At 65.2% G+C, this 56,217-nt stretch carries 49 protein-coding genes, 1 tRNA gene and 3 other RNA genes (1 of these 53 running past the window's edge); 28 read left to right on the top strand and 25 right to left on the bottom strand.

Features of this window, described 5'->3' with window-relative positions:
- Nucleotides 1-57 precede the first annotated feature (57 nt).
- From petA to LN450_RS17220, 6 genes are all read left to right on the top strand, one after another.
- Nucleotides 58-702: a ubiquinol-cytochrome c reductase iron-sulfur subunit gene (gene petA / locus LN450_RS17245; protein ID WP_011347774.1), complete on the top strand. Its 645-nt coding sequence runs from the start codon at nt 58-60 to the stop codon at nt 700-702.
- Nucleotides 702-1,961 carry a cytochrome b gene (locus tag LN450_RS17240; RefSeq protein ID WP_008571315.1) on the top strand — a complete coding sequence of 420 codons (1,260 nt, stop codon included), beginning with the start codon at nt 702-704 and terminating at the stop codon, nt 1,959-1,961. Before petA ends, LN450_RS17240 begins: the two co-directional genes overlap by 1 nt.
- Nucleotides 1,954-2,712: a cytochrome c1 gene (locus LN450_RS17235; RefSeq protein ID WP_011347773.1), complete on the top strand. Its 759-nt coding sequence runs from the start codon at nt 1,954-1,956 to the stop codon at nt 2,710-2,712. Before LN450_RS17240 ends, LN450_RS17235 begins: the two co-directional genes overlap by 8 nt.
- Nucleotides 2,713-3,121: 409 nt before the next feature.
- Nucleotides 3,122-3,757: a glutathione S-transferase N-terminal domain-containing protein gene (locus LN450_RS17230; RefSeq protein WP_005915265.1), complete on the top strand. Its 636-nt coding sequence runs from the start codon at nt 3,122-3,124 to the stop codon at nt 3,755-3,757.
- 78 nt (nt 3,758-3,835) lie between these two features.
- The gene (locus LN450_RS17225; protein WP_008571311.1) at nt 3,836-4,276 is read left to right on the top strand and encodes a ClpXP protease specificity-enhancing factor; all 441 of its coding nucleotides are present in this window, start codon (nt 3,836-3,838) and stop codon (nt 4,274-4,276) included.
- Between the two features lie 190 nt (nt 4,277-4,466).
- A complete protein-coding gene (locus tag LN450_RS17220) occupies nt 4,467-4,799 on the top strand; it encodes a hypothetical protein (RefSeq protein ID WP_008571310.1) in 333 nt (110 codons plus the stop codon).
- A gap of 193 nt (nt 4,800-4,992) precedes the next feature.
- Here LN450_RS17220 and LN450_RS17215 read toward each other — a convergent pair whose 3' ends face one another.
- Together LN450_RS17215 and LN450_RS17210 are read right to left on the bottom strand one after the other, a co-directional pair.
- Nucleotides 4,993-5,373, bottom strand: a complete 381-nt coding sequence (locus LN450_RS17215; RefSeq protein ID WP_008571309.1) for a DUF3301 domain-containing protein — start codon at nt 5,371-5,373, stop codon at nt 4,993-4,995.
- Between the two features lie 76 nt (nt 5,374-5,449).
- Nucleotides 5,450-5,526, bottom strand: a non-coding RNA gene (locus LN450_RS17210) — sX9 sRNA.
- Between the two features lie 189 nt (nt 5,527-5,715).
- On the opposite strand from LN450_RS17210, the gene LN450_RS17205 reads away from it, so the two are divergent.
- On the top strand, nt 5,716-10,110 hold the full coding sequence (locus tag LN450_RS17205; protein WP_011347771.1) for a DEAD/DEAH box helicase: 4,395 nt from the start codon (nt 5,716-5,718) through the stop codon (nt 10,108-10,110).
- Here the strand turns inward: LN450_RS17205 and LN450_RS17200 are convergent.
- Nucleotides 10,050-10,670 (bottom strand): DNA-3-methyladenine glycosylase, encoded by a 621-nt coding sequence (locus LN450_RS17200; protein WP_011347770.1) that lies wholly within the window; start codon nt 10,668-10,670, stop codon nt 10,050-10,052. The genes LN450_RS17205 and LN450_RS17200 overlap by 61 nt on opposite strands.
- A gap of 297 nt (nt 10,671-10,967) precedes the next feature.
- On the opposite strand from LN450_RS17200, the gene LN450_RS17195 reads away from it, so the two are divergent.
- The gene (locus tag LN450_RS17195; RefSeq protein ID WP_011347769.1) at nt 10,968-12,626 is read left to right on the top strand and encodes a methyl-accepting chemotaxis protein; all 1,659 of its coding nucleotides are present in this window, start codon (nt 10,968-10,970) and stop codon (nt 12,624-12,626) included.
- A gap of 11 nt (nt 12,627-12,637) precedes the next feature.
- The gene (locus LN450_RS17190) at nt 12,638-13,147 is read left to right on the top strand and encodes a chemotaxis protein CheW (RefSeq protein ID WP_011347768.1); all 510 of its coding nucleotides are present in this window, start codon (nt 12,638-12,640) and stop codon (nt 13,145-13,147) included.
- A gap of 42 nt (nt 13,148-13,189) precedes the next feature.
- Here LN450_RS17190 and LN450_RS17185 read toward each other — a convergent pair whose 3' ends face one another.
- The 5 genes from LN450_RS17185 to LN450_RS17165 all read right to left on the bottom strand — a co-directional run bounded on the left by LN450_RS17185 (nt 13,190) and on the right by LN450_RS17165 (nt 16,787).
- A complete protein-coding gene (locus tag LN450_RS17185; protein ID WP_170808577.1) occupies nt 13,190-14,296 on the bottom strand; it encodes a sensor domain-containing diguanylate cyclase in 1,107 nt (368 codons plus the stop codon).
- A 282-nt stretch (nt 14,297-14,578) separates the two neighbouring features.
- On the bottom strand, nt 14,579-14,755 hold the full coding sequence (locus LN450_RS17180; RefSeq protein WP_008576117.1) for a hypothetical protein: 177 nt from the start codon (nt 14,753-14,755) through the stop codon (nt 14,579-14,581).
- A gap of 246 nt (nt 14,756-15,001) precedes the next feature.
- A complete protein-coding gene (locus LN450_RS17175) occupies nt 15,002-15,235 on the bottom strand; it encodes a helix-turn-helix transcriptional regulator (protein ID WP_011347765.1) in 234 nt (77 codons plus the stop codon).
- A gap of 493 nt (nt 15,236-15,728) precedes the next feature.
- Nucleotides 15,729-16,334 (bottom strand): ParB N-terminal domain-containing protein, encoded by a 606-nt coding sequence (locus LN450_RS17170; protein WP_228886437.1) that lies wholly within the window; start codon nt 16,332-16,334, stop codon nt 15,729-15,731.
- 213 nt (nt 16,335-16,547) lie between these two features.
- Nucleotides 16,548-16,787 carry a helix-turn-helix domain-containing protein gene (locus LN450_RS17165; protein WP_039417705.1) on the bottom strand — a complete coding sequence of 80 codons (240 nt, stop codon included), beginning with the start codon at nt 16,785-16,787 and terminating at the stop codon, nt 16,548-16,550.
- Nucleotides 16,788-16,964: 177 nt separating this feature from the next.
- On the opposite strand from LN450_RS17165, the gene yecR reads away from it, so the two are divergent.
- Nucleotides 16,965-17,288 carry a YecR family lipoprotein gene (gene yecR / locus LN450_RS17160; protein ID WP_157860893.1) on the top strand — a complete coding sequence of 108 codons (324 nt, stop codon included), beginning with the start codon at nt 16,965-16,967 and terminating at the stop codon, nt 17,286-17,288.
- Between the two features lie 128 nt (nt 17,289-17,416).
- Nucleotides 17,417-18,178: a hypothetical protein gene (locus LN450_RS17155; RefSeq protein WP_011347762.1), complete on the top strand. Its 762-nt coding sequence runs from the start codon at nt 17,417-17,419 to the stop codon at nt 18,176-18,178.
- A gap of 11 nt (nt 18,179-18,189) precedes the next feature.
- On the opposite strand, the gene LN450_RS17150 is transcribed toward LN450_RS17155, so the two are convergent.
- From LN450_RS17150 to LN450_RS17140, 3 genes are all read right to left on the bottom strand, one after another.
- Nucleotides 18,190-19,404: a tyrosine-type recombinase/integrase gene (locus LN450_RS17150; RefSeq protein WP_011347761.1), complete on the bottom strand. Its 1,215-nt coding sequence runs from the start codon at nt 19,402-19,404 to the stop codon at nt 18,190-18,192.
- 175 nt (nt 19,405-19,579) lie between these two features.
- Nucleotides 19,580-19,655: transfer RNA gene (locus LN450_RS17145), tRNA-Ala, on the bottom strand.
- A 92-nt stretch (nt 19,656-19,747) separates the two neighbouring features.
- Complete coding sequence (locus tag LN450_RS17140) at nt 19,748-20,149, bottom strand: H-NS histone family protein (RefSeq protein WP_003485983.1); 402 nt, start codon at nt 20,147-20,149, stop codon at nt 19,748-19,750.
- A gap of 219 nt (nt 20,150-20,368) precedes the next feature.
- Here LN450_RS17140 and LN450_RS17135 point away from each other — a divergent pair, with 219 nt between their 5' ends.
- Both LN450_RS17135 and ligD read left to right on the top strand, forming a co-directional pair.
- Complete coding sequence (locus LN450_RS17135) at nt 20,369-20,545, top strand: DUF3606 domain-containing protein (RefSeq protein WP_011347760.1); 177 nt, start codon at nt 20,369-20,371, stop codon at nt 20,543-20,545.
- A 14-nt stretch (nt 20,546-20,559) separates the two neighbouring features.
- Entirely contained in the window at nt 20,560-23,178 is a 2,619-nt protein-coding gene (gene ligD, locus LN450_RS17130; protein ID WP_011347759.1) for a DNA ligase D, read from the top strand.
- A gap of 204 nt (nt 23,179-23,382) precedes the next feature.
- Here ligD and rnd read toward each other — a convergent pair whose 3' ends face one another.
- Nucleotides 23,383-24,474: a ribonuclease D gene (rnd, locus tag LN450_RS17125; protein ID WP_011347758.1), complete on the bottom strand. Its 1,092-nt coding sequence runs from the start codon at nt 24,472-24,474 to the stop codon at nt 23,383-23,385.
- 207 nt (nt 24,475-24,681) lie between these two features.
- Between rnd and LN450_RS17120 the strand changes: the two genes are divergently transcribed.
- The 3 genes from LN450_RS17120 to LN450_RS17110 all read left to right on the top strand — a co-directional run bounded on the left by LN450_RS17120 (nt 24,682) and on the right by LN450_RS17110 (nt 28,337).
- Nucleotides 24,682-24,757, top strand: a non-coding RNA gene (locus LN450_RS17120) — sX9 sRNA.
- Nucleotides 24,752-26,578, top strand: coding sequence for a formylglycine-generating enzyme family protein (locus LN450_RS17115; protein ID WP_267475477.1), 1,827 nt, complete (start codon nt 24,752-24,754; stop codon nt 26,576-26,578). The genes LN450_RS17120 and LN450_RS17115 overlap by 6 nt, the downstream gene beginning before the upstream one ends.
- Nucleotides 26,579-27,074: 496 nt before the next feature.
- Nucleotides 27,075-28,337 (top strand): virulence factor, encoded by a 1,263-nt coding sequence (locus tag LN450_RS17110; protein ID WP_011347755.1) that lies wholly within the window; start codon nt 27,075-27,077, stop codon nt 28,335-28,337.
- 292 nt (nt 28,338-28,629) lie between these two features.
- Here LN450_RS17110 and xseA read toward each other — a convergent pair whose 3' ends face one another.
- Together xseA and queG are read right to left on the bottom strand one after the other, a co-directional pair.
- A complete protein-coding gene (xseA, locus tag LN450_RS17105; RefSeq protein ID WP_011347754.1) occupies nt 28,630-29,967 on the bottom strand; it encodes an exodeoxyribonuclease VII large subunit in 1,338 nt (445 codons plus the stop codon).
- Between the two features lie 123 nt (nt 29,968-30,090).
- Complete coding sequence (gene queG, locus LN450_RS17100) at nt 30,091-31,158, bottom strand: tRNA epoxyqueuosine(34) reductase QueG (RefSeq protein ID WP_011347753.1); 1,068 nt, start codon at nt 31,156-31,158, stop codon at nt 30,091-30,093.
- Nucleotides 31,159-31,182: 24 nt separating this feature from the next.
- On the opposite strand from queG, the gene LN450_RS17095 reads away from it, so the two are divergent.
- From LN450_RS17095 to LN450_RS17070, 6 genes are all read left to right on the top strand, one after another.
- The gene (locus tag LN450_RS17095; protein ID WP_011347752.1) at nt 31,183-32,670 is read left to right on the top strand and encodes a bifunctional ADP-dependent NAD(P)H-hydrate dehydratase/NAD(P)H-hydrate epimerase; all 1,488 of its coding nucleotides are present in this window, start codon (nt 31,183-31,185) and stop codon (nt 32,668-32,670) included.
- Entirely contained in the window at nt 32,667-33,188 is a 522-nt protein-coding gene (tsaE, locus tag LN450_RS17090; RefSeq protein WP_011347751.1) for a tRNA (adenosine(37)-N6)-threonylcarbamoyltransferase complex ATPase subunit type 1 TsaE, read from the top strand. Before LN450_RS17095 ends, tsaE begins: the two co-directional genes overlap by 4 nt.
- 48 nt (nt 33,189-33,236) lie before the next feature.
- A complete protein-coding gene (locus LN450_RS17085) occupies nt 33,237-34,937 on the top strand; it encodes an N-acetylmuramoyl-L-alanine amidase (RefSeq protein WP_011347750.1) in 1,701 nt (566 codons plus the stop codon).
- Between the two features lie 138 nt (nt 34,938-35,075).
- Nucleotides 35,076-36,953: a DNA mismatch repair endonuclease MutL gene (gene mutL, locus LN450_RS17080; protein ID WP_011347749.1), complete on the top strand. Its 1,878-nt coding sequence runs from the start codon at nt 35,076-35,078 to the stop codon at nt 36,951-36,953.
- Nucleotides 36,953-37,888 (top strand): DUF1684 domain-containing protein, encoded by a 936-nt coding sequence (locus tag LN450_RS17075; protein ID WP_011347748.1) that lies wholly within the window; start codon nt 36,953-36,955, stop codon nt 37,886-37,888. The genes mutL and LN450_RS17075 overlap by 1 nt, the downstream gene beginning before the upstream one ends.
- A 33-nt stretch (nt 37,889-37,921) precedes the next feature.
- The gene (locus tag LN450_RS17070) at nt 37,922-38,896 is read left to right on the top strand and encodes a TraB/GumN family protein (protein WP_011347747.1); all 975 of its coding nucleotides are present in this window, start codon (nt 37,922-37,924) and stop codon (nt 38,894-38,896) included.
- Nucleotides 38,897-38,949: 53 nt separating this feature from the next.
- Here LN450_RS17070 and LN450_RS17065 read toward each other — a convergent pair.
- From LN450_RS17065 to gluQRS, 4 genes are all read right to left on the bottom strand, one after another.
- Nucleotides 38,950-39,024: non-coding RNA, sX9 sRNA (locus tag LN450_RS17065), on the bottom strand.
- Nucleotides 39,025-39,080: 56 nt separating this feature from the next.
- A complete protein-coding gene (gene phaR, locus LN450_RS17060) occupies nt 39,081-39,656 on the bottom strand; it encodes a polyhydroxyalkanoate synthesis repressor PhaR (protein WP_011347746.1) in 576 nt (191 codons plus the stop codon).
- Nucleotides 39,657-39,815: 159 nt separating this feature from the next.
- Complete coding sequence (phbB, locus tag LN450_RS17055; RefSeq protein WP_011347745.1) at nt 39,816-40,556, bottom strand: beta-ketoacyl-ACP reductase; 741 nt, start codon at nt 40,554-40,556, stop codon at nt 39,816-39,818.
- Nucleotides 40,557-40,638: 82 nt separating this feature from the next.
- Nucleotides 40,639-41,538 (bottom strand): tRNA glutamyl-Q(34) synthetase GluQRS, encoded by a 900-nt coding sequence (gene gluQRS / locus LN450_RS17050; RefSeq protein WP_011347744.1) that lies wholly within the window; start codon nt 41,536-41,538, stop codon nt 40,639-40,641.
- Nucleotides 41,539-41,635: 97 nt separating this feature from the next.
- Between gluQRS and htpX the strand changes: the two genes are divergently transcribed.
- Nucleotides 41,636-42,514, top strand: a complete 879-nt coding sequence (gene htpX, locus LN450_RS17045) for a protease HtpX (RefSeq protein ID WP_011347743.1) — start codon at nt 41,636-41,638, stop codon at nt 42,512-42,514.
- Between the two features lie 99 nt (nt 42,515-42,613).
- On the opposite strand, the gene LN450_RS17040 is transcribed toward htpX, so the two are convergent.
- The 3 genes from LN450_RS17040 to LN450_RS17030 form a co-directional block, all read right to left on the bottom strand.
- Nucleotides 42,614-44,683 carry a GGDEF/EAL domain-containing response regulator gene (locus tag LN450_RS17040; RefSeq protein WP_011347742.1) on the bottom strand — a complete coding sequence of 690 codons (2,070 nt, stop codon included), beginning with the start codon at nt 44,681-44,683 and terminating at the stop codon, nt 42,614-42,616.
- Nucleotides 44,684-44,898: 215 nt separating this feature from the next.
- Nucleotides 44,899-46,080: a BaiN/RdsA family NAD(P)/FAD-dependent oxidoreductase gene (locus LN450_RS17035; RefSeq protein WP_039418621.1), complete on the bottom strand. Its 1,182-nt coding sequence runs from the start codon at nt 46,078-46,080 to the stop codon at nt 44,899-44,901.
- Nucleotides 46,077-46,625, bottom strand: coding sequence for a YaeQ family protein (locus LN450_RS17030; RefSeq protein ID WP_005923173.1), 549 nt, complete (start codon nt 46,623-46,625; stop codon nt 46,077-46,079). The genes LN450_RS17035 and LN450_RS17030 overlap by 4 nt, the downstream gene beginning before the upstream one ends.
- Nucleotides 46,626-47,177: 552 nt before the next feature.
- Here LN450_RS17030 and LN450_RS17025 point away from each other — a divergent pair.
- Together LN450_RS17025 and LN450_RS17020 are read left to right on the top strand one after the other, a co-directional pair.
- Complete coding sequence (locus LN450_RS17025) at nt 47,178-47,387, top strand: cold-shock protein (RefSeq protein WP_008576153.1); 210 nt, start codon at nt 47,178-47,180, stop codon at nt 47,385-47,387.
- 170 nt (nt 47,388-47,557) lie between these two features.
- Entirely contained in the window at nt 47,558-48,256 is a 699-nt protein-coding gene (locus LN450_RS17020; protein ID WP_011347740.1) for a glutathione S-transferase, read from the top strand.
- 213 nt (nt 48,257-48,469) lie between these two features.
- On the opposite strand, the gene LN450_RS17015 is transcribed toward LN450_RS17020, so the two are convergent.
- Complete coding sequence (locus LN450_RS17015) at nt 48,470-49,345, bottom strand: alpha/beta hydrolase (protein WP_039418626.1); 876 nt, start codon at nt 49,343-49,345, stop codon at nt 48,470-48,472.
- Between the two features lie 281 nt (nt 49,346-49,626).
- Between LN450_RS17015 and LN450_RS17010 the strand changes: the two genes are divergently transcribed.
- Nucleotides 49,627-51,183 carry a protein adenylyltransferase SelO gene (locus tag LN450_RS17010; RefSeq protein ID WP_041855063.1) on the top strand — a complete coding sequence of 519 codons (1,557 nt, stop codon included), beginning with the start codon at nt 49,627-49,629 and terminating at the stop codon, nt 51,181-51,183.
- A gap of 94 nt (nt 51,184-51,277) precedes the next feature.
- The gene (locus tag LN450_RS17005; RefSeq protein WP_011347737.1) at nt 51,278-51,838 is read left to right on the top strand and encodes an adenine phosphoribosyltransferase; all 561 of its coding nucleotides are present in this window, start codon (nt 51,278-51,280) and stop codon (nt 51,836-51,838) included.
- Between the two features lie 100 nt (nt 51,839-51,938).
- Here the strand turns inward: LN450_RS17005 and dbpA are convergent, their stop codons facing one another.
- The gene (dbpA, locus tag LN450_RS17000) at nt 51,939-53,315 is read right to left on the bottom strand and encodes an ATP-dependent RNA helicase DbpA (RefSeq protein ID WP_011347736.1); all 1,377 of its coding nucleotides are present in this window, start codon (nt 53,313-53,315) and stop codon (nt 51,939-51,941) included.
- Nucleotides 53,316-53,425: 110 nt separating this feature from the next.
- Here dbpA and LN450_RS16995 point away from each other — a divergent pair, with 110 nt between their 5' ends.
- Nucleotides 53,426-55,315 carry an ATP-binding cassette domain-containing protein gene (locus tag LN450_RS16995; protein ID WP_011347735.1) on the top strand — a complete coding sequence of 630 codons (1,890 nt, stop codon included), beginning with the start codon at nt 53,426-53,428 and terminating at the stop codon, nt 55,313-55,315.
- 290 nt (nt 55,316-55,605) lie between these two features.
- Here LN450_RS16995 and LN450_RS16990 read toward each other — a convergent pair whose 3' ends face one another.
- Entirely contained in the window at nt 55,606-56,031 is a 426-nt protein-coding gene (locus tag LN450_RS16990; protein ID WP_008576164.1) for a barstar family protein, read from the bottom strand.
- Nucleotides 56,028-56,217, bottom strand: the 3' portion of a protein-coding gene (locus LN450_RS16985) for a guanyl-specific ribonuclease (RefSeq protein ID WP_008576167.1). Its footprint extends 251 nt past the window's final position; the window shows 190 of its 441 coding nt (coding positions 252-441); the start codon falls outside the window, past its right edge; its stop codon occupies nt 56,028-56,030. Before LN450_RS16985 ends, LN450_RS16990 begins: the two co-directional genes overlap by 4 nt.

Here is a 56,217-nt window from a genome sequence, read left to right as displayed (position 1 = left end):
GGACCCCCCGCCAGCCGTTGGCAGCCTCACGCTACCTAATCAAGATCGGAGAGCCGGATGGCCAACGATGGGGTTAACGCACCTGCTGATATCGGGCGTCGTCGGTTTTTAACCGCGACAACGGCCGTGGTCGGTGCGGTCGGAGCAGGATTCGTTGCAGTTCCGTTCGTGAAGTCGTGGAATCCCAGTGCGCGTGCCAAGTTGGCTGGCGCACCGGTCACCGCCGACATCAGCGCCTTGCAGGAAGGCCAGCGCATGGTCCTTGAATGGCGCGGTCAGCCAATCTGGATCGTCAAGCGCTCCAAGGCCATGCTCGACGCACTCCCGTCGCTGGACGACCGGCTCAAGGACCCCAAGTCCGAGAACAAGGATCAGCAGCCGGAGTACGTGCTGAAAAACCCGGAATATCGCTCGATCAAGTCCGACATTTCGGTGCTGGTGGGGCTTTGTACGCATCTGGGTTGTTCGCCGGAGATGGTCGCCGAAATCCGCCCCGAGCCTTACGACCCGCAGTGGAAGGGCGGTTACTTCTGCCCTTGCCACAAGTCGCGCTTCGACATGTCCGGCCGCGTCTTCGACGGCGTGCCGGCACCGATCAATCTGCTGGTGCCCCCACACCACTACGTGGACGACAACACCTTGGTGATCGGCGTCGATCCTGACGATGCCGGTGCGTCGGCCAAAACCACGGGGGCTGCCTGATGAGCAATGTTCTGGTCCGTACCGCCAACGGCGTGTTCGATTGGGTCAACGAGCGCGCGCCCGGGCTGATGCCCATGTACCGCAAGCACATCAGCGAGTACTACGCGCCGAAGAACTTCAACCTCTGGTACTACTTTGGCTCGCTGGCCATCGTGGTGCTGGTCAACCAGATCGTCACCGGCATCTTCCTGACGATGCACTACAAGACCAGCGCCGCCGATGCATTCGCTTCGATCGAATACATCATGCGCGACGTGGAGTGGGGCTGGCTGATCCGCTACATGCACAGCACCGGTGCCTCGCTGTTCTTCATCGTGGTGTATCTGCACATGTTCCGCGGCTTGATGTACGGCAGTTACCAGAAGCCGCGCGAGCTGGTGTGGATTCTCGGCATGCTGATCTACCTGGTGCTGATGGCCGAAGCCTTCATGGGCTACGTGTTGCCGTGGGGGCAGATGTCGTTCTGGGGCGCGAAGGTGATCATCTCGCTGTTTGGCGCCATTCCGGTGATCGGCAATGGGCTGACCGAATGGATCATGGGCGACTACCTGCCCGGCGATGCCACGCTCAATCGCTTCTTCGCCTTGCACGTGATCGCACTGCCATTGGTGTTGCTGCTGTTGATCGTGCTGCACATCGGTGCGCTGCACGAAGTGGGTTCCAATAACCCGGACGGGGTGGACATCAAGAAAGGTCCAAAGGGCAATCGCTGGGATGCGCACAAGCCGGCCGACGGCATTCCGTTTCATCCGTATTACACGGTCAAGGACCTGGTCGGCGTTGGATTCCTGCTGTTGATCGCTGCCTTCATCATCTTCTTCGCGCCGGCGTTCGGCGGCCTGTTCCTGGAGCACGACAACTTCACCGAAGCCAACCGGCTGGTGACGCCGGAGCACATCAAGCCGGTGTGGTACTACACGCCGTACTACGCCATGTTGCGCGTGGTGCCCAACAAGCTGGGCGGGGTGCTGGTGATGTTCTCGGCCATCGCGATCCTGTTCCTGGTGCCCTGGCTGGATCGCGCCAGGGTGCGCTCGGTGCGCTACCGCGGCTGGATTTCCAAGCTGGCGTTGGGCGTGCTGGTGGTGTGCTTCGTCTGGCTGGGCGTGATCGGTTCCGGCCCCGGCACGGACGCGCACGAGACCTATGTCGGGCGCGTGCTGACCTTCCTGTACTTCGCCTTCTTCATCACCATGCCGGTGTGGACGCGGCTGGACAAGACCAAGCCGGTTCCGGAGCGGGTGACGACCCATGACTAATTCCAACGTGACGTCACGGAAGTCGCGCGTGGTCGCCTTGCTCTGCGGCCTGGTAATCGCTGGTGGTGCAATGGCGGCCGAAGGCGGGGCGGTGCCGCAAGCAGGTAATGACCTGAGCGATCGCGCATCGCTGCAACGTGGTGCGCAGTTGTTCATGAACTACTGCTCCGGCTGCCATTCGTTGAAGTACCTGCGCTATTCGCGCATGGCCAGCGATTTGGGCCTGAGCGAAGAGGAGGTCATGACCAATCTCAACTTCACCGGCGCCAAAGTCGGCGAACATATCGAAGGCACCATGCCGCACGACGCGGCGACCAAGTGGTTCGGCAAGGCGCCGCCGGATCTGACCTTGATTGCACGCGTGCGCGGTACGGACTGGGTCTACACCTATCTCAAGTCGTTCTATCTGGACCAGACACGCCCGCTGGGCTGGAACAACAAGCTGTTTCCGAACGCCTCCATGCCCAACCCGCTATGGGAGTTGCAAGGCCTGCAGCAGGCGCAATTCGGCCCGGCCGACAAGGCCACCGGCGACAAGCCGGTAGAGGCATTGAAGCTTGGGCAGCCAGGGCGTCAAACACCGGTGGAATTCGACCAGACCGTGCGCGATATCGCCAACTTCCTCGAGTATGCCGGCGAGCCGGCCGCATTGAAGCGCCAAAGCATGGGCGTATGGGTGGTCCTGTTCCTGGCGCTGCTCACCTTCATCGCTTATTTGTTGAAGAAGGAATACTGGAAGGACGTGCACTGAACGCTGCGTAGGCCGTCATCGGCTGCGGGAGCGAACAATGCAGTGCAGGGCAGGCAGGTATCGCAGGTGCTTGGGATACCTCTATTTGTCGCCGAGCCTTGCGGGCGCTCCCAACAGAAAGCGCTAGCCCCCACCTCCCGTGCGGAGAGGGGGCGGGCTGATGGTTGGCAAGCGAACAGCATGTCGATCGGGGCCGTCAGCGTAGATCCCTGCAACAGGGTTGCAGCGCCCACATCTCCTGCGGTCCCGCGGGAGCAGCGCAGCAGCTGGCTTATCGGAACATTAATAAGCCCTATCACTCTTGGCTTTTGCGTGACGTGATTGCACACTCGATAGACCGTGGTGACTGTCGGCGTTGGGCCGGCCGCGCCGATGCGGCCGGCGGATTCCGGTCGTCGGAGAGCCTTGAATGGCGACGAGTGTGCGTATGCGGAATACCTTGACTTTGTTTTCGTCCAACGACGACGTGTTGTGCCACCGGGTCCGTCTGGTCCTGGCGGCGAAAGGGGTGACCTACGACCTGGTGCCGGTCGACCCGCAAAATCCTCCCGAAGATCTGATCGATCTCAATCCCTATCATTCGGTGCCGACGCTGGTCGAACGCGACCTGGTGCTGTACGCCGCCTCGGTGGTCAGCGAATACCTGGACGAGCGCTATCCGCATCCGCCGCTGATGCCGGTCGACCCGCTTTCGCGCGCGCGTCTGCGCCTGGCGATGTTGCGCATCGAGCATGACTGGGTGCCGCAAGTGCAGGCGATCCAGCTCGGCAACAAGACGCAGGCCGAGGCCGGCCGCAAGCGTCTGAAAGAACTGCTTACCGCCTCGGTGCCGTTGTTCAAGGCCAGCAAATTCTTCCTCAATCCGGAAATGAGTCTGGCCGATTGCGCGATGGCGCCGATCATCTGGCGACTGGACGCGTTGGAAATCAGCCTGCCCAAGGACGGTAAGGCGATCGAGGATTACGGCAACCGGATCTTCCGCAACCCGGGCTTTATCCGCAGCCTGACCGATCAGGAAAAGAAGCTGCGCGATCTGCCGGGCTGATGCGACGGCTGTATGCCAACAGACCGACTTCCGATCGCGTGGCCGCCGCGACGGGCCATGTGCGGGTAAAATGACGCAATGAGCGAAGATTTCCCCCGCATGACCAGCCATCGCCCGTACCTGTTGCGGGCCTTGGTCGAATGGATCAACGACAACGGCATGACGCCGCACGTTTTGGTGGATGCCGGCCTGCCCGGTGTGCAGGTGCCTGCCAGTGCCGTCAAGGACGGTCGCGTCGTGTTGAATATCGCCGAGCGTGCCGTGGTCGGCCTGCAGGTGGACAACGAAAGCGTGAGCTTTACCGCGCGCTTCGGTGGCGTGAGCCACCCGGTGATGGTGCCGATGGCCGCCGTACTGGCGGTCTATGCGCGCGAAACCGGGCAGGGCATGGCGCTGCCGGACGACATCCCCGGCACCAACAGCGAGCCGCCGGATCCGGGCTCGCCCCCACCGAGTGCGCCGACGCCGGACGAACCGTCCAGCGGTGGCAAGCGCCCGCATCTTCGCGTGGTGAAGTAAGGACAGCACACCACACGCCTGCGCCGCCGCAAGGCGAGTGCAGGCCGGTGCGCGGAATCAGCAGGGACCACGTGTAAGCTGAAGTTCCTGCGTGCCGTCCACGGCTACCGGTGACGGCGTCCCAGGTTCTGTTGGCTGCGCTGAAAGCGGCAAGCGTATGACCTGCAGACTCGCCAAGTGGAGGGTTCGATTGCACGTAGAGCGCACCCGTCATGTCGATTGCAGCGCGCCGGATCCGTCCGGCGCACTCGACGACGCGTACGAGTACGACATCTATCGCTTCGTGGATGGCGAGCGTTGTCTGATTGCGCGCAGCTACATCGACACGCCGCGTGAGGCGCATTTTCTCAGCATGGAAATTGCCGGCAAGTCGCGTCTATTGAAGGATGCCGACCTGCTGGATCCGCTGTGGCTGTTCGCCCAGGCGCAGCTGCGTCGAGAGGGCAAGCTGCAATTGTGCTGGCTGAGCGGCAGGGACAATGGCTACGAGCCCGTTCCCGCGGATTCGACGTCTTTGGAATGAAGTGGCCGGCTGTGTGGAGTGCCGCCGACTGATGCAATGGCCAGCCGCGTGCACAGACGGCGAAAGCGCGCAGCAACAGCTCGATGATTGCTGGAATCCAGAGGGAAGCTGGCCGGCCAATCACTGTAACCCAGACAGGTGAAGCTGCAGGTATGTCAGGTGTCAGCGTGCGGGTGACCCGCAGCTGCGCGCCTCACTCCAGACGCTCATGCTCCGGGTGCAATGCCCTGACGGTAGCGACCTGCGGCCCGGTGAAGGCAATCAGTTGATCGCCGCGCAGCACCAGCTTGCCGCTATGGCGATCCACGCCGTCGTAGGAATAGTCGAAGCGGAAGGTGCGCTCGAAGCCCAGCCAGCCGCTGGGCATCCTGCACACGCGGATATTGGTGGAATGCACGCTCTGGTCCAGCCATTGCACGTCGGCCGCGCGGCAGGCATTGCGGCCAAGAATGTCGGCGCGTTCGGCAGCCGCGCGCGAGGAGTTCCAGAACGCGAACAGCGCGGCGCCGGCGATCATGAAAAGAATCAGGCTGGGCATGCCGCCAATGTGCCACGGCACGTGGCCGGCGGACAATCGCCGGGCCGGTGCCGCAACGTTGCGAAGGCGTCGCCTTGCCGACGGCAGAGGCCGCCACCATTGCGCTAACAGCGGCTAACAAAACGTAGCGAGCAGCTGTCGGGTGGGCGCAGACGGCGCGCTCAGAACCGGAGTGTACGAGCGGTACATGCCGATTCCGAGCACCGGCCGCGCCCGCCTGGCGGCTGTGCAGTCGTTTTGTAGCCGCTCTAAATCGTTCACTGCCGGCCTGGCCCGTGGCTTGTCTGGACCGCTGCGCAGCCCCATTGATTATGGTTCACGCCGAGTTATATCCGCGCGCCTTGCCGTCATGATGAGCAATGGTGTCGGGCATTGCCAATGCATCCTGTCCTGCAACACTTCCATCCTGTGGTCGCTGCGTGGTTCGCGCAGACCTTCGCTGCGCCGACACCGGCGCAGGTCGCCGCGTGGCCGGCGATCCAGGCCGGACGCCACACGCTGGTGGCCGCGCCGACCGGCTCGGGCAAGACGCTGACGGCCTTCTTCGCCGCCATCGATGCATTGATTCGCGACGGGCTGGCCAACGGCGGTGCGTTGCCCGACGAAACCCGTGTGGTCTACGTCTCGCCGTTGAAGGCCTTGTCCAACGACATCCACCTCAATCTGGACGCGCCCTTGCAGGGCATCCGTGCGGCGCTGGTCGCCGGCGGCTTGCCGGATGTGCCGATTCGTACCGCGGTGCGTACCGGCGATACCCCGCAGCGCGAGCGCGCGCAGGCGCGTCGCACGCCGCCGCATATTCTGGTGACCACCCCGGAGTCGCTGTACGTACTGTTGGGGTCGGCATCCGGGCGCGCGTCGCTGCAGCATGTGCGCACCGTGATCGTCGATGAAATCCACGCGGTGGCGTCGGACAAGCGCGGCAGCCACCTGAGCCTGACGCTGGAGCGCTTGCAGCGGCTGGTCGCGCAGCCGATCACGCGGGTGGGGCTGTCGGCCACCCAGAAGCCCATCGAAACGGTGGCGCAATTCCTGGTCGGTGTCGACGCAGACGGCGTGCCGCCGCCGTGCGAGATCGTCGATATCGGCTACACCCGCAAGCGTGATCTGGCCCTGGCGTTGCCGCCCACGCCGCTGAGCGTGGTGATGTCCAACGACCAGTGGCTGCAGGTGTATGCCGATGTGGCTGCACTGGCGCAGCAACATCGCACCACGCTGGTGTTCGTCAACACACGGCGCATGGCCGAACGCGCGGCGCGGCATCTGGGCGATCTGCTCGGCAAGCAGCGCGTGTCGGCGCATCACGGCAGCCTGTCGCGCGAGACGCGCCTGCTGGCCGTGCAACGGCTCAAGGCCGGCGATCTCACCGTGTTGGTGGCGACCGCATCGCTGGAACTGGGGCTGGATATCGGCGATGTCGATCTGGTCTGCCAGCTCGGTTCGCCGCGCTCGATTGCCACCTTCCTGCAACGCGCCGGGCGTTCCGGACACAAGGTCGGCGGCACGCCCAAGGCGCGCCTGTTTCCGCAGACCCGCGACGAACTGGTCGAATGCGCCGCGCTGCTGGACAGCATCCGCCGCGGCGAACTGGATGCCTTGCGCATTGTGACGGCGCCGGTGGATGTGCTGGCGCAGCAGATCGTTGCCGAAGCCGCATGCGAAGACTGGGACGAAGATGCGCTGTTCGCGCTGGTGCGGCGCGCGTGGCCGTTCGCCGGGTTGAGCCGTGCCACCTTCGACAGCGTGGTGCGCATGTTGTGCGATGGCTTCAGCACCCGCCTCGGTCCGCGCGCCGGGTATCTGCATCGCGATGCCGTGCACCGGCGCCTGCATGCACGGCGCGGTGCGCGCATGACGGCGCTCACTTCCGGCGGCACCATTCCCGAAACCGGCGACTACAGCGTGGTGCTGGAACCGCAGGCCGAAAAGATCGGCACGGTGAACGAGGATTTCGCCGTTGAAAGCCTCACCGGCGATGTGTTCCAGCTCGGCAATGCGAGCTACCGCATCCTGCGCGTGGAGGCCGGGCGCGTGCGCGTGGAAGATGCCAAGGGCGCGCCGCCGAACATTCCGTTCTGGCTGGGCGAAGCGCCGGGTCGCAGCGATGAGCTGTCTGCGGCGGTGTCGCGCCTGCGTGGCGAGATTGCCGCGCGGCTGGACACCGCGCCGCACCAATCCGCGCGCGACTGGCTGCAGCGCGAGCTGGAGATGTCTGCCGAAGCGGCGCGGCAACTGGTGGATTATCTGGCAAACGCTTGCACGGCATTGGGCGCGATGCCCACCCAGCAGTGTCTGGTCATGGAGCGCTTCTTCGATGCCAGCGGCGGTACCCAGCTGGTCATCCATTCGCCGTACGGCAGCCGCATCAATCGTGCGTGGGGGTTGGCGCTGCGCAAGCGCTTCTGCCGCACCTTCAATTTCGAATTGCAGGCGGCGGCCACCGAAGATGCGATTGTGTTGTCGCTGTCGACCAGTCATAGCTTTGCGCTGGAAGAGGTTGGCCGTTACCTGCATTCGTCGTCGGCCGAGCATGTATTGATCCAGGCATTGCTGGACGCACCACTATTCGGCGTGCGCTGGCGCTGGAACGCCACCAACGCAATGGCGCTGCCGCGCTTCAGTGGCGGCAACAAGGTGGCGCCGCAGTTGCAACGCATGAAGTCCGAAGATTTGCTCGCCACGGTATTCCCGGACCAGGTGGCCTGTGCGGAGAATCTGGTCGGCGAACGCGAGGTGCCCGACCACCCGTTGGTGGCACAGACCCTGGAAGATTGCCTGCATCACGCCATGGATAGCGACGGCTGGCTGCAGGTTTTGCGCGGCCTGGAATCGGGCGCGGTGACGCTGGTCGCGCGCGACCTGGCCGCGCCGTCGCCGCTGGCCGCCGAAGCCTTGAATGCGCGTCCGTATGCATTTCTCGACGATGCGCCGCTGGAAGAACGCCGTACCCAGGCCGTGCAAAGTCGCCGCTACACGCCGCAGACCAGCGACGACCTGGGCCAGCTCGATCCGCAGGCGATTGCCGCAGTGTGCGAAGAGGCCTGGCCACAGCCGCGCGATGCCGAAGAAATGCACGAGGCATTGGTGGGGCTGGGCGTGTTGCCGGTCGCAGAGGCTACCGACGCGCAGTGGCAGGCATGGTTGGCCGCGCTGGCCGCAGCGGGTCGTGCCAGCTGCATTGCCTTGCACGGCAGCCCGGCGCTGTGGGTCAGCGCCGAGCGTATCGACTGGTTCTTGCCGTTGTATCGGCAAGCAACTGTGCAGCCGCCGTTGCAGGCGCCGGCCGATTGCCGCGTTGCCGACTGGCAGCGCGACTGGGCGGTGCGCGAACTGCTGCGCGGGCGCTTGTCCGCGGTCGGCCCGGCACAGGTGCCGGCCTTGTCCCACGCATTGCAGGTGCCGGAAGCAGAAATCGCGCTCGCACTGGCGGCCTTGCAACGCGAGGGCTACGTCATGGCCGGGCAGTTCAATGCGCATGTGCAGGGCGAAGAGTGGTGCGAGCGCCATCTGTTGGCACGCATCCACCGCTACACGCTGGGGCGCCTGCGCCGCGAGATCGAACCGGTATCGCAACGCGATTACGCGCGTTTTCTGTTCGAGTGGCAGCACGTGGACAGCAGCAGCCGGGTGGCCGGGCCGGATGCGCTGGCCGGTGTGGTGGGGCAGCTCGAAGGCTTCGAGGCGCCTGCGGTGCTGTGGGAGAGCGAGCTATTGCCGGCGCGCATCCGCGACTATCAACCGGCCTGGCTGGATGAGTTGTGCACTGCCGGGCGCACGCTGTGGGCACGCCTGCGGCCCGGCGGCGGCCGCAGCGGCGCTGCACTGCGCAGTACGCCGATCGTGCTGCTGCCACGACGCGAAGCGCAGCATTGGAGCGCGTTGGCGCGCGATGCCGACGACGCGCCATTGAGCTCCCGCGCGCAACGGGTCATGCAGGTGCTGCAGCAGCAAGGCGCGCTGTTCTTCGACGAAATCGCCGACGCGGCACATCTGATGAACACCGAGCTGGAAGATGCCTTGAGCGAGCTGGTGATGCGTGGCCGCGCGCATTGCGACAGCTATGCCGGCCTGCGCGCGCTGCTGGTGCCTGCGTCCAAGCGACCGTCGGCACTGTCGCGGCAGCGTCGCCGTGCCAGCGCACTGGGCATCCGCGATGCGGGCCGCTGGGCACCGGTGCGGGCGCTGCCCGACCTGCCGCTTGCCGAAGCCGCGCAGCGCCATCAGGACACGCTCGAACACGTCGCGCGCACGCTGCTGCGGCGCTACGGCGTGGTGTGCTGGCGGCTGCTCGAACGCGAGGCTGCATGGCTGCCGCCATGGCGGGAATTGCTGCGCATGTATCAACGGCTGGAAGCGCGCGGCGAAATCCGCGGCGGGCGGTTTATCGCCGGGCTGTCCGGCGAGCAGTTTGCGTTGCCGGACGCGATTGCGGCCCTGCGCCGTGCGCGCGCGCAGCCGTTGCCGCAGCAATGGATCTGCGTCAGTGCCAGCGATCCAAGCAATCTGCTCGGCAGTCTGCTGCCGGGCGAGCGGGTCGCGCGCGTGCCGGGCAATCGCGTCGCTTCGCTGGATGGGCTGCCGATGGCGGTCTGGGCGGCAGACCGCTTCCAGGCCTTGCAGGAGCTCACCCCCGAGCAGGCCGAGCAGGCGTTGCGTCTGCTACAGCGCGGACCGGGCGCGGCCGAGCAATCGCCGATGGAGCGCTGGTTGGCTCAATCGCCCGCGGGCGCCGTGCCTTTTCCGGTCACGCGCGGAAGCGGACGCGACACATAGCGGCTATCTGCAACCACCCAGCGCCATGGCGCATCCACGGCCTTGCGGATGCCGATGCGCGGCGTTGCCACTGGATGGGAGGGGGGCGGCACGCCGTCGTCTTCGATCCAGAGCCGCGCGGCCGCAGTGCTGAGATCCAGCCCATTGTCGGCGGCGGTCACGCCGAACGCCTGCGCCAGGCGGCCTGGGCCGGTGGTCAAGGCGGTGACCGGCGCGGCGCCGCGCGCGGCCTGCATGCGATCGATACCGGCCAGCGGTTCCAGTGCGCGGATCAGCACCGCATGCCCGGGCGCGCCGCCGCAGACCGCATTGATTGCCCAATGCATGCCATAGATGAAATACACATACAGGTGCCCCGGCGCACCGAACATCACCCGCGTGCGCGGAGTCATGCCGCGAAACGAGTGTGCGGCCGGGTCGTCGCTGCCGCAGTAGGCTTCCACTTCGGTGATGCGCCCGCGGCGTCCGTCAGCACTGACCAGCACCTTGTTGAGCAATTGCGGCGCGACGTGGCGGGCATCGTGGGCATAGAACGTGCGGGGCAAGGGCTTTGCAGGCATGGCCGAAGCATAGCGGCGCGGACGTGATGTCCCAGCGGTGTGGCCTGGACAGCGCACGGGCGGGGGTAGGGTTTTTCCGAATATGGGCGGTGATGAGCGCGTGATCTGTCACAAAAGCGCAGATTCGATTTGATGAATAGGCACTCCGGCCCTGGATGCATCTCAAGCGCGTTTTGTCGTCGCCGATAGCCATTAGCGATGGGTTAGACCCGCCGTATCGCCATGCGCGGTACGCGCAGCGCCATCGCCTTCCTGTAGCGCATGTCGCCCACGCATCCTTCTTGAGAGAACTCCCCAATGTTAGGCAACTTCAGAATCGGAACCAGACTGATCGTGGCATTCCTGATCGTCTCGGCCATCGGCGCATGCATCGGGTGGGTGGGCTATTCCAACTCAGGCCGCATCAGCGCGCTGTCGACGTCGTTGTACGAGCGCGAGTTGCTCGGCATGTCCCATGTCAAGGAAGCCAACATCAACCTCATCTATGCCGGCCGCGCGCGCGCCAACCTGTTGTTGGCCAGCAGTGCAGAAGAGCGCCAGTCGCATGTGCAGAACATCGACAAATACACCGCCAAGGTGGTCGATCACATGGCCCGTGCGCGGGAGAGCTTCCAGAGCGAGGAAGGCAAGAACAAGCTGGCGCAATTCGATCGCGCCTGGCAGAAGTATCTGGACGAGCGCGGCCGCTTCATCGAAGTCGCCAACCGCGAAGCGTTGCGCGAGGCCAATCCGGAACTGGCCGCGCTCTCGCGCGCGGTACGCGCCAGCTCGGACGAAGTGGATAACCTGATGACCGACCTGAGCGGCCTGCGCGAGCGCAGCGCCGCGGCGGCCAACGCCGAAGCCGATGCGATCCACACACGCAGTTCCAGGCTGTTGGTCGCCATCATCTGCAGCGGCGTGTTGCTCGGTGCCATTCTCGGCGTGGTGATCAGCCGCAGCGTCACCGGGCCGATCCGCCGCGCGGTGGCGGTGGCCAACGGTTTGTCGGAAGGCGATCTCACCATGCGCATCGATGTGCATGGCCGCGACGAAACCGCGCAACTGCTCGAAGCGATGCGCACCATGGTGCAAAAGTTGTCGCAGGTGGTCGGCGAGGTCAATACCAGTGCCGAAACCCTTGCCAGCGCGTCGGAAGAAGTCAGCGCCACCGCGCAGTCGCTGTCGCAGGCGGCCAGCGAACAGGCCGCCGGTGTGGAAGAAACCAGTGCGTCGCTGGAGCAGATGACCGCATCGATCAGCCAGAACACCGAGAACGCGCGCATCACCGATGGCATGGCCACCCAGGCCGCGAAAGAAACCGTGGAAGGTGGCGAAGCGGTGGTGGCCACCACCCAGGCGATGAAGCAGATCGCGCAGAAGATCGGCATCATCGACGACATCGCGTACCAGACCAACCTGCTTGCGCTCAATGCCGCGATCGAAGCCGCACGCGCCGGCGAACATGGCAAGGGGTTTGCCGTCGTCGCCGCCGAGGTGCGCAAGCTGGCCGAACGCAGCCAGGTGGCGGCGCAGGAAATCGGCGAGGTGGCCAGTTCCAGCGTGGAATTGGCCGACCGCGCCGGTCGTTTGCTGGATTCGATCGTACCCATCATCAAGCGCACCTCCGACCTGGTGCAGGAAATTTCCGCCGCCTCCGAGGAGCAATCTTCCGGCGTCAGCCAGATCAATTCGGCGGTCGTGCAGTTGAGCCAGACCACGCAGCAGAACGCCAGCGCATCCGAAGAGCTGGCCGCCACTGCCGAGGAAATGAGCGCGCAGGCCGAACAGCTGCAGCAGAGCATGGCGTTCTTCCGGCTGGGCGGGCAGGGCGCGCCGCCTGCGCCGCCCAAGCGCGGCAAGCAGGTCGCTGCGCGTCCGGCGCGTGCGGCGGGCACGCGTGGCTGGCGCAGCAACGCAGCGCCGGCGTATGCGATGTCCGAGGGCCCGGACGAAGGCCAGTTCGCGCGTTTCTGAGAGAGCGACCAATGACCGCACCGACGCTTGATGTGATGCCCGGCGACGCCGATGTCGCCGCGCAATATCTGACCTTTCAACTGGATGGCGAAACCTTCGCCACCAGCATTCTCGGCATCCGCGAGATCATTCAATACCGCGCTCCCACACCGGTGCCGTCGATGCCGGATTGCGTGCGCGGGGTGATCAATCTACGCGGCGCGGTGGTGCCGGTGGTGGATCTGCAATCGCGGTTGGGGCGCGCAGACAGCACGATCGGCAAACGCAGCTGCATCGTGATTGTGGCCACCGAACAGGCGCAGGGCACGCAGGTGATTGGCGTGCTGGTCGATGCGGTCAATGCAGTGATCGAACTGGCCGATCAGGACATCGAAGCGGCGCCGTCGTTCGGCACGCATATCCGCCGCGATCTGCTGCGCGGCATGGGCAAGGTCGGCGAGCGCTTCGTGGTACTGCTGGAGATGGAGCAGGTGCTGCAGGTGGACGAGATCGCCGGAAACACCGACGCACTGGCGGCCTGAGCGACAGCCGTGCAGCAGGGCGATCGGCGCAGTCTGCGTCGATCAGGCCCGCAGCTGCCAACCGTCGAAGCCGTGCACGCGGTTGCGGCCATCGCCACGCGCCTGCTGCAACGCGTGTCGCGCACGGGCAAGCAGGGTATTGCTGTCGAGCGCGGTTGGCGTGGCAACGTCCACCACACCTGCGCTGAGCGTCAACGGGCCGGTGGGCCAGTGCGCGTCTTCCACTGCCTTGCGCAAGTCTTCGGCAGTGGCAAGGGCTGCAGATGCAGCGGTCTCCGGCAGCGCCACGCAGAATTGATCGCAGGCCAGACGCGCCACGAGTGCGTCAGCCGGAAGCTGCGCTTCCAGCAATGCAGCGACCTGCAGCAAGGTGGCATCGGCCGCTGCCGCGCCGGCCTGCAATTTTTGCCGCTTGAAGCCGTCCAGTTCGAGCAGCATGAAACCCAGGGGCGCATCGGCGGCAGAGCTGGGCGCGTCGGCAAGCGTGTGCAAAGCGTGCTCCAGCCCGGCGCGATTCCATCGCCCGGTGAGCGCATCGCGCAGTGCATCCAGCTCCACCAGCCGCGCGGCCTGTTGCAGTTCGATGGTGCTGACGACTTGCCTGGCCAAGGCTTGCAGCGCGTCGCGCTCGGTCGCCGACAGGCGCCGCGGAACGCGATCCAGCACGCACAGGGTTCCCAGTGCGATGCCGTCCGGGGTCAATAACGGCGCGCCTGCATAGAAGCGGATCTGTGGCTCGCCTGTCACCAGCGCGTTGCGCGCAAACCGCTTGTCCAGGTGGGTATCGCCGACTTCCATCACCTGATCGGGTTCGAGGATGGCATGCGCGCAAAACGACAGTTCACGCGGCGTCTCGCTCTGCTGCATGCCGAGCCTGGATTTGAACCACTGCCGATGGGTATCGACCAGCGAGATCAGCGCCATCGGCATCCCGCAGAGCGCGGCTGCGATCGAGGTGAACGCGTCGTAGCTCGGCTCCGGTGCGGTGTCCAGCAGGCGGTAGGCATGCAGTGCCTCCACGCGCTCATCTTCGTTGGCCGGCAGGCGTGCCCCGGGAGTGGCGTTGACGCCGCCTGGCAGTAACGTTGCCTGGATCAGGTTCAACGCGGGTGCATCGGGTATCTGCATGCAAAGCACCACCGGGAACAAGGCGCCATCAAGGCGATGAGGGGTTGACGCGACAACGCACTGGCCGATGCGACTGCAACCTTGGCAAGGCACTGCTTCCCAGGGCAGCGGCATATCGGCGAGCGCCTGTCCGGATCTTGCCACAGGAACGCGTGGCTGGCCGGTGCCGGGCTTTCAGTCCCACGGATGCAGCGGTCTCAGCTGCACGACAGGGTGCAACGCGCCGCTGGCGATGCAGCAGGGAAGTTCACCGCATCGGCGTGCCGCGGCGCTGCCCGGTGCCAGGCAGCATGCTTGGCCAACTCACTCTCCCTGGCCAGCCTTGCCGGTGGGGCGACGGCTTTGCTCGTCGTGCACCTTCAGATCTTCCTGGCCCGGGCGTTGCTTGGCAGCATCGTCGTGCTTGCGGTCTTGCTGGCTCTCGGTCACGCCGTGCGCGTCGTCGGCGACGTCATCGGGCTGCTGGTCTTTCTTGCTCATGGTGTGGTCCGCTGTGGAGTGAAGCCGGACGTTAGCGCGCGCGATGTGATCCCCACGCCACGGCGACCGGCCGGCCCTGCACCGCAACACCCTCAAAACGCGCAAGCCCCGGAAACATGACGTCTCCAGGGCTTGTGCGTTTGACTCGATGGGCGGAAGGCTCCCGAATAATACCTGCAAGTGACTGTAATGCAATAGGTATTTCCGACGTGGTGAGCCCTGTTACCGCCATAGTTACCGCCAAACTCATGCGGCTAGGCCCTGCGTACCATTGCGTGCGTCTACCGCTGCACTCATCCATGCGGCCACTTCGGTGGAGACCCAAGCGGCAATGTTGCCACCGGGGAATTGTACTGGCTTCGGGAACTTGCCCGCAGCGGCCCAGGCATAGAGCGTGGACTTGCTGACGCCAACGGTCGCGATGACCTCGGGCAAGCGCATGAAGTGGTACGGCAGTGTCGTCTGTGGTTGCGTCGTCATGGCTTCCTTGAAATGAGAAAGGCCCGCTGCATGAGATTGCGGCGAGCCTTTGGGTTGGTGTGGTGCCTGCCGTGGGCAGCTTTCCCGGAGGGGGCGGCATGGGGGCGGCTGGGCCTTGGATGGTTGAAGTGACTGCCGCGTAATTTCGCAGCGAAAATCTTGTTTCTTCTCCCGCCGGCAGTGCGGTCAAATCAGGCTGGGGCTGTCAGTTGTCCAGATGTGCCGGTTGCGCTGGGACAGCGGGTGTCCCAATTGGGACAGGGCGTCGTGCTGGGCTGAAGGGAGCAAGAAGCTCCACCGATGCGAGTTGATCTGTGGCACTCACCTCGTCGTTCGCCAGCATCTCAAGCGCTCTGGCGCGCACGGCTGGGGATGAGCCATCCACGAGCTTGACTATGTGGCGCGCAACCCTTTCTGCATCCCGGTCTAGCTGCTGCTGGTCCGAGCTAGGCAGGCTTGTTTGCCAAGGGTTCTTTGCTTCGCGTACATGTCGTCACCTCGGCCAACCCGTGCCGGGATCTATCGCCAGCGTGTGGAACTCTGTAGCGATGACGTGCGGCATATTGGTGAGCATGCTGCTTACCGTACTCTTGCTGATGCCAAATCGAGCGGCGACAGAGCGTAAAGACTCCCCCACACTGGGAAGCTCGATAGCTCCTCGATGCGTTAGATCTGCAAGGTACTGCCAAGCCGCGTCCCGGCGCTGCTCGTTGTGAAGGGCGAGCGATCTGCCAGTGCAGTTGACCAGTTTGGAAACAACCAGGGCAGTTCGCCAATCTAACGCCAGAACACATGCCGGGACTTGCTGTCTGTTTGCTTGTCGGTATGCCTTCAGGCGGTGATGACCATCCACCAGATACAAGCCAGCTTCCACTGGCTCGGCGCTACCAATGTCGGCAAGCCAAATAGGATCGAGCTGCCCATCCTCAGTCGCTTCCAGTACATAGCGAAACGTTACGATGTGTTGCTCGCTGCTTTCCTCGGCTCGCCCTTTGTCCTTGAACGGTATCAAGCGGGCAACACGAGGTTGCAAAGCGTCGTGGGTTCGTATGTCGCCGAGTGGGATCAAGCGAGTGGGAGCATGTTTGAATTGCTTCATTACCGCGTCATATCTCATAGCTGTCTCCTTGTAAGTGGTCATAGGAGACGCGCGCAGTTTCCTGTGCTTACTACTAACCAATGGGAAGCTGCTACTTCTTGGTGCAGAAGGTACGCGCCGACAGAAGATGCCTTCTTCTGCTAGTAGGTGTACCAAAATGACGCAGCCTTCAAGATCAATGACTTGCATAACCGGCTATCGCGGCGGATATGGCTAGGGCTCCCCGGGACTATAGGCCGATGGGGGTTCTAGCAACAAGGTTGGATGCACGCCCAGCGCCTCGGCGAGACGGTAGATGTTCAACAGGGCAATGTTGCGCTGCCCACGCTCGACGCCGCCAAGGTAGCTGCGCGCCAACCCGCTCTCCAAGGCAAGACGTTCCTGGGAGAGTCCCTTGGTCTTACGGACCTCGGCAAGTCGCAGCCCAAACAGGACGCGGGGATCGGTGGGCATCGATTTCTCTGGCATGAGAGAACGATGCAGTTGCAACCTCTATCGGGCCACGCCCTATGAGGGCACCCTCTATGAGTGACATTAGTGTCTGGCTCTTCTATCATTCGTTGGTGGAGCGCTCGGACAGCTCTGCGACTGCCCTGTACAACTAAGGTCCGAATGCCAAGGGGGTTCAGCATGAAATTGAAGTTTTGCGGTTCGGCGGCCGTCGTACTGCTTGTCGGCGCATGTGCCACTCATGCCGACTGGCTGGTAACCAAAGCGAGCCGCGCAGATGGTGTGATTGCGCTTTCCTATGAGCGCAATGAATTCCAGCGCCCTGACCTAAGCGATCAGCAGGCAATCCAACTCGCCGAACAGAAGTGCCGGAATTGGGGCTATAAAGAAGCGGAGCCATTCGGGTCGCAGAGTACTGAGTGCCTATCGCGCCGGGGGTTTGGAAACTGTGGATCAAGGCGCGTGACTGTCGAGTTCCAGTGCATTGGTTCGCTCGGCAAGTAGCTGAGAAAAAACGATACAGATGCACCCGGCTAACAAGTGCGTCTAGAAACGTTGGTCAGAAAAGTCGGCTCGCACTTATAAAATAAACGAAGTGCGCAGTATTTTTTGAAAAAGGACCAGAATATGGAATGCGTGAAGTGAAAATTGCACTTGTTGGCTTTTCGCTCGCTACGTTTCTAGCTTCTCTGTCCGGTCTGGGTTTGCTAGCTACCCTGTCTAGTTGTGATGCAAAAGAGCAGGGAAAGCCCACGAAGGCGCCTCGCACCTTGGAGTCTGCGGCGCAGGTTCAGGATTCGGCGTCGCGTTCTCTTAGCTATTCGTATGGGCCCAATGAGTTGCTGCCAGACGGCACAGGTAAAGAAGTACGAGCCGCTGGGCTAATTAATTGCTCAACGGAGCGCATAAGATCGCATCTCTTGATGCGTTGCTCTTCCGGATCAGGTGTGTTTGAGGGTTTGAGTTACGAGTCAGTTTCAGTCTTGCTTGGGCCGCAGGGCAGCAGGATAGGGGATGGTTCGTGGCGTGTGCCCAAGTTATCTGAAGTTGAGTTTGCCGACTTGGCTTATATGGGCGTCGAATATCTGCTTGGCCCATTGTCTTATCCGCCAAGCCCGGACCCGGAGTTCCGTAATCGCTACGACTATGTGCTGGCAACGCGAGGATGGGTGCCTGACGCCCAGTGTTGGGACAGCGACACGTTTCCCCGGCGTTACTTCAAGCGGAACTCCGACCATATGCTGGTGCTGGCGCCGATCAATGGGTACATGTTGCTATCGCTTTACCGCTCAGAAGCCTCATTGGTTGCTGTGCAGTTTAGCCTGCTCGCCGAATATCATCCGGATGCTGTAAATAAGGTCGAGGCTCTGGCGAGGCGGTCTGCGCCTCGCTGAGCTTCGGTCAATCACGCAGCCTCGTGTATTACGGGCTTCTGGCGCATTGATTTCAGTTCATCTAGGTAGTCGCCCCAAGCCTGCATCATCTTGCGGCGTTCATCCAAATACTGAGCTTGATTGTAGATGCCACGTACGCCAGGCATCTTGTGGGTCAACGCTGCCTCGATTGCATCTGGATTCCAGTCGCCCATTTCATTGAGCAGTGTGCTCGCCATGTGTCGGAAACCATGAATGGTGCTTTCTTCCTTCTCGATGCCGCAGCGCCTCGCGGCAACTAGAATGGCGTTGCCAGACATGTGCTTGCGCGGGTCACGTCCACCAGGGAAAACGAACTCGCCGCGCCCGGTAAGAGGGTGTAGATCGCGCAGGATTTCCACTGCCTGAGTCGAGAGTGCGGCGATATGGGTACGCTTGGTCTTGGTCACAAAGTAACGCCACTGTCCGGCATCAAGGTCTAGTTCCGTCCACCTCATGCGCACAAGCTCGCCGGGTCTGGAGAACAGCAATGGTGCTAGTCGCAGGGCGCTCCTCACCACTGGCCGACTGGTGCTGATGTCGATCTTCCGCAGTAAGGTCGTCGCCTCCTCTGAAGTGGTGGCAGCAGCGAAAGGCATGGAGCGCCAGGGAGTCAATGCTCCCTTGAGTGCGCCCGTAGGATCGGCTTCCGCCCGTCCGGTGCGCACTGCATAGCGGAAGACCGCACCGCAAGTCTGCAAGGCGCGGTGCGCCGTCTCGATTGCGCCTCGCTGTTCGATCCGCTCCAAGTGCTTCAGCAGTTCCGGGGCGGTAATGGCTGCAATGGGGCTGCTGCCGATCCAGGGAAAAATGTCGCTCTGCAAGCGGCGGATGATCTTGTCCGCGTACTGGGTACTCCAATCCTTCTGCTGCTTGGCGAACCACTCGCGGGCGATGACCTCGAAGCTGTTCGCGGCGGCGGCCTCCCCAGCGGCCTTGACGGCCTTCCGCTGTTCGCCGGGGTCGATCTTGGCCGCGAGTAGGCGGCGCGCTTCAGCCAGCCTCTCCCGCGCGTCCGAGAGGCTCACTTCCGGGTAGGTGCCGAACGACAGAGTGTTGCGCTTGCCGGTGACCGGGCGGCGATAGTCGTAGCGCCACCAGCGTGCGCCGTCGGGTCGTAGCAGGAGATACAGGCCGTTGCCGTCGCGCAGCTTCTGGGGCGTAGCGGTGGGTTTCGCTTTACGGATGGCGGTATCGGTGAGAGGCATTGGGCGGCTCCTTGGCGGTAACAGGGTAGGGGATGCCCTCGCTACCGCCAAAATTACCGTCAGCTACCGCCGGATTTGCGCGGTCTCGGCTAGACTGCCTTGGAAACAAAAAAGGCCGGAAAGCCTTATGTCGCAGGGCTTTCTAGCCTCGTTTGCACCGTCTAGGACGGAAAGATGGTGGAGCGGAAGGGGATCGAACCCTCGACCTTCGCGATGCGAACGCGACGCTCTCCCAGCTGAGCTACCGCCCCACGTGCTTCGATTCTACCCACAAGCCGCGCGGTTCGCCAAGCGAAGGGCGCGGCCGACGGTGCGAGGCGGCACTGTCGTGCGGGCTATCGCCTTACTCGCGAACCAGCGGAAACTTGAGGTCCGGGTTCTTGGCCTTCCATTCCTTGTACGACACCGACCCTTCCCAGGCAGCGAAAGCCTTCGGCGTGCGGCCACGACCGGACCAGGTTTCGCCGGTGTGCGGTAGCTCGTACTTGGGCTTCACTTCGCTGCGGCCGCTCTTGACCACTTCCTTGCGCGCGGCAGTGGTGCCCAGGTAAGCGGCAATGTCGTTGCGCTGCTTGGTGTTGAAGTGACCGGCGAACTGCTCGAGCAGCGAAACGATGGTGGCATGCGCAGAGGATGCCTCGCTCGCGCGCTCGGTTTTCTCCTGTTCTTCCAGCTTCTGCAATTCGTCCAGCAGCTTGGCTTTGGCTTGCGCGATGGAATCCAGTTTCGAAGAGGTATTGCTCACAGAGGTATGGCCTCGGAATAAGAGTGGACACGCCGCCCGAAGGGCGCGCGGCATTATGGCATGTGGCCCGGGAGCGGCCGTTGTGGAACAGGGGCTTGCACATGGCGTGAACAGGGCTTTCACGACGCCTGTTCGAACGCTTTCGCATTGTCGCTACGGGCGCTGCTGGGCCGAAGGCTCACGTTAGCAGACCCGACCACGACGATACAGGAGCATGTCATGAGTGACGACAAACGCAACGTCGGTTCGCCAGACCGCGACCGCATCAACGTCAATGAAGCCTATGAGCTGCAGTACTGGACCAAGACCCTGGGCGTCAGCGCCGAGCAGTTGCGCGCGGCCGTGCAGAAGGTGGGGCCAATGGCCGCCAGCGTACGCCAGCACCTGGGCAAATAAGCGGAAGGTCTGTCATGAGCCTGAGCGAATATCGCCGCAAGCGCAGCTTCAACAAGACCCGCGAGCCGGAGCCGGGCAAGGCCCTGCCGCCGGGGCAGCGTGCGATCTTCGTGGTGCAACTGCACCACGCCAGCCGCCGCCATTACGACTTTCGCCTGCAGGTGGGCGATGCGCTCAAGAGCTGGGCGGTGCCGAAGGGGCCCAGTTACGACCCCAAGGTCAAGCGCATGGCAGTGGAGGTGGAAGACCACCCGGTCGATTACGCCAGTTTCGAGGGCGAGATTCCCAAAGGCGAATACGGCGGCGGGCATGTGGCGCAGTTCGATCATGGCGTATGGGCCACCGCGGGCGACCCCGAAGCGCAGTTGGCCAAGGGACATCTGCGCTTTGAGTTGTTCGGCAACAAGCTCAAGGGCGGCTGGCATCTGGTGCGCTCGGGCAAGCCGGCGCGGCAGCCGCAGTGGCTGCTGTTCAAGGACGACGATGCCTACGCCGTCACGTTGGAGGCCGATGACCTGCTGGCCGACGTCGCTGCCGCGCCTGCCGAGGATGTACGCCGCGCAGGCGCCGGCAAGACCCAGCGCAAGGCGCTGACGACCGTACCGCCGCTGGCGGCGAAGAGGCGTGGTACCTGGGCAAAACAGGCGCTGGCGCTGAGCAACGCACGTCGCGCCCAGATGGAAGATGCCCCGTTCGCACCACAGCTGGCCAAGCTGGGGCAGTCCCCGCCAGAAGGAGCGCAATGGCTGCATGAAATCAAATGGGACGGTTATCGCATCCTGGCCACTGTGACCGACGGCAATGTGAGGCTATGGTCGCGCAATGCATTGGAATGGACCGACAAGACGCCGGAAATTGCCGATGCCATCCGGTCGCTGGGCCTGCGCAGCGCGCAGCTCGATGGCGAACTGATCGCCGGACGCGGCACCAAGGACGACTTCAACCTGCTGCAGGCCACCTTGTCCGGCGAACGCCAGGTGCCGCTGGCGCTGGCGGTATTCGACCTGCTGCATGTGGACGGGGTGGACATCAGCGAGGCGCCGCTGCGCGAACGCAAGCGGCTGTTGCAGCAGGTGCTGGAGGCTGCACCTCACACGCATCTGGCCTATAGCTCGCACGTCGAAGGCGATGGCACCGAGGCATTCCGGGTGGCCGGGCAACAGCACTTCGAAGGCATCATTTCCAAGCGCGCAGATCGCCCGTATCGCGATGGGCGTAGCGACGATTGGCGCAAGACCAAGCAACTGGCCAGCCAGGAGTATGCGGTGGTCGGCTACACCGCGCCCAAGGGCAGCCGCAGTGGCTTCGGCTCGCTGTTGCTGGCCACGCCGGACCCGGTGCATGGCTGGTTGTACGTGGGCCGTGTGGGCTCCGGGTTCTCCGATGCCTTGATGCGCGAGGTCACCCCGCAACTGGAAGGTGGCGGGCGCAAACCCACCGCGCATATTCCCACCGAAGACACCGACCTGCGCGGCGCCACCTGGTTTGCGCCGCGCTTTGTGGTGGAGGTGTTCTATCGCGGCATTGGTGGGCAACAGTTGTTGCGCCAGGCATCGTTCAAGGCGCTGCGCCCGGATAAGCGCATTGCCGATCTGGCCGACAGCGATGCCGGAAATGGCCCGGCTACACCGTCCTCTGCCAGGCGTTCGGCAACAACGCGTGCTGCCAAAGACGCAGCAACGCAGGTGCCCAAACGTGCAGCGACGCGGGCAACAGCGCCTGCGCGCAAATCTGCGGTTGCCACACCTTCCTCGGCTGCGCTGCCGACGCTGTCCAGCCCGACCAAGCTGATCTACCCGGATATCCGCGCGACCAAGGGCGATGTCTGGGACTATTACCAGGCGGTGATGGACCACCTGTTGCCGCAGATCGTGGGACGGCCGCTGTCCATCATCCGCTGCCCCAGCGGCGCGGAAAAACCGTGTTTTTTCCAGAAGCACCATACTGCCGGCCTCGAGCGTGTGAGCTCGGTCAAGCTGACCGAAGAGACCGGAACCAACGCGTATTACCTGGTGGTCGAAGACGCGCCTGGCCTGCTGGAACTGGTGCAATTCAATGCGTTGGAATTCCACCCCTGGGGCTCGCATGCGGACCGCCCGGACGTGGCCGACCGGGTGGTCTTCGATCTCGATCCGGGCCCGGACGTGCCGTTTGCCGAGGTCAAACGCGCGGCCAACGATATTCGCAAGCTGCTGGCGCAGCTTGAGCTGGAATCGTTCCTGCGTGTGTCTGGCGGCAAGGGGCTGCACGTGGTGGTGCCCCTAAACCCCGGCTGCGATTGGGAGGTGACCAAGCGTTTCGCCAAGGGATTTGCCGATGCCCTGGCGCAGGCGCAGCCGCAGCGGTTCATCGCCACTGCCACCAAGCGGCTGCGCAACAAGCGCATCTTCGTGGACTACCTGCGCAACGGCCGTGGCGCCACTGCGGTTGCGTCCTATTCGTTACGCGGCCGCCCGGGGGCGCCAGTCGCGTTGCCGCTGGCGTGGTCGGACCTGTCCAAGCTGCAGCGCGCCGATGCATTCACCTTGCGCGATGTCCCGGAGAAGCTGCGCCGTCGGCGCAAGGACCCCTGGGCAGACATGGACGGCATCCGGCAAAACCTGGCGCGCTGGGCAGAACAGGACCAGGACTGATGTGATGCGACGCAGAGAATGCCGGCGTCGCCGCCGCGCGGGCGCGACCGGTAGCGAAATCGCCGTGCGACGCAGGCGCTTCGCAAGGTCCTCACGCCTTCCAATACTGCTTGCGAGGCGGTCTTCGCCGGCTCGGCGCCGCCTGTCCGCATCTGACGAAGAGCCCGCATCGCTGCGGGCTTCTGTGCCATCACCGCCGCAATCCTACGCCGCAGTGTCGTCCAGCAGCGGCATCAGCTGTGATTCCAGCAGGGCACGACGCCATTGGCCCAGCGCCGCAGGCCAGCTGCGTTGTTCCATCAGGGTTTCCAGGTGGCGGCGCGAGGCCAGCAGGCCGTCCGGCAGGCCGAGTTCGCGGCTACGCTGCGCCACGGCGTCCTGCAGCCGTTTGAGTACGGCCTTGTTGCCGTCGGTGGCGGCCTGCGCCAGCGGCGCGTGCTCTTCATCCGGCAGCGGGATGTTGAGTGCATCCCACACCGCGTTGGCAAGCTTGCGCGGCGCCTTGGGGAATTTATCGAACTGGCGCAGCAAGGCTTCCAGATCGGCGGGCGGAAACCGCGCCAGCTGGCTGGCCAGCTCGTTGTCCAGGATCCAGCTGCGCGGGCGATCGCTCTGCCGCGCCTGCAGGTCGCGCCAACGCAGCAGCCGCAGCAGGCGTCGTTGCGCGGCCGGTTCCAGGAACTGTGCGGCACGCAGGCTCACATGCGGCCAGCGCTCGCCATCGTCGTGCTCCACCGTGGCGAGCAGGCGCTCGGCATCTTCGGCCAGCCACTCCAGACGGCCCTGCTCGGCGAGGCGGCGGGTGAGCGCGTCGTGGATCGCAAACAGATAGCGCACGTCGTCGGCGGCATATTCCAGTTGCGCCGGCGACAGCGGGCGACGCATCCAGTCCGAGCGTGTCTCGCCCTTGGTCAGCAAGGTGCCGGTGACTTCCTGCACCAGTTTCTGGTAGCCCATGCCGCCGCCGACACCGGCTAGGGCCGCGGCGATCTGGGTGTCGAACAACGGCCGCGGCAAGGCGCCACACGCGCATTTGAACGTGACCAGGTCTTCGCTGGCGCTATGCATCACCTTGACGATGTCGGGGGCGGTCAACCACTCCTTGAGCGCCGCGTTCATGCCGGGGATCAGCGGGTCGATCAGCAGGATCTCATCGCCGATGGCCATCTGCACCAGGGCCAGCTGCGGCCAGTAGGTGCGCTCGCGAATGAATTCTGTATCCAGGCCGATGCGCGACGGTCGCGCTGCCTGCAGGCGGTCAGTCAGCTCGGAGGGGTGGATGATCCAATGGGGCACGTGATTTCCGTCGGCGGCAAGGGTTTGCGCAGAGCGCGCAGAATAGCCTAACGTCGCGATCGCCTGTCGTGCGGCAGAGCACTGGAAGGAGCAGGTGGTGGGTGAGTGCGGTGACCGGATGGCAGCGTGGGCAATGGTCGCGCTGAGGGCGACTGGCAAAATTCCTGCGCAGCCAGCAGGCGGGCGCGGCCGCGGTGCGGAATCGGCATCTGGCACGCCTACGCTCCGGTTCCTGCGCGCCCGCCTTGCCCGCCCGAGCGCTGCTCGCTGCGTTTTGTTGGCCGCTCTTAGCCTGTGCGCCTGTTCGCGCACGCCCACGCCCGCGCCTGCGGTCGCGCCGCAACCGGCACCTGCCGCCGTGCCGAGCAAGCCGAACGTTTCCATCGGTGGCGAAGAATCCGCCGAAACCGTGGCGCAATGGCAACCGCCGGTGGTGGAGTTGGGCGACGAGCCCCTGGCGCAGGTGCGCAAGCGTGCCGACCAGGCATTGCGGGAAGACCGCCTGTATCGCGACGCCGGTGATGCGATCCCGTTGTATCTGGCGATCCAGCAGCGCGCCGGTGGCAAGGATGCAGCCAGCCGGCGTGGCCTGGAGCAGGCGCGTGACCGGTTGCTCGAACGCGGCGCGGCGCTGATCGCACAAACCGAGCGCCAGGATGACGCGTTGGAGCAGGCGCGTGAGGTGGCCTTCGTCGCGCTTGCCCTTGCGCCACAGGACCCGAAGGTGCGCGCACTGCAGCGCGAGGTGGAAACCGCGCAGCGCGTGCTGGCGTTCAACCGCGCCGGCGAAGAAGACCTGCGCGGCGGGCGGCTGGGCGAAGACGGCAATGGCGCGCTGGTGAATTTTCGCGATGCCGCGCAATTGGATCCCGACAACCCGCGCACCCGGCAGGGCCTGGCCGCCGTGGAAAGCGGCCTGCTGGAGCGCGCCGAACGGGCGGCGCAGGCGAGCGACTTCATCGGTGCCCGTTACTGGCTGCAGATGGCGGGGCAGGTACGCGATCGTGCGCCGACCATCGCCGATGCGCGCGCGCGGGTGGAACGCGTGCGCCGGGCGCAGATCGCGGCGTTGCACGACGCCGGTCTGCACGATCTGACCTCGCCGCGCGGGCTCAAGGCGGCCGGCGAGAAGCTTGCCGAAGTGTTGCGCATCGCCGACCCCGGAGACCCAGTGGCCGGCGATCTGCGCCGCCGGCTGGAACTGGCCACGCATTACGGCAGCTTCCGTCCCGGGCAGGTGTTCACCGACGGGCTCAAGGTCGGCGGGCGCGGGCCGCAGATGATCGTGGTGCCGCATGGCGCATTCCAGATGGGAGCCGGCGATGCGGAGCCGGGCGCTTCCGACAACGAGCGCCCCGCCCATTACGTGCGCTTCGCACGCGGCTTTGCGTTGTCGATCACCGAGGTCACGGTTGCCGAGTTCCGCCAGTTCGTCGATGCCACCGGCGCACGCCCGCGTGCCACCCGGCGTGGGCATTCGGTGGTTTACGACGAGCGCAGCGGCAACTTCATCCGCCGCAGCGGCGTGGATTGGCAGTCCGACTACAACGGCGCCCAGGCCGCGCCCAACAGCCCGGTGATGCACGTCAGCATTCGCGACGCCGAAGCGTATGCGAGCTGGCTGTCGGAACAGACCGGCCGCCATTACCACGTGCCCAGTGAGGCCGAGTTCGAGTATGCGGTCCGTGCCGGCACCACCGGACGTTACCCGTGGGGCAACGCGGGCTCGCCGCCGGCCGACGCCGGTAATTTCACCGGCGGCAACGACGTTTCGCGCAGCGGCCGGCACTGGAACAACGGCTTCGTCGGCTACGGCGATGGCTTCTGGGGTCCGGCGCCGGTCGGCAGTTTTCGCGCCAACGCCTGGGGTCTGCACGACATGGGCGGCAACCTGAGCGAATGGGTGGCCGACTGCTGGCACGCCAGCTACCGGCGTGCACCGGCCGATGGCGCTGCCTGGTACAACCCGGGCTGCCGGCAACGCATGATCCGTGGCGGCAGCTGGGCCAATTCGCCGCAGCAGACGCGCGCGGCCTGGCGGCAGTCGCAGGACTCGGACACCACCAGTGCCCGTATCGGCTTTCGCGTGGCACGCGGAATCTAGCGACGACCTACGGCGGATGGGCGCGTCGATCGTGCGGTTCGTGACTGCAGGCTTCGGCTTGCCGTCGCTGTCGCCGCGAGCGCTTTCGGCTCGGCCCTAAAATCTGGGGACGCCTTGGCGGGGGCGTGTTCGCTCCGACAGAGTCGGCTCGGGGCGCGGCTAGGCGAGAAAGGCATCTGTCGTGCACGACGAGAAACACTGCCGAAAGAGCGCTGCAGTCGCGCGAGCGCCTCTGGGGATCGAGGACCCGCGGACGGCGGGCGCTTCCATCCAGCAACGTTCCGAGGACGACGAACGCAAGCGAAATTTCCGAGGCGGCAATCCCCGGCCGTTAGCGGTGCAGTGGGCGCTTGCAGGCGATGCGCCGCGCTGACCAAGCGTTGTGCGCAAGGTGGGGTTCAGTTGGCTTAACAGCGATGAACACCGCGTGCATACGCAGTGAAACCGGCCGTGTCTGCTGTGGTCAAATCGCAACCGCTATCAAGGGACTGCCGTCATGGGCATGGGGATCAAAATGTTTCGTTGGGTGATTGCGATCTTGCTGATCGGCGGCAGCGGCTATGCCGTGGCGCGGCATCTGCAGGACAGTAATACGGCTGGGCATTACGGCTCGGTCGAAGTTCTCCGCCCGGAAGGGACGCCCAAGGCGATGGTGATCCTGCTGCCCGACAGCGCTCATCCGCAAGACAGCCAGAAGCTGGCTGACCTGCTGAGCGACGATGGCGCGCTGGTGGCAGTGGTCGACACCGCAAACTATCGTGAACACGTGCGCTCGCACCAAGCCGCCTGCAGCTCGCTGGCCGACGATGCCGAGCGACTGGGCAAGAAATTGTTGCGCGCCGAACACGTCGATGCGTTCCTGCCGCCGGTGCTGGTGGGGCAGGGCGATGGCGCGGTGCTGGCGCGTCAGGCGGTGGCCTCGGCCGCGCCCGACGTATTGGGCGGCGCGGTGGTTGCCGACGCCGGCACCAAGGATCCAGGCCTGGCGTGCTCGCGCGATCTGCCCAATGCCAGTCAGGGCTTCCTGGACGATCTGGCCGATGCATCCAGCCCGATGCAGATCGCAGCGGCCACACGCGGGCACTTCCTGGCTGCGCAGTCGCAGGGCCTGGGCGACCTGCCGCTAGTGGAACTCCACGCACCTGGCAGCGACCGTTTGGTGGTGATGTTGTCCGGCGATGGCGGCTGGCGCGAGCTGGATAAAGGCATTGCCGCGCAGTTGCAGCAGCAGGGCGTGTCGGTGGTGGGCTGGAATAGCCTGCGCTACTTCTGGGGCAGCCGCACGCCGCAGCAGGTCGGGGCGGATCTGGATCGGGTGATGGCCAGCTATCGCCAGCGCTGGCATATCCAGCACGTCGCCCTTGTTGGGTACTCGTTCGGTGCCGATGTGTTGCCGTTCGCCTATCCGGAACTGTCGCCCCAGCAACGCGCTTCGGTGCAGTTCGTCAGCCTGCTCGGCCTGGGCCACGAGGCCGACTTCAAGGTGCGCGTCGGTGGCTGGCTGGGCTGGCATAACGACGCCGAGCGCGATGTGGAGCCGGCCATCCAGGCGTTGGACGCGCACCGCCTGCAATGCATCTACGGCGACGAAGAAAAGGACACGCTGTGCCCGGAGCTGCGCGCACGTGGCGTGCAGGTGCTGGCGCGTCCGGGTGGGCATCACTTCGACCACGATCCGGTGGTGCTGGCCAATCTGCTGATGGAGGGCTGGCAGCATGCAGCGCGGACGCCGATCGCGGAAACAGCGAGCCGCTCCTGAAGCCGCTTGCAACCGACGAAGCGTTGCATAACGTTTTCTGGAGCGGTTGATCGACAAGCGGTGATCGCCAATGAGCACCTTCCTGCGAAGGTGCTCAACGTTGAAGTGCTGCTGGCGGCCCTGCTCCAGCGAAATCGCGGACTCGCCCGGCCCTGTGGCGTGTTTCGAAGGCGCTCTCTGGCACCGCGCCTATCCTTGTGGCACTCCGTGCAATGGGCACCTTCGAAGAGTTCATGTCAGCGCTCGGCGCCGGCCTTGCTGCAGGAGCCACGGCGCTGCGCATGGCTTGCGGTCAGCTTTCGCCAGACTCCACACGCACCTGGATGCTGCCATCGGCCAGCTGCGCGCGCAGGCGTTCGCCCGTGACCACCTCGGCGGCGCTGCGCACCACGCTGCCGTCGGCAGGGCGGGTCACGATGGCGTAGCCGCGCGCGACTGTGGCCAGCGGGCTGACCGCTTCCAGCGAGCGTGCAATGCTGCGCAGTTGCAGCTGATCATGCTGCAGGCGGCGTTGCATCGCCGCCTGCGGGTGCAGTGCCCGCAGGCGTTGCTGCAAGCCGGCCAGCTGGCGTTGCGGGTTGTGTGCTTGCAGCTGCGCTTGCCCCTGCTGCACACGCGCCTGCAAGCGTTCGAGCACCTGCATCATGCGCGCACGCAGCTGGCGACCGGCGTCTTGCTGGCGGCGATGGAGCAGTTGCAGGCGCGCCTGCGGGCTCTGCGCACGCAGGCGCAGTGCCAGTCTGTCTGCGCGTTGCATGGCATTGCCCAAGGCGTGTTGCTGCAGTTGGGTCATGCGTGCCTGCGCACGCCGCACGCGCGCGACCAGCTCGCGTTGATCGGGCACCAGCAATTCGGCCGCGACCGAGGGCGTGGGCGCACGCACGTCGGCCACGAAATCGCTGAGGCTGAAGTCGGTCTCGTGGCCGACTGCAGACACCACCGGCGTCTGCGCGGCGGCGATCGCGCGCGCCAGGCGTTCGTCGTTGAAGGCCCACAGATCTTCCAGCGAGCCGCCACCGCGGGTGATCAGGATGACGTCGTAGCGCCCGGAAGCATCGGCGCGTTGCAGCAGTGAGGTGATCTGTGCGGCAGCGCTGTCGCCTTGCACCAGCGAGGGCAGTAGATCCACTTCGAGCAGCGGAAAACGCCGCGCCAGCACGCTGAGCACATCGCGCACCGCCGCGCCGCTGGGCGAGGTGATCACCGCCAGCCGCTGCACATGCGCAGGCAGTGCCTGCTTGCGCTCGGCATCGAACAGGCCTTCGGCGGCAAGACGCGCGCGCAGTTCGTCGAAGGCGCGACGCAGGGCGCCTTCGCCGGCTTCTTCCATATGGTCGAGCACCAGCTGATAGTCGCCGCGTGCTTCGTACAGGGTCAGGCGCCCGCGCGCGAGCACGCGCAGGCCTTCGCGCGGCTGAAATTTCAGCCAGGTGCTCTTGGGCTTGAACATCGCGCAGCGGATCTGCGCGCGCGCATCCTTGAGTGTGAAATACAGATGTCCCGACGCGGGACGGGTGACGCTGCTCAGTTCGGCTTCCACCCACACCAGCGGGAAGCTGCCTTCCAGCAGGTCGCGCGCCAGTGAATTGAGCTGGCTGGGAGTGAGGATCTGATCGTTGCGGTCGGCCATCGCTGCATTATCCCGTAACGACGACGGTCATGGGTGATCGGCTGCGAATGCCGATGCCGCCGGTGGCTGCGCCGATCGCGTGCACGTGCAGGCCGCAGCTGCTGCATGCGCGACGCGTGCGGGTCAGAGGTCGTGTTGCGCCAGCGCCCAGCCAACGTGTTCGCGCACCAGCGCCGAGTCGTCGTGGCGACGCGCTTGCAGTGCGGCCAGGACCTCTGGCGTGCCAGGCGCATTGCCCAGGCCCACGGCAATATTGCGCAGCCAGCGCTCGTGTCCGCTGCGGCGGATCGGGCTACCCTCGGTGCGGCGCAGGAACTCGTCCTCGTTCCAGGCGAACAACTGCGGCAGCGTGGCCACGTCCAGGTCGTTGCGGGCGCGGAAATCGGCTTCGTCGGTGCGCTTGGCGAACTTGTTCCAGGGGCAGATCAGCTGGCAGTCGTCGCAGCCGAAGATGCGGTTGCCGATCGGCTTGCGCATGTCTTCGGGAATTGCGCCGTCGTGTTCGATGGTGAGGTATGCGATGCAGCGGCGCGCATCCAGCCGGTAGGGGGCGATGATGGCTTGCGTCGGGCAGATATCGATGCAGCGCGTGCAGGTGCCGCAATGCGCGGTGGCGGGCGTGTCGATCGGCAGTGGCAGGTCGAGGTAGATCTCGCCGAGAAAGAACCACGAGCCACCATGACGATCGATCAGGCAGGTGTGTTTGCCGATCCAGCCCAGACCGGCATTGCGTGCCAATGCGCGCTCCAGCACCGGCGCCGAATCGACGAACACGCGGAACCCGAATGGGCCGATTTCGCCCTGGATGCGCTCGGCGAGCTTCTGCAGCCGGTTGCGCATCAGCTTGTGATAGTCGCGCCCCAGCGCATAGCGCGCCACATAGGCGCGGTTGCCGTCGTGCAAGGTGTTCCAGGCTTCGGTGTCGTCCTTGCGGCCGTAATCCATGCCAACCGACAACACGCGCAGGGTGCCGGGAACCAGTTCCTGCGGGCGCGAGCGTTTATCGCCGTGCTGGGCCATCCAGTGCATGGTCCCGTACAGGCCTTCTTCCAGCCAGCTGCGCAGATGCACCTCGTCCTCGCCCAGCTCAATGCCGGTGATGCCGCACCGTTGAAAGCCGGCTTCGCGCGCAAGCACGCGAATGCGCGCAGCGGCATCGGCAGGGTCGGGGTGGGCAAGGGCGGCAGACATGGCGACAAGTATAGAATTCCCTGCATGTACGCACCGCTCGATCTTTACGACACCACCGCCGCGCGCACGCTCGATGCGCAGGCCACCACGCTGCTCGGCGGCGACGGCTACACCCTGATGCAACGCGCCGGGCAGGCGGCCTGGCAGTGGTTGCTGGAGCGCTGGCCGAAGGCGCGCCGCATCGTGGTGGTCTGCGGCACCGGCAACAATGGGGGCGACGGCTATGTACTGGCGCGCCTGGCACACCGCGCAGGGCGTCAGGTGCGCGTGGTGCACCTGCCCGAACACGGCCCCGGCTCGGATCTGGCGCAGCGCGCCTGTACCGACTACCTCGCCGTCGGTGGGGCAATCGAATTGTTTCCGTGTCCGCTGGCGCAGGCCGATGTGATCGTCGATGCGCTGTTCGGCATCGGCCTGAATCGCGCACCCGATGATGCAACCGCCGCCCTGATCGACGCCATCAACGCGGCAGGCGTGCCGGTGTTTGCGCTGGATGTGCCCAGCGGCATCGATGCCGACCATGGGGTGGCTTTCGGTGCGGCGGTACGCGCAGCACTGACCTTGCAGTTCATCGTGCCGCATGTGGGGCTCTACACCGGCGATGCGCTGGAACATGCCGGCAAGCGTCAGATCGCCGCGCTGGAGGTGCCGGTTTCAGCGTTCGACGGGCTCACGCCAGCCGCACACAGTTGGAATGGCGAGGCACTTGCGGCGCAATTGCGCCCGCGTCGCCGCAACACGCACAAGGGCGAATCGGGGCGGGTGCTGTGCGTGGGCGGCAATCTCGGCAGCGGTGGCGCGATCATGCTGACCGCCGAAGCGGCGTTGCGCAGCGGCGCCGGGTTGGTGCAGGTCGCAACGCGCGCCGAGCATGTCACGCCGCTGCTGGCGCGCTGCCCCGAAGCGATGGTGCGTGCCGTGCAGGCCGATGACGACATCGCCACATTGGCCGAGGCGGCAGATGTAGTCGCGCTCGGGCCCGGGCTAGGGCAGGATGCCTGGGCGCAGGCGTTGTGGCGTGCGGCGCTGGGCGCCGCTAAGGCGGTGGTGATCGATGCCGATGGGCTGAATCTGCTGGCCTCCACCGACGTTGCAGCGCATGGTCCGCGCATCTTGACGCCACATCCGGGCGAAGCCGGTCGTCTGCTTGGCCTTTCGACCCGACAGATTCAGCGCGATCGTCCGGCTGCTGCCGCTGCACTCGCAAAACGCTACGACGCCGTGGTGGTGCTCAAGGGCGCCGGCACCGTGGTCGCGTCGCCAGGTCACTTGCCGCGCATCATCGATGCGGGCAATCCCGGCATGGCGGTCGGCGGGATGGGCGATCTGTTGACCGGCGTCATCGCGGCTTTGCTGGCGCAGGGCTTCTCGCCGTTCGATGCCGCCAGCCTTGGCGCCTTGTTGCACGCCTGTGCCGGCGATGCGGCCGCGCACGCAGGCGAGCGCGGCCTGCTGCCCACCGACCTGCTTGCCGAGCTGCGCCGCCTCGCCAACGCTGGAGCCATCGCATGATCGACCTCAACGGACAACTGCACGACGTGCAGGCCACCGAAACCCTGGGCCAGGCGCTGGCCGCAGTGCGACCGGCCAGCGCGGTGGTGCAGTTGCATGGCGACCTGGGCGCGGGCAAGTCCACGCTCGCGCGCGCGCTGTTGCGCGCACTCGGTGTCACCGGGCCGATTCGCAGCCCCACCTACACCTTGGTCGAACGCTATCCGCTGGCAACCGGCGATGAAGCCTGGCACCTGGACCTGTACCGCATTGGCCATGCCGGCGAGCTGGATTTTCTCGGGCTCGACGAGGGCAGTGCGAGCTTGTGGCTGGTCGAATGGCCGGAGCGCGGTGCTGGCGTGCTGCCGCCAGTCGATCTGGACGTTGAACTGGCCGTGGCTGGCGAAGGCCGCAGCGTTCGGTTGCTGGGCCGCAGTGCGATCGGGCATGCCTGGATGGAAAGGCTGTCACGGCAGCCCCAGTTGCAGGCCCTTTTGCCGCCGCACGAGAAGAATGAACGCCAGGTTATGGATTATTAAGGGAAATTGCCTTGCAATTCACACAGTTGGATGCTTGAATCCAGCGCCATGACACCGGGGATCCGCCAGTTCTGTCTTTCCGCCCTGACCGCCAGCTTGAGCCTGGCGGTTTTTGCTGCATGGGGCGGCGAAATCAAGGGGGTTGGCGTCAGTACCGGGGCCACCGGGACCCGTGCAGAAATTCAACTGGCCGGCAGCGGCGGCTTCAAAACGCTCTCGCTGGCGAACCCGACGCGCCTGGTTGTCGATTTTCCCGAATCCTCGGGCATGCGCGGTCTCAAGCTGCCGTCCGCTGCCGGATTGGTGACTTCGGTACGCACCGGTCAGCCGGTGCCTGGCACATTCCGTGTGGTGTTCGAACTGGCAACGCCGGTGACGCCGCTCAAGCCGCAGATGCAGACGCTGGGTAGCGTGTCGACATTGGTGATCGAATGGCCTGGCGATCCGGCGCCGGCGGCGGCCTCCGCCGTTGCTGCGGCTGTACCGACGGCAGCCCCGGCGCCGCGTCCGCTCAATGCGCAGGCCGAAGCTGCACGCGCAACGGCAGCCCTGGCCGCATCTGCGCAACGTGCCTCCTCGGTGCCGCCGTCCCAGCCGTCGACTGCGCCGCCTGCACCGTCTGTGCCGGCATCGGCGATGCCCACTGTCACTCAGGCCCCGGTACCGACCACTGTCGCTACCGGTGTGCCGACGCCTCGGCCTGCCACCTCCGGTGCACCAGCGCCGACCGGCGTTACCGGCAACACGCCGAACCGTGCCACCGGGGCCGCTGCCAACGTCACGTCCGGCGCGGTGGTGGCGGGCAGCAGCGCATCTGCAGCTGCCATCTTGAATGGCGGCAGCGCACCGATGGGCGCAACGTCCGGTAATGCCGCGGCAAATGCCCCCAATAGCGCCTCGAGCGCGGTGGCTGCTGCAGGCGACGACGACCTGCCGCCGCGCCCCGTGCTGCCAAGCGAAGCGTCGCGGGTCAAGATGGCGCCGGGCATGCGGCCGTTGATCGTGGCGATCGACCCGGGCCACGGCGGCCAGGACCCGGGCGCCATGGGTCCCACCGGCAAGCGCGAGAAGGACGTCACCCTGGCGGTCGGCCGTGAACTGGCACGCCAGGTCAACGCCACGCCGGGCATGAAGGCCTACCTGACCCGCGATACCGACGTGTTCATTCCGTTGCCGATGCGTGCGCAAAAAGCCCGCGCCGCCAAGGCCGACATCTTCATTTCCATCCACGCCGACGCCGCCGAAAACCGCAGCGCCACCGGCTCCTCGGTGTACGTACTGTCGACCAAGGGAGCCTCGTCGCAACGTGCGCGCTGGCTGGCCGACAAGGAAAACGCGGCAGATCTAGTTGGCGGCGTGCGCCTGCAGCAGACCGAAAGCACCTTGGCCAACGTGTTGCTGGACCTGGCTCAGAGCGGCCATATGAAGGCCTCCGAAGATGCCGCCGGCCATGTGCTTGGAGGATTGAAGCGCATCGGCAACAACCACAAGCCGCAACTGGAACGCGCCAACTTCGCGGTGCTGCGTACCTCCGACATGCCGGCAATGCTGGTGGAAACCGCCTTCATTTCCAATCCGGACGAAGAACGCCGCCTGATCGATCCGGCTTATCAGCGCAAGATCGCTGGCGCCGTGCTGGACGGCATCGATACCTTCTTTACCCGCCAACCGCCGCCAGGCACGTTGTTCGCAGCACGTGCGCAAGCCGAAGCCGATGCAGTCAGCACCGTGGCCGGCGGCAGCCGCTGACCCGCTCGGCTATCATTCCGCACTGATTCCTTAGATGACGGCGACTGTGCGCCGCCGGATTGCCGTGCCGAGTTCTGTCTTGCCTGTCACACCGCCGATCTACCGCGTTTCGCGCGTGCTGCAATGGAGCGTGCGCTGATGGCGATCCGCCAGCTGCCCGAGATTCTGATCAACCAGATCGCTGCCGGCGAAGTCGTCGAGCGGCCCGCATCGGTGGTCAAGGAACTGGTCGAAAACGCACTCGACGCCGGCGCCACGCGCGTGGATATCGAGCTCGAGGAGGGCGGCGTCCGGCTGATCCGCATCCGCGACAACGGTGGCGGCATCGCCCCGGACGAACTGCCGCTGGCCGTGTCGCGGCATGCCACCAGCAAGATCGCTTCGCTGGACGACCTGGAAACCGTCGCCACGCTGGGCTTCCGTGGCGAAGCCTTGCCGTCGATCGCCTCGGTCAGCCGCTTTACCCTGACCTCGCGTCGCCACGACGCCGAGCACGGCTCCGCATTGGAAATCGACGGCGGTCGCCTGGGCGAGGTGGTGCCGCGCGCGCATGCGCCGGGCACCACGGTCGAAGTGCGCGAACTGTTCTTCAACGTGCCGGCGCGGCGCAAATTCCTGCGTGCCGAACGCACCGAACTCGGCCACATCGAAGAGTGGTTGCGTTCGTTGGCATTGGCGCGGCCGGATGTGGAATTGCGCGTCTCGCACAACGGCAAGCCGTCGCGTCGCTACAAGCCGGGCGATCTGTATTCGGACGCGCGGCTGGGCGAAACCCTCGGCGACGATTTTGCGCGCCAGGCCTTGCGCGTGGACCACAGCGGCGCCGGTCTGCGCCTGCACGGCTGGGTTGCGCAACCGCATTACTCGCGTGCCAGCACCGACCAGCAGTACCTCTACGTCAACGGACGTTCGGTCAGGGACCGCAGCGTGGCGCATGCGGTGAAGATGGCCTACGGCGATGTGCTGTTTCATGGCCGTCAGCCGGCCTATGTGCTGTTTCTGGAGCTGGACCCGGCACGCGTGGACGTCAATGTGCACCCGGCCAAACACGAGGTGCGTTTCCGCGAAGCGCGGCTGATCCACGATTTCGTCTATCGCACCCTGCAGGATGCCTTGGCGCATACCCGTGCCGGCGTCACGCCAAACAGTATCGGCAGCGATGGTGCCGGCGACCCAGGTGCGACCGCTGGCGGACTGGGCAACATTGCTGGCAGCGGTGTTCCTAACCACGGCAACGCAGCTGGCAGCAGCGGTAGCGGCTACAACTACGCGAGCTGGACGCCTTCGCAAACGCCGCTGGGATTGCGTGTGGACGAGGCGCGCGCCGCCTACAGCGCGCTGTACGCGCCGCCGCCCAGCAGTGCGCAGCAATCGGCAGGCATGCCGAGCATGGCCGGCACCGGGTTGCCGGCAACTGCGCAAGACAGCGGTGTTCCGCCGCTCGGTTATGCCGTCGCGCAGTTGCACGGCATCTACATCCTGGCCGAAAACGCCGAAGGCTTGATCGTGGTCGACATGCACGCGGCGCATGAGCGCATCGGCTATGAGCGGCTCAAAAATGCGCACGACAGCATCGGCCTGCACGCGCAGCCCTTGCTGGTGCCGATGACGCTGGCAGTGGGCGAGCGCGAAGCCGACACCGCCGAGCGCGAAGCGGAGACCTTGGCCACGCTCGGCTTCGAGATCACCCGGGCCGGCCCGCAGTCGCTGCACGTGCGCAGCATTCCCGCGCTGCTGGCCAATGCCGAGCCGGAGGCGCTGCTGCGCGATGTGCTGGGCGATCTGCGCGAGCATGGTCAAAGCCGCCGCATCGCCAGCGCACGCGACGAACTGCTCTCCACCATGGCGTGCCACGGTGCAGTGCGCGCCAACCGCCGCCTCACCGTGCCTGAAATGAACGCGCTGCTGCGCGATATGGAAGCCACCGAACGCTCGGGCCAGTGCAACCATGGCCGACCGACCTGGGCGCGGTTTACGCTGAGCGATATCGATCGTTGGTTTCTGAGGGGGCGTTGATGGCAGTGCACGGGGGGAAGGGCTGGCTGCTCGGCATGCTGGTCGCAGCGGCGTTATTCGGTTGCGGGCGCGATGCGCCACCGCCGGCTGCGCCGGTCGCACTCGACAAGACATTTCTGGCCGACACCGCCGCCTGGCGCGAAGCGCGGCTGAAGGAACTGCGCGCGCCCGATGGCTGGACCAGCCTGGTTGGCCTGCATTGGCTGTCGCTGAAGGCGCATTACATCGGCAGCAGCGCCGACAGCGGTATCAGACTCGCGGTAGGCCCACCGAAGATGGGCATGGTGTCCACGGAGAACAACGCGGTCTGGTTCGTGCCCGAGCGTGGTGCCGCGCTGACCCTCGATGGCAAGCCGCTGACCAGCCGGATCCGCTTCCAGTCCGATCGCGATCCGCAGCCCACCCTGATCCATTTCGACGAGGGCAAGGGCGTGTTGAGCCTGATCCATCGCGGCGACCGGTATGCGCTACGGGTCAAGCATGCCGACGCGAGCTCGCGCACGCACTTCGCGGGTCTGGACTATTGGCCCGTGGATCCATCCTGGCGCATCAACGCGCGCTATGTGCCCAACTCCGTCGGCAAGACCATCCCGATCGTCGACATCGTCGGGATCAGCAGCGAGCAGCCGAACGCGGGCGCGATCGAGTTCGAGCTCGACGGCAAGACCTACCGATTGGAAACCATCGGCGAGCCAGGGCGGCCGATGTTCGTGGTATTCGCCGACCGCACCAGCGGTCACGGCAGCTATCCGGCTGGACGTTTTCTGGATCTGGACGTGCCCGATGCCTCGGGGCATGTCATCGTCGATTTCAACCGCGCCTACAACCCACCATGCGCGTTCACCCCATTCGCCACCTGCCCACTGCCGCCGCCGGAAAACCGCATCGATCTGGCGGTGTCGGCAGGCGAGAAGGCCTACAAGGTGCCGCACTGACATGCGCGCCATTCACATGTGCGGAGAAGCCTGGTGACCGGGCGACGGACCACGTTGACGCGCCAGCGGATTGCCACCTGGTGCAGCAGCGCGCTGCTTGGCCTGGCCTTGTGGAGCGGCGCGCTCGTACCGGTGTGGGCGCGCGGTGCCGGCCACGCGCCGGCAGGCCCGCCGGTGCCGCTGCTGTGGAAGGTCGATGGCAAGGGCGGCACGCTGTATCTGCTGGGCTCGTTTCATGTGCTCAAGCCCAGCGACTACCCGTTATCGCCGGATGTGATGCAGGCCTTCGCCAAGGCCGACCGTCTGCTGTTCGAATTGCCGCCTGACGATGCGCAATCGCCCGAGCTGGCCAGTCGCATGCTGCAGGCGGCGCGGCGCACCGACGGGCGTACGCTGCAGGACACGCTGGATGCGAAGACCTGGCAGGCGCTGAGCGCCTACGCGCGCAAGTACGGCATGTCGCTGGCGAGCCTGCAGCCGCTCGAGCCCTGGTTCGTAGCGCTGACGATCAGCCTGGCGGAGATGACCCGGCAAGGCATGGACCCGAACGCGGGGCTGGACCATTACCTGATGGAACAGGCGCAGGCGCGCGGCAAACCGGCCGACGGCCTGGAGCGCGCCGCCGAGCAAATCGCCTTGCTCGACGGCATGTCGCCGACCGAGCAGCATCAGTTGCTGGAAGAGTCGCTGGACGAGGCCGATGCCACCGACCAGCTACGCCAGCTGCATGCAGCCTGGCGCAATGGCGATGTGCATACGCTGTCCACGCAGATGGCCGAAGACATGCGCCGCCAGTATCCGGCGCTGTATCAGGACATCAATGTCGAGCGCAATGCGCGCTGGGTGCCGCGGCTGGAGCAGCGGCTCGGCAAGGGCGGCGGAACCACGCTGGTGGTGGTCGGTGCGCTGCATTTGCTGGGCAATGACGGGGTAGTAGAGCGTCTGCGTGCGCGCGGCTACCACGTGGAGCGGATCTGCTCTGCCTGCACAACGCAGGCCGGCCACTGATTGGCTGCGCCTGGGAGCCTGAGGCTCCTGGCGCAGCGTTCGGTATCTGAAACGGTCGACATCACACCGCGACCAGCCGTCAGCTGGCATGGCCGGCGCAGCGGAGCCGGGGTGTCCGAGCAGCGCCTGAGGATTCCGGCACCGGCCGCACCTGCCTGGCGGCTGCGCAATGGCGTGTTGTCTATTAGCCGCGGTTGCGGGCCTTGCCGGTCGTGCCGTGATTGCCGCCAGCCGAGCCATGCGTGCCGGTTCCCATCGGGCCGCTGCCCAGGCCGCTCGCCCCAGGCGGGCTCGGCGGTGTGCCCGGGCCACCCGCGCGGCCGAAGCCGGCGCCGAAGTTGCGCTGGAACTCCTGCCACAACTCCAGGTTGCGCTCGGTCAACTGGTTCATCATCGCCCACGGGGTCTGCCCGAGCAGGTTGCCCATCTGCTGACGGAACTGCTGCTGCTGATCCAGGAACACCTGCATGCTGCGCTCCAGGTAATTGCCCATGAAGCCCTGCAGCGAGTCGCCATAAAACCGGATGATCTGGCTCAGCAACTGGGTGGAGAGCATCGGCTCGCCGTCCTGCTCGCGGTCGGCGATGATTTGCAGCAGCACTGCGCGGCTGAGGTCCTCGCCGCTCTTGGCATCGCGTACTTCGAATTCTTCGCCATCGATGATCAATTGGCGCACATCTTCGATGGTGATGTAGCTGGAGATTTCCGTGTCGTAGAGACGGCGATTGGGATACTTCTTGATGATGCGAAGTCCGGCCATGGAACGTTCACCCACACTGATAGTGCGCGCAGGATGGCGCACCGCAGCAGCGCTTGCAACAGCCAAAAGGCCTTATTTGCTTAAGCGGACACATTAAAAATGTTGCGCAGCATGGTTTTTGAGCAAAATCCATGCTGCACCGCAAAGTTGCAGCAAACGTTACCAGCCCATGTGGTGGCCGCCGTTGATGTCCAGATTCGAGCCAGTGATCCAGGCAGCCTCTTCCGCAACCAGAAACGCCACCGCGTAGGCGATCTCTTCCGGACGGCCCAGGCGTCCGGTGGGGATATCGGCCACGATCTTGGCGCGCACTTCTTCCGGAACGGCCATCACCATGTCGGTGGCCACATAACCGGGCGAGACCGTGTTGACGGTGACCCCGAATGCCGCGTTCTCGCGCGCCAGCGAGATGGTGAAGCCGTGCATGCCAGCCTTGGCGGCAGCGTAGTTGGCCTGGCCATACTGGCCCTTGAGCCCATTGATCGAGCTGATCTGGATCACCCGGCCCCAGCCGCGTTTACGCATGCCCTCGATCACCGGGCGGGTCACGTTGAAGACCGAATTGAGGTTGGTGTTGATGACCTCGTGCCACTGCTCGGCACTCATGCGGTGGAAGGTGGTGTCGCGGGTGATGCCGGCGTTGTTGACCAACACCTCGACCGGCCCCAGCGAGGATTCGACGTCTTCCACCAGCGCGCGCGCATGCTCGGACGAGGCGACATCGCCGCGAAACAGGGCGACCTCGTACCCCTGCGCCTGCATGCGCTGCTGCCAGTCGCGTGCCTTTTCTTCGTTGCGGAAGTTGCTGGCGACCCGGTGGCCCTGGTCGGCCAGGCGCTTGCAGATGGCAGTACCGATACCGCCGGTGCCGCCGGTGACCAATGTGACGCGAGATGTCATGACGACTCCAATCAACAAGTGAGGCTGAGGGCGATTCGGGTGCGGGACTGCTGCGCCCGGACGCCGGTGCTGGGCCGCAATTCTAGTCACGCTGGAGGCCGGATGCGCGCGCATCGAGGTCCAGCTGGCGTTGGCGTGGAAGCAGCCGTGGCGAAAAATGCTGCACGGCGTGCTGCAGCAGGGTTTCCACGGCTGCATGCCGCGGCAGTGCGTCGGCCTGTTGGCCCAGGGCGACCCAGGCGGCGTGCAGGGCCGGCAGTGGATCGGCGTCGTCCAGTGCGGGTGCATCGTGTGACTTGGACAGCTTGCGGCCGTCGCGATCCAGCATCAGCGGCAGGTGCAGGTAGCGCGGCTGCGGCAGGCCCAGTGCGCGCTGCAGCACCATCTGGCGCGGGGTGGAGTCGAGCAGGTCGGCGCCGCGCACCACATCGGTGATGCCCTGCGCCGCATCGTCCACCACCACTGCCAGTTGGTACGCCCAATACCCATCGGCGCGGCGCAGCACCACATCGCCCACCTCGGCGTAGACATCCTGCAGCACCGGGCCTTGCAAGGCGTCCTCGAAGCCGACCGGCGATTGCGGCGGCACCCGCAGGCGCACCGCACGGCGCTCGCCCAGTGGCGCGACGCAGGCGTGGTGGATGCCGCCCATGCCGGCCAGATCGGCACGGCTGCAGCTGCATTCGAATGCCTGGCCGGTTTCCAGCAGCTGAGTGATAGCGTCGGTGTAGGCCGCATCGCGCTCGGACTGCCGCATCACCGGCAGGTCCGAGTGCAGCCCGAATGCGGCCAGCGTGCGCAGCTGACGTTCGCTGGCGCCGGGTTCGGCACGCGGCGGGTCGATGTCTTCGATGCGTACGCACCACTGCCCACCGTCATGCCGGGCCAGCAGCCAGCTGCCGAATGCAGCCAGCAGGGAGCCGAAGTGCAGGGGGCCGGTGGGCGAGGGCGCGAAGCGGCCGAGATAAGGGGGCGATGGCATGGGCAGCTGAATCGTCGGTCAGGTGCTTGCTTGATTTCAAGCCGCAACACCCGCAGATCCGCACCAGTTCACCCCGCATCCGTGGAGCCATCGCGCCATGTTCAACCGCATTTTCCTGTTCCTGCTGACCAATCTTGCGGTGCTGATGCTCGCCGGCATCGTCATGTCGTTGCTGGGCGTCAATCCCGCGCAGATGAGTGGCCTGTTGGTGATGGCCGCCATCTTCGGTTTCGGCGGCTCGTTCATTTCCTTGCTGCTGTCCAAGTTCATGGCCAAGCGCAGCACCGGTGCGCAGGTCATCACCGAGCCGCGCACGCCGACCGAGCGCTGGTTGCTGGAGACCGTGCGCCGCCACGCCCAGGCTGCCGGCATCGGCATGCCGGAAGTAGCGGTCTACGACGGCCCGGAAATCAACGCGTTCGCCACCGGCGCCAACCGCAACGACGCCCTGGTGGCGGTGTCCACCGGCCTGCTGCAGAACATGGACCAGGATGAAGCCGAGGCGGTGCTTGGCCACGAGATCGCCCACGTGGCCAACGGCGATATGGTCACCATGGCGCTGCTGCAGGGCGTCCTCAATACCTTCGTGATCGTGCTCGCCCGCGTGGTCGGCGGCATTATCGACAGCGCCTTGTCGGGCAACCGCGAGGGCGGTCGTGGCTTTGCGTACTACATCATCGTGTTTGCGTTGGAGATGGTGTTCGGCTTGTTCGCGACCATGATTGCGATGTGGTTCTCGCGACGCCGCGAATTCCGCGCCGATGCCGGTGGCGCGCAGCTGGCCGGCCGCAGCAAGATGATCGCTGCGCTGGAGCGGCTGTCGCTCAACCATGGCCAGAACACCTTGCCCTCGCAAGTGCAGGCGTTCGGCATCTCCGGTGGGGTGGGCGAGGGCTTGCGCCGGCTGTTCCTGAGCCATCCGCCGCTTACCGAACGCATCGCTGCGCTGCGCGCCGCCAGTGGTAGCGCCATGTAAGGTGTCGGAACTCCGGCTGCCTGGCAGGCAACAAAAAACCCGCGCAATGCGGGTTTTTTGTTATTTAGCGAGGTTGCGAACGAGCGGGCGCGCCGGCTTTCAGCCGAACTCGTAATTCATCAATGGCCCGGTCGGTGCCACGAAATCGCCCTGGACGTAGTCCACTCCGGCACTGAAGAAGCTGCTCATCGACTGCGCATCGGCGACGAACTCGGCCATTGTCAGAATGCCGGCCGGCTGCGCCCGCGAGGTGATTTCGCGAATCTTTTCCTGGCTCTCCCGCGCCGAGGCGATGTCGCCGGTGATGCCGCGATCCAGTTTGAGGAAGGCCGGGTGGAAATGCGCCAGCAACTGGAACGAATCCAGACCCGAGCCGAACTGCTCCAGCCCGACCTTGCAATCCATCGCCGACACCGCCGCCAGGAACTGCTGCGCGTTGCGCAGGTGCGTAAACACCTTCGACTCCGGCGTCTGCAGCCACAGCCGTTCGCCGGGGACACCGTAAACCGCCAATTGCTCGCGGATGGTGTCGATCATCTGCGGGTCCGAGAACGAGTTTGGCCCGATGCGTACCAGCAGATGGGTCTTGTGCCCGGCACGTTGGCGTTCGCCCAGTTGCCGGATGGCCCGCGCCACCACCCAGCGGTCGATTTCGGTGACCAGGTCGTGCTCTTCGGCGATGGCCATGAACGCGTTCGGCGACATCATTTCGCCATTGCGTTCCAGGCGCAGGAAGGCCTGGTACAGCTCCAGCGGCTCGCCTTGCAGGTTGAGCACCGGCTGGTAATGCAGCAGGAAACCGTCGCCGACCAGCGCTTCGCGCAGCTGCTCGACCCAACGTTCGATGCGTTCTTCTTCGGCCCGATCCGCCGCAGCCGGGTCGTAGATGCTGACCGCGTTGCCACCGAGCTCGGCAGTGGTGCGCACCGCCTCGGTGCCGCGATTGAGTACCTGGCCGATGCTGGCGATCTTTTCGCCGATCTGCACGCCGCCGATGCTGACCGTCACCGTGGCCGAGCGCGTCCCCACGCTGACCACGTGCTGCGCGAACGCATTGCGCACGGTTTCGGCCAGCGCATGCGTGCGCGCGTAATTTCCGTTCAACAGCAGGGCGAAACTGTGTTCGCCGAAGCGCGCGGCCAACACGCTGTCGTCCAGCACGCTCGCCACATGCGCGGCAAGCGCAGCAATCAGCGCATCTGCCGAATCCAGCCCGAACTCCGGAAGGATGCGTGCGTAGTGATCCGGCTCGATCAGCAGGAAGCCGGATTGGCCCTCGCTGCGGCCGGCCTGTGCCACGGCCTGTTCCAGCGCCACCATGAAGGTGGGGCGATTGAGCAGGCCGGTGACCTGGTCGCGCTGGCGCAAGTCTTCGACCTCGCGCGCCAGTTCCGGGTCGAACTCCTCGCGGCGCCGGAACACCACCTGGATGCACGGCTCGCCTTCATAGGTGGCGGTGGCGAACTCCATCGTGGCCGGAAAGGTGTCGCCTTCCACGCGGCGTGCATCGAGCTTGTACTGTGCCGGCGGCGGTTCGCCCTTGGACATCGCCTTGAGCAGCTGTTTGAAATCGTCGACGTATTGCGCGGCGATCATGTCCAGCAGCGAGATACCTTCGACATCGTCGAACGACTCGAAGCCGAACATTTCCAGATAGGCATCGTTGGCGCGGATATGCATGCCTTCATGCACGTAGGCGATCGGGTCGCGCGAGGATGCGATGAGTGCGTCGCAGCGGCGCTCGGTCTCGCGCATCTGCGCTTCGATGCGGCGCAGTCCGCGGCGGGCCAGCAGGTCGTCCCATTCCGAGCGCACCAGTGCAAGCAAATGCGCGGGGCGGTGGCGCAATGCAATGGCGCGCACCCCGTGCGAAGCGGCCTCGACCAGGGCGTTCTCTTCGATCCGCTCGGCCAGCAAGATGATCGGGATGTCCTTGCCGCTGCCCGCAATCTGGGTCTGCAAGGCGCTCATGGGGATCTGCTGCGCCTGACCCAAGATGGCCAGATCGATCTGGCCCGACAGCATGCTGGCCAGTTCCTCCTGGCTTTGCGGTCGCGATGGACGCACCGCAATGCCGCCATTGCGCAGCGCGGTGACGATGGTCTCCGCACTCTCCACGCTGTCGTCGACGATCATCAGGCGGAGGGTGAGATCTTTGCCTTTTTGCATGCGCGGCTCCCTAGAGACGGGCTTTAATACACGAAGGGGTTTGGCACGTCCATGTGTGTGGAGCATGCCGCATCAAGTGTGAGACGTAGAACAATATTTGCGCGTGGAAGATGCCTTCTGGCGCGCATCGACCGTTTCACTGCGTGCTGTCCATGCCGCGACAGCGCGTTCAAGGCGCCTGACCTGATCGGTGGGCGAGCCCCCCGCCATCGCCGTTACGCCACGCTCCCCGCCGCATGGCCGGACGCCCACGCCCACTGAAAGTTGTAACCGCCCAGCCAGCCGGTGACATCCAGCACCTCGCCGACAAAGTACAGGCCTGCCACCAGGCGCGACTCCATGGTCGCACTGGAGACCTGTTGGGTATCGACCCCGCCCAGGGTGACTTCAGCTGTCCGATAGCCTTCGGTGCCGCTGGCGATCAGCGGGAAGCTGCCGAGCAGCTCGGCGGCGGCTGTCAGCTGCGGCGGATCCAGCTGACGCACCGGCTTGTCTGGCAGCCAGAGCTCGCACAAGCGTTGCGCAAACCGTTTCGGTAGCACGTCGGCCAGCACGTTGCGCAGCTCGGTGGCGCCGCGTTGCTGCTTTTGTTCGCGCAGCCACGTCGCTGCATCGCGACCGGGCAGCAGATCCAGCCGCAAATCGTCGCCCGGCTGCCAATACGAGGAAATCTGCAGGATCGCCGGGCCGCTGACCCCACGATGGGTGAGCAGCATGGAATTGCGAAAGCTGACTCCGTTGCACTGCGCCTGGACCGGCAACGCCAGCCCGGACAGCGCTTGCAGACGCTCCTGATGCTTGCCGCTCAGCGTGAGTGGCACCAGCCCGGCGCGGGTGGGCAGCAGCGCATGGCCGAACTGCTTGGCCAGGGTATAGCCGAAGCCGCTGGCCCCCATGCTGGGAATCGACAGCCCCCCGGTCGCCACGATCAACGACTGCGTCTGCACGGCCCCCTGGCTGGTCTGGATCTGGAAGCCGTCGCTGCCGCGCTGGACCGACAGCACGTCGCACTGGGTGCGGATCTGCACGCCGGCCGCATCGCATTCGTCCAGCAGCATGCGCACGATCTGCTTGGAGGAGATGTCGCAGAACAACTGGCCCAGCTCTTTCTCGTGATAGGCGATGGCATGCCGTTCGACCATCTCCACAAAATCCGCCGGGCTGTAGCGCGCCAGGGCGGATTTGCAGAAATGCCGATTGGCCGAAATGAAGTTGCCAGGCGTGGTGCCGGTGTTGGTGAAATTGCAGCGCCCGCCACCGGACATCAGGATCTTCTTGCCGACCTTGTTGGCATGATCGATCACCACCACCTTGCGGCCACGCTGGCCGGCAGTGAAGGCGCTCATCAGCCCGGCAGCGCCGGCGCCGATGACCAGCACGTCGCAACGCATGCTCATTCGGCCGGGGCTTGCCGCACCATCGGGGTCAGGGTGACGCTGCCGTGGTCGGCCAGCATCTGCACTTCGCCGTCCTGGATGATCACGTCGAACCGCATGCCGCGCTGGATCAGTGCGCCCAGCGCTTCGGTGGCCTGCGAGTCGAGCTCGATCACGCGCAGATTGCGGTACCGGCCCATGGCGTTGGCGTGCTTTTTCCACCAGGTTTCGGTGGCCTGGCCGCCGTAGCCGATGACCACCGCCTCGCGCGAGCGGTTGCAGGCCTTGCGCACGCGGCTTTCGTCCGGCTGGCCGAGGTCGATCCACAGATCCGGGTCGCCGGTGTAGTCGCGCCGCCATAGGTCCGGCTCGTCGTCGTTGCTGAGGCCACGGCCGAATTCCAGACGATCGTCGGCAAATAGCGCGAACGCCAGCAGCCGCACCATCAGGCGCTCGTCGGTCTCGGAAGGGTGCTGGGCCAGGGTCAGCGAATGGTTGGCGTAATAGCCGCGGTCCATGTCGCTGATCTGAAGTTCCGCCCTGCGGACGGTGGCGGTGAGGGCCATCAGGATGCCGGTTGCAAAGGGCGCCTATGATACGCGGCCGGTTCATGCGCCGGGTGTTGCCCGCATCTGGCAGAGGTGCGTCGTCGGCCGGGCCTGGGCTGGCTGACAGCTGGATGGTGCGAGCAAGGGCAGGGTGGGCTTGGCTCAGAGGCCGGTTGGCTGCAAGGGCCACGGCGGGGCGACAGGCGCTGAGGCGCGGTCCAGGACGTCGCGGACCATGGCCGGGCAGGTGTCGTTAACGGCCCCCATGATCTGCGCAGCTGTGGGGGCGTCAGGCAGTGGCATCCGGTCAATTGGGATGGGGACAGTCCCGACAGGCCGTCGGATTGGACCCGACTGCAAAAGATTTGACGCAGGGTGTCGCTTTTTGCAGAAAACACGAGTACTGTGCACGCACTGTGTTTGCAAGGGTCACCGTGAATCGTGGCCTGGTGCAGCCGGATCGTTACAGATCTCGCTTCATCGTTCCGCTTTACCAACGCCTGCAACTCAGTCTCAGCTCCGGCTTTTCGGACGCTGCGATTTATCCATCAATAGTTCAGGAGTTAGTAAATGTCAGAGCGTCAGAGCGGTACCGTGAAGTGGTTCAACGATGCCAAGGGCTTCGGCTTCATCACCCCGGAAAGCGGCCCGGACCTGTTCGTGCACTTCCGCGCCATCCAGGGCACCGGCTTCAAGTCGCTGCAGGAAGGCCAGAAGGTCACCTTCGTCGCCGTGCAGGGCCAGAAGGGCATGCAGGCTGACCAGGTGCAGGCGGTCTAATCCGCCTGCAACCTTAGGGTTGCCAAAAACGCCGGTCGCGCAAGCGGCTGGCGTTTTTTATTGCCTGCAAGATAGGCGGCCAGCCTCGTTGGCGCGTCACCAGGCGCTGCTTGCGCACAGCGACGACGCCTGGATCGGTAGGATGTGCGCTTTCCGCGCGCAGCCATCCCATGATCACTGTCCACCATCTCAATAATTCCCGTTCCCAGCGCGTGCTGTGGCTGCTGGAAGAACTGGCGCTGCCTTACCAGATCGTGCGCCATGAACGCGACCCCAAGACCATGCTGGCGCCGCCGGCGCTGCGCGCGATCCATCCGCTGGGCAAATCGCCGGTGCTGGTCGATGGCGATCTGGTCGTAGCCGAATCTGGGGCGATCCTGGAGTACCTAACCGAGCGCTACGACACCGAGTGCGCGCTGTCGCCATCGCCGCGGCCGCTGGATTCGCCCGAGCGCCTGCAGTTTCGCTATTGGATGCATTACGCCGAAGGCTCGGCGATGCCGCCGTTGCTGATGACGCTGATCTTCGGTCGCATCCGCAGCGCGCCGATGCCGTTCTTCGCCAAACCCATCGCACGTGCGATCGTGGACAAGGCGATGTCGGGCTTCGTCGGGCCGCAGCTCACCTTGCATTTGGACTGGATGGAGCAGTCGTTGCAGGCCGGCAACTGGTTCGCTGGCGAACGCTTCACCGCCGCCGACATCCAGATGAGCTTCCCCGTACAGGCGGCGGCCGCACGCGGCGGCGGTCTGGAGAAATACCCGCGTTTGCACGCGTTTCTGCAGCGGATCCAAGCGCGTCCGGCGTATCAGGCTGCGTTGAAGAAAGGCGGCCCGTTCGAGCTGATGGGAAGCAAGCCGGCCAATTGAGGCATCGGGGAGTAGGGAGAGCGGGGTGCGAGTAGGTGGGCGGGACTGTGTTTCGCCCGCTGTCTGCTGCTACGACATGGCGTCTCTCATCGCGATGTATTCCGCTCATTCCGGATCCGAATGGCTACCCAGCGACACCGTCGTCGGTATCGCTGCCCATCAGCCGTTCGCAGCAGTCACTCAATCCCAAGCGACGTCAGGGCGGATTGCGCTTCAAGGCACCCGGCACTGGCGCACAAACCGCAGCGTATCGTTCAGCACCTGCGAGCGCTCGGGCGATTTGCGCAGCGCCAGCAGGATGCCGAGATGGCCCATGCCGGGGTAGACCTTCAGTTCGGCACTGCCGCCTTCGCGCTTGAGCGCCTGCTGCAGCGAGATGCTGTTCTGTAGTTCGACCACGCGGTCGGCATCGCCATGCAGCAGCAACATGGGCGGTTCGTCGCCGCCGACGTAACGCACCGGTTGCGATTGCCGTTGCGCTGCCGGCGCATCGCCAAAGATTTCGACCAATTCGGGATCGGTCATCGGCATGAAGTCGTACGGCCCGGCCAGGCCTACCACGCCGCACAACTGGTGAGGTTTGAGACCTTGCGCCTGCAGCCAGCGGGCATCGGTGCCAAGCAACGCGGCCATATGCGCGCCTGCCGAATGACCCATCACCGCGAGGCGATTCGGGTTGCCGCCGTACTCGTGCGCGTGGCGGTAGCTCCATGCGGTGGCGCCTGCCGCGTCGGACATGAAACCGTGTAATCCGACCTGCGGATACTTGCGGTAGTCGGCCACCATCGCCACCACGCCCTGGCGCGCAAGTGCGCGGCCCACCCAGCGATAGTTGGCGCGTGAACCGCGCTTCCAGGTGCCGCCGTAGAAAAACACCACCACTGGCGCGTCGCTTGCGCCGCGCGGCTGGTAGACATCCAGCGCCAGGCCGTGCGCGGAATCGAACACCTGGTCGCGATGCTCGACGATGCCCGATCGGCTGGATGCGGCATTGATGCCACCAAAAAAGACGCTGCTGCAGGCCGTCATGGTCAACGAACCGAGCAACAGGAGGGCAGGACGGAACCAGCGGGAAGCGCGCGAAGGCATGGGCAATATCGGTACGGGGGCAGGAAGGGTGGTGGGGACCAGGCACGAACGCAACAGGCGGGCAAGTGCAGACCAGAGAGTGGCGTCCCGGCAACGTTCGCCTCTGTCTGGTTCGCATCTGATCGGCAGCCGGCGGCCATTAGCCGCTATCGCACGTCGCAAGCATGTGCAGGACGAGCCCGCTCGGCACACGCCAAGCGAGTGAAGATACGGTACGCACGCAGCGCCGGATGCGGCTTCGCCCATGTCAGGTTCACCGCCGGTGGCCTAGGCTTGCCGGCATGACACATTTGCACTTCGATAATCGTCTGCGTCAACAGCTGCCTGGCGACCCGGAAGAGGGGGCGCGCCGGCGCGAGGTGGGCGCGGCCTGGTCGTCAGTCTTGCCGACGCCGGTCGCCGCTCCGTACCTGATCGCGCATTCGGCGGAGATGGCGCAGGTGCTGGGCCTGGAGGCGGCCGAGATCGCCAGTGCGCAGTTCGCCCAGGTGTTCGGCGGCAACGCGCTGTACCCGGGAATGCAGCCTTGGGCGGTCAACTACGGTGGGCATCAATTCGGGCATTGGGCCGGACAGCTTGGCGACGGGCGGGCGATTTCGCTGGGCGAGGCGATCGGAACCGACGGTGGGCGCTACGAATTGCAGCTCAAGGGTGCCGGCCCGACGCCGTATTCCCGCGGTGCCGATGGGCGCGCCGTATTGCGCTCGTCGATCCGCGAATTCCTGTGCAGCGAGGCCATGCATCATCTGGGCGTGCCGACCACGCGTGCGTTGAGCCTGGTCGGCACTGGTGAGGCGGTGGTGCGCGACATGTTCTACGACGGCCACCCGCAGCGCGAGCCGGGCGCGATCGTGTGCCGGGTGGCGCCTTCGTTCATCCGCTTCGGCAACTTCGAATTGCCCAGCGCACGCGGCGATATCGCATTGCTGAAGCAGTGGGTGGATTTCACCATCGCCCGCGATTTCCCGGCGTTGGCCGGTGCCGGCGAGGCGCTCTACGCCGACTGGTTTGCGCAGGTCTGCGAGCGTACCGCGGTGATGGTGGCGCACTGGATGCGGGTCGGGTTCGTGCATGGGGTGATGAATACCGACAACATGTCGATCCTCGGTCTGACCATCGACTACGGCCCGTATGGCTGGGTCGACGACTATGACCCGGACTGGACGCCCAACACCACCGACGCGCAGGGGCGGCGCTATCGCTTCGGCACCCAGCCGCAAGTGGCCTACTGGAACCTGGGCCGGCTTGCCCAGGCGCTGGCGCCGCTGTTTGCCGACCAGGCCCTGCTGCAATATGGGCTGGATCGTTTTCGCGATACCTACCTGGCGTGCGACCGGCGCGACACCGCCGCCAAGCTGGGCTTGGCAGAGTGTCGCGACGAGGATCTGCAGCTGATCGACGCGCTGCGCGCCCTGATGCGCGAATCCGAGATGGACATGACGCTGACCTTCCGTGGGCTCATCGACCTGTCGCCCGAACATCCGGACCCCGCGCAGCTGCGCGACGCCTTTTACGACGAAGACAAACGCCTGGTGGATGCGCCGCAGCTGCAGCAATGGCTGCAGCGCTATGCCGCGCGCCTGCAGCAGGATCCGCTGTCGCCGGAAGAGCGGCGCGCGCGCATGCGCCTGGCCAACCCGCGCTATGTGTTGCGCAATTATCTGGCGCAGCAGGCGATCGACCGTGCCGAGCAGGGTGACCCGTCCGGGGTGCAGGAGTTGCTGGAGGTCATGCGCCGCCCTTACGACGATCAGCACGGGCGCGACGCGTTTGCGGCGCGGCGGCCGGACTGGGCACGCGATCGCGCCGGGTGTTCGATGCTGTCGTGCAGTTCCTGACGCGCTCAGATGCAGGTATGCCGTAAATCCGGCGTGGATGGCGTGCGCAGCCTAGAATAGGCGCAACCCCACCGGCCACCACGCCACCGCCCTCATGACTGACTGCAGCCGCTGCGCCGGCACCACGACTTCCGGACCCAACCATTGGTCGGAGCGGATTCGCGACATCGCCGATTTCCCCAAGCAGGGCATCGTCTTCAAGGACATTACCCCGTTGCTGTCGGACGGCCCGGATTTCGCCTCTGCGCTGGACGAAATGGCGCAGCCGTGGCGCACCACGCCGCTGGATGCGGTGCTGGGTATCGAGGCGCGCGGTTTCATTCTGGGCGCTGCCCTGGCGCGCGAACTGCGGACCGGCTTCGTGCCGGTGCGCAAGCCGGGCAAGCTGCCGGGGCGCACGCTGATCCAGGAATACGCGCTGGAGTACGGCACCGATCGCATCGAAATGCATGAGGATGCGCTGCCACGCGGGGCGCGCGTACTGATTGTCGACGACGTGCTGGCCACCGGCGGCACGCTGCGTGCGGCCCTGGGACTTGCTGCCCAACTCGAACTGGAAGTCGTTGGCGCAGCCGTGCTGGTGGAATTGCAGGTGCTGCAGGGTCGCCAGAAATGGGCGAACGATGTGCCGCTGTTGGCGACACTTTCTTACTGAGTCCAAGCGCTGAAGCGACCCTGGATGCGTGGACGTGCGCGCATCCAGGATTGCTCCTGCTGAAACATGGGCGGCCGGCACGACGCCGGCCGCGCTGCGTTCAGAGCTTGCTGACCCGAAACCGGCGTCCCTTGATCTTGCCTGCGTGCAGATGTGCCAGCGCCTTGGCGACCTGCGCGCGGGCAATGGCCACGTAGGAGCGGGTAGGGTAGATGGCGATCTTGCCGATTGCCGCGCCCGAGAGCCCGGCTTCGCCAGTCAGGGCGCCCAGGATGTCGCCGGCACGCAGCTTGTCGGTCTTGCCGCCATCGATGCGCAAGGTGGTCATTGCCGCCTGTGGCAGTTGCGCCGGGCGCGCGGTGGCCAGTGGCGCACGCGACCACTTCAAGGGTTGGCCCTGTTCGGCTTCCAGTGCCTGCGCGCGGGCAGTTTCGCGCGGGGCGACCAGGCTCAGCGCCAGTCCATGCTTGCCGGCACGTGCGGTACGGCCAATGCGATGGCGGTAGGTTTCGGTATCGGTGGGCAGCTCGTAGTTGACCACCGCCGAGAGGTCTTCCACGTCCAGCCCGCGAGCGGCCACGTCGCTGGCCACCAGCACGTTGCAGCTGCGGTTGACGAAGCGCACCAGCACTTCGTCACGGTCGCGCTGTTCCATGTCGCCGTGCAGCGCGAGTGCGGAGAAGCCGAACTCCTGCAGCGAGCCAGCCACCTCGTCCACTTCCTTGCGGGTATTGCAGAACACCACGCTGGACTCGGGATTGAAACGCAGCAGCAGGCCGGCAACGGCCTTTTGCCGATAGGTCGGGTCGACCTCGAAGAACTGCTGATCGATCTCCGGTGCGCTATCGGCGCCTTCCACCGTGATCTCAACCGGCTCCTTCAACAGCTCGCGTGCAAGCGTGCGGATACTGTCCGGGAACGTGGCCGAAAACAGCAGGCTTTGGCGGTGTTTGTCGCAACGGCTGGCAATCTCGCGGATGGGTTCTTCGAAGCCCATGTCGAGCATGCGGTCGGCCTCGTCCAGCACCAGCGTGCGCACGCCGCCCAGATGCAGGGCGCGTTTGCGGGCCAGTTCCTGGATGCGACCGGGCGTGCCCACCACCACTTGCGGGTCGTGCGCTTCCAGCGAGGCCAATTGCGGGCCCAGCGGCATGCCGCCGGTGAGCACCACCAGCTTCATGTTGGGAATGCCGGTGGCGAGCTTGCGCAGCTGCTTGCCGACCTGGTCGGCCAATTCGCGGGTGGGGCAGAGCACCAGCGCCTGTGCGCGGGTCACTGCAGGGTCGAGCTTTTGCAGCAGGCCCAGTCCGAACGCGGCGGTCTTGCCGCTGCCGGTCGGCGCCTGGGCGATGACATCGAGCCCCTGCAGGATCGGCGGCAGGCTTTGCGCCTGGATGGGAGTCAGGACGGTATAGCCAAGGGCGTCGATGCCGGGGGCCAGGGCCGGCGACAGCGGCAGCGCGGAGAATTCGTTCATGGCGCATTTTAGCCCGGGATTGGGGAGTAGGGATTCGGGATTCGTCACCGTGACAGCGTGCGCTTTTGCCAATCCCGAATCCCCAATCACCAATCCCGTACAATTGCGCCATGCCTTTAATCACTCTGCAAAGCGTCGACTACAGCGTCGGCGGCCCCTTGTTGCTGGAAAAAACCGACCTCACGATCGAGCCGGGCGAGCGTATCGCCTTGATCGGCCGCAACGGCGCCGGCAAATCGACCTTGATGAAACTGATCGCCGGCGAGCTCAAGCCCGACGATGGCGAAGTGCGCGTGCAACAGGGTGTGCGCATCGCGCGGCTGGAGCAGGAGGTACCGCAAGGGACCGGCGGCAGCGTGTTCGACGTGGTGGCCGATGGTCTGGGCGAGTTGGGTCATTGGCTGGCCGAATTCCATCAACTCAGCCATGCCGAGGTGTTCGACGCCGATGCGTTCGGCAAAGTGCAGGCCAAGATCGATGCGGCCGACGGGTGGGCGCTGGATCAACGCGTCACCGAGACGCTGACCAAGCTGGAACTGGATGGCGATGCGGAGTTCGCGCGGCTGTCTGGCGGTATGAAGCGACGCGTGCTTTTGGCGCGTTCGCTGGTGTCCTCGCCGGATGTGCTGCTGCTGGACGAACCGACCAACCATCTGGATATCGAAGCCATCGATTGGCTGGAAACCTTCCTGAAGGGCTGGAGCGGCAGCGTGCTGTTCGTCACCCACGACCGGCGCTTCCTGCGTGCGTTGGCCACCCGCATCGTCGAGATCGATCGCGGCCAGGTCACCAGCTGGCCGGGCGACTGGGCCAACTACGAGCGCCGCCGCGAGGAACGGCTCAATGCGCAGGCGCAGGAGAATGCGCGCTTCGACAAGTTGCTGGCGCAGGAAGAGATCTGGATCCGTCAGGGCATCAAGGCCCGGCGCACCCGCGACGAGGGCCGCGTGCGGCGCCTGGAATCGATGCGCAACGAGCGCGTGCAGCGGCGCGAGCTCACCGGCAACGTGCGCATGGAAGTCTCGCAGGGCGAGTCGTCCGGCAAGAAGGTGATCGAGGCCAAGGAGGTTGGCTTCGCGTTCGGTGCGCGCACGATGGTCAAGGATTTTTCCACCATCATCCAGCGTGGCGACCGCATCGGCCTGATCGGCCCCAACGGTAGCGGCAAGACCACCTTGCTCAAGCTGTTGCTGGGCGATCTGCAGCCGCAGCAAGGCGAAATCCGCATCGGTACCAATCTGCAGATTGCGTATTTCGACCAATACCGTTCCACCCTGCGCGAAGACTGGAGCGCGATCGAAAACGTGGCCGAGGGCCGCGATTTCCTGGAAATCAACGGCAAGCGCAAGCATGTGCATGCCTATCTGCAGGATTTCCTGTTCACGCCCGAGCGCGCGCGCGCGCCGATCACGCGCCTGTCCGGTGGCGAGCGCAATCGCCTATTGCTGGCACGTCTGTTCGCGCAGCCGTCCAACCTGCTGGTGATGGACGAACCGACCAACGACCTGGACGTGGAAACGCTGGAGCTTCTGGAGGAGTTGCTGGGCGAATACACCGGAACCTTGCTGCTGGTCAGCCATGACCGCGACTTCCTCGACAACGTGGTGACCTCCACGCTGGTGATGGAGGGCGATGGCCTGATCGGCGATTACGTCGGCGGCTACAGCGATTCGCTGCGCCAGCGCCGTACGCCGGTCGGCAATGCGATGGCGGTGGCCAAGGCATCGGCCACTGCGGTGGCGACCGCGCCCGTGGCTGCAGTGCCGGCGGACACCGCCCCCAAGCGCAAGCTCAGCTACAAGGATGCACGCGAGCTGGAGCAACTGCCGGCCCTGATCGAGACGCTGGAGCAGCAAGTGGCCACGCTCACCGAGGCGATGAACGAGCCGGCCTTCTATCAGCGCGACAGTGCGGCGATGGCGGCCCACACCGCAGCATTGGCCGATGCGCAAAAGCACCTGGATGCGGCGTACGCGCGCTGGAGCGAGCTGGATAGTTGATCGTCGGTCGGCACGCGCAATGCGTGCCGTTCGCGCGTTTGGCGCGACGAAGGGCGATGGTGGTTTGCCATCGCGCCTGGGTGCGGGCCGATGCGGGTGCGTAGCGATCCGTGTTCGCCGGAAATACCAGCGCTGATCGACCGCGCCGCGCGGTGCCTGGGAAACATCGCGAGCGCTCATCAGGTCGGTGCGGGCGGCATGCAGGCAGCCATCGCTTCTGCACGGGGCATGTGGTGCCGGCGCCAGGCGTGTCCGCTCGGCCGGCTGCGCAGGCGTGCTGTTGGCTGCTCTCAGTCGCAGGCGCTTGCGGGCGCAACGAACGCCGCGAAGGTCAGCCCGCGTGCTGCCCAGGCGTTGGCGACTTCATCGAGGATGTCCAGCAAGGTGTCGCGGTCGTTGGGTGCCGTGCTGGCCAGCGCCTGGGCGCCGTCGATGAGCAGCGCATAGCCATGTGGCGAAGGCAGCCACGCCAGGTCGCGCAGGGCATCGCTGAGCGCGTCCCAATTGCGGCCGAAGCTGGCCGGGAAATCCAGTTGCGTGGCCAGGCGCATCAGCAGCATGCGCTTGTCGCTGCAGGCGGCCAGATCCACGCGCACGATGCGTAGGCCGGCATCGCGCGCAAGCGCCGCCATGGTGTCCAGATCGTCGGTCTCGGCCTGATACACCCCCGACTGCTGCGGATCGGACAAATCCAGCGCGAAGTCGCCAGCGTTCATGGTGCCTGGTCCGGGGTCGGGCCATCGAAGGCCTTGAAGCTCTGGTAATGATCGTCGCTGTAGTACCACGCCTCGGGCGGGGTGCCGCCGGTAACGATGCGGCGCGCGCCGCGATCCGGGCTGCCAGGGGTATCGACAGTGTATTCGCGGTAATAGCCACGCGGGCGTTCGGGCAGGCGATGCTCG

Source organism: Xanthomonas euvesicatoria pv. euvesicatoria, assembly GCF_020880415.1.
Taxonomy (GTDB): Bacteria; Pseudomonadota; Gammaproteobacteria; order Xanthomonadales; family Xanthomonadaceae; genus Xanthomonas; species Xanthomonas euvesicatoria.
The sequence above is the reverse complement of the archived record's forward strand: the minus strand, read 5'-3'. Positions and strand labels throughout refer to the sequence as shown.

What these genes read in the sequence shown, in the direction of transcription:
- LN450_RS17195 (WP_011347769.1), top strand. Translation starts at nt 10,968, where the DNA reads ATGTTAGGCAACTTCAGAATCGGAACCAGACTGATCGTGGCATTCCTG.
- LN450_RS17025 (WP_008576153.1), top strand. Translation starts at nt 47,178, where the DNA reads ATGTCAGAGCGTCAGAGCGGTACCGTGAAGTGGTTCAACGATGCCAAG.
- LN450_RS17230 (WP_005915265.1), top strand. Translation starts at nt 3,122, where the DNA reads ATGGCGACGAGTGTGCGTATGCGGAATACCTTGACTTTGTTTTCGTCC.
- LN450_RS17150 (WP_011347761.1), bottom strand. Translation starts at nt 19,404, where the DNA reads ATGCCTCTCACCGATACCGCCATCCGTAAAGCGAAACCCACCGCTACG.
- LN450_RS17190 (WP_011347768.1), top strand. Translation starts at nt 12,638, where the DNA reads ATGACCGCACCGACGCTTGATGTGATGCCCGGCGACGCCGATGTCGCC.
- LN450_RS17020 (WP_011347740.1), top strand. Translation starts at nt 47,558, where the DNA reads ATGATCACTGTCCACCATCTCAATAATTCCCGTTCCCAGCGCGTGCTG.
- LN450_RS17110 (WP_011347755.1), top strand. Translation starts at nt 27,075, where the DNA reads ATGGGCATGGGGATCAAAATGTTTCGTTGGGTGATTGCGATCTTGCTG.
- ligD (WP_011347759.1), top strand. Translation starts at nt 20,560, where the DNA reads ATGAGCCTGAGCGAATATCGCCGCAAGCGCAGCTTCAACAAGACCCGC.
- LN450_RS17175 (WP_011347765.1), bottom strand. Translation starts at nt 15,235, where the DNA reads ATGACGACGCAACCACAGACGACACTGCCGTACCACTTCATGCGCTTG.
- xseA (WP_011347754.1), bottom strand. Translation starts at nt 29,967, where the DNA reads ATGGCCGACCGCAACGATCAGATCCTCACTCCCAGCCAGCTCAATTCA.
- LN450_RS17240 (WP_008571315.1), top strand. Translation starts at nt 702, where the DNA reads ATGAGCAATGTTCTGGTCCGTACCGCCAACGGCGTGTTCGATTGGGTC.
- phaR (WP_011347746.1), bottom strand. Translation starts at nt 39,656, where the DNA reads ATGGCCGGACTTCGCATCATCAAGAAGTATCCCAATCGCCGTCTCTAC.
- LN450_RS16995 (WP_011347735.1), top strand. Translation starts at nt 53,426, where the DNA reads ATGCCTTTAATCACTCTGCAAAGCGTCGACTACAGCGTCGGCGGCCCC.
- mutL (WP_011347749.1), top strand. Translation starts at nt 35,076, where the DNA reads ATGGCGATCCGCCAGCTGCCCGAGATTCTGATCAACCAGATCGCTGCC.
- dbpA (WP_011347736.1), bottom strand. Translation starts at nt 53,315, where the DNA reads ATGAACGAATTCTCCGCGCTGCCGCTGTCGCCGGCCCTGGCCCCCGGC.
- LN450_RS17040 (WP_011347742.1), bottom strand. Translation starts at nt 44,683, where the DNA reads ATGCAAAAAGGCAAAGATCTCACCCTCCGCCTGATGATCGTCGACGAC.
- queG (WP_011347753.1), bottom strand. Translation starts at nt 31,158, where the DNA reads ATGTCTGCCGCCCTTGCCCACCCCGACCCTGCCGATGCCGCTGCGCGC.
- LN450_RS17010 (WP_041855063.1), top strand. Translation starts at nt 49,627, where the DNA reads ATGACACATTTGCACTTCGATAATCGTCTGCGTCAACAGCTGCCTGGC.
- LN450_RS17030 (WP_005923173.1), bottom strand. Translation starts at nt 46,625, where the DNA reads ATGGCCCTCACCGCCACCGTCCGCAGGGCGGAACTTCAGATCAGCGAC.
- tsaE (WP_011347751.1), top strand. Translation starts at nt 32,667, where the DNA reads ATGATCGACCTCAACGGACAACTGCACGACGTGCAGGCCACCGAAACC.
- LN450_RS17035 (WP_039418621.1), bottom strand. Translation starts at nt 46,080, where the DNA reads ATGAGCATGCGTTGCGACGTGCTGGTCATCGGCGCCGGCGCTGCCGGG.
- LN450_RS17095 (WP_011347752.1), top strand. Translation starts at nt 31,183, where the DNA reads ATGTACGCACCGCTCGATCTTTACGACACCACCGCCGCGCGCACGCTC.
- LN450_RS17015 (WP_039418626.1), bottom strand. Translation starts at nt 49,345, where the DNA reads ATGCCTTCGCGCGCTTCCCGCTGGTTCCGTCCTGCCCTCCTGTTGCTC.
- LN450_RS17005 (WP_011347737.1), top strand. Translation starts at nt 51,278, where the DNA reads ATGACTGACTGCAGCCGCTGCGCCGGCACCACGACTTCCGGACCCAAC.
- LN450_RS17200 (WP_011347770.1), bottom strand. Translation starts at nt 10,670, where the DNA reads ATGCCTGCAAAGCCCTTGCCCCGCACGTTCTATGCCCACGATGCCCGC.
- LN450_RS17235 (WP_011347773.1), top strand. Translation starts at nt 1,954, where the DNA reads ATGACTAATTCCAACGTGACGTCACGGAAGTCGCGCGTGGTCGCCTTG.
- LN450_RS17205 (WP_011347771.1), top strand. Translation starts at nt 5,716, where the DNA reads ATGCATCCTGTCCTGCAACACTTCCATCCTGTGGTCGCTGCGTGGTTC.
- htpX (WP_011347743.1), top strand. Translation starts at nt 41,636, where the DNA reads ATGTTCAACCGCATTTTCCTGTTCCTGCTGACCAATCTTGCGGTGCTG.
- LN450_RS17135 (WP_011347760.1), top strand. Translation starts at nt 20,369, where the DNA reads ATGAGTGACGACAAACGCAACGTCGGTTCGCCAGACCGCGACCGCATC.
- gluQRS (WP_011347744.1), bottom strand. Translation starts at nt 41,538, where the DNA reads ATGCCATCGCCCCCTTATCTCGGCCGCTTCGCGCCCTCGCCCACCGGC.
- LN450_RS17075 (WP_011347748.1), top strand. Translation starts at nt 36,953, where the DNA reads ATGGCAGTGCACGGGGGGAAGGGCTGGCTGCTCGGCATGCTGGTCGCA.
- petA (WP_011347774.1), top strand. Translation starts at nt 58, where the DNA reads ATGGCCAACGATGGGGTTAACGCACCTGCTGATATCGGGCGTCGTCGG.
- yecR (WP_157860893.1), top strand. Translation starts at nt 16,965, where the DNA reads ATGAAATTGAAGTTTTGCGGTTCGGCGGCCGTCGTACTGCTTGTCGGC.
- LN450_RS17180 (WP_008576117.1), bottom strand. Translation starts at nt 14,755, where the DNA reads ATGAGCAAGAAAGACCAGCAGCCCGATGACGTCGCCGACGACGCGCAC.
- phbB (WP_011347745.1), bottom strand. Translation starts at nt 40,556, where the DNA reads ATGACATCTCGCGTCACATTGGTCACCGGCGGCACCGGCGGTATCGGT.
- LN450_RS17225 (WP_008571311.1), top strand. Translation starts at nt 3,836, where the DNA reads ATGAGCGAAGATTTCCCCCGCATGACCAGCCATCGCCCGTACCTGTTG.
- LN450_RS16990 (WP_008576164.1), bottom strand. Translation starts at nt 56,031, where the DNA reads ATGAACGCTGGCGACTTCGCGCTGGATTTGTCCGATCCGCAGCAGTCG.
- LN450_RS17170 (WP_228886437.1), bottom strand. Translation starts at nt 16,334, where the DNA reads ATGAAGCAATTCAAACATGCTCCCACTCGCTTGATCCCACTCGGCGAC.
- LN450_RS17085 (WP_011347750.1), top strand. Translation starts at nt 33,237, where the DNA reads ATGACACCGGGGATCCGCCAGTTCTGTCTTTCCGCCCTGACCGCCAGC.
- LN450_RS17165 (WP_039417705.1), bottom strand. Translation starts at nt 16,787, where the DNA reads ATGCCCACCGATCCCCGCGTCCTGTTTGGGCTGCGACTTGCCGAGGTC.
- LN450_RS17155 (WP_011347762.1), top strand. Translation starts at nt 17,417, where the DNA reads ATGCGTGAAGTGAAAATTGCACTTGTTGGCTTTTCGCTCGCTACGTTT.